The sequence below is a fragment of the Neobacillus sp. K501 genome, from assembly GCF_053749995.1.
In genome coordinates, this window is sequence record NZ_JBSLYA010000012.1 from 1 (window position 1) to 57,671 (window position 57,671).

A 57,671-nucleotide genomic window follows, 5' to 3' on the forward strand; every position below is an offset into this window, starting at 1 on the left:
GGTTCTATGAAACCTCTATAGAACCACTTTTTACCTGCTTCACTCAAATTTTAGGTTCTATGAAACCTCTATAGAACCACTTTTTACCTGCTTCACTCAAATTTTAGGTTCTATGAAACCTCTATAGAACCACTTTTTACCTGCTTCACTCAAATTTTAGGTTCTATGAAACCACTTTTACCTACACTATTTATAGTAAGCAGATTAAGGATTAATCCCATTTCATATATAATATAGAGGTGGAATTATTTTGATAGAAAAGGTGCTAAGAATGGAAAAGGCTAATAATATTGTTGTTGCAGTTAAAGGTGTAATTTTAAATAAAGATAGGGTATTAATTGTAAAACGCGCAGATGATGATGAAGTTGGTGGTGGAACTTGGGAATGCGTAGGGGGCAAAATAGAGTTCGGAGAAGATTTAGAATCGGCATTAGTACGGGAAATTGAAGAAGAGGTTGGTTTAAATGTTACCGTCGAGAAAATTTTATATGCAACCACTTTTAAAACTAATCCCACAAGGCAAGTTGTAATACTTACATACTTATGTAGAACTGATAATAATACCGTTGCTCTTTCAGAGGAACATATTGAATATCAATGGGCAACAAAAGACCAATTGAAATTATTATTGGCACCTGAAATAATGAGAGATTTTGAGAGGAATAATGTTTTGAAGGAATTGAATTATTAATCTACAATAAAGGAGATTTTGAAATTTATTGAGGTCTCCTTTTTTATTAGGTTTGAAGACGAACGTTCCCTTTTTTTCAATTTATGTGCCACTTTTCTATTTTACGTGCCAAAATCATCCATTTACGTACCAGTACCTCCAATCGCCCCAAACCAACGCTATCCGCATCCTAATAATTTCCATTCCCGAAGACCCTGGCCATCCCATCATGTTCCATATAATTACCATTTCAGCCCCTATCGCCCCCTATGTGCCGCTTTCATTCATTTACGTTCCATTTTTTCAATTTATGTGCCACTTAACCATTTTACGTGCCAAAAGAAAATAACCATTTTACGTGCCAACAATACCTCCCCTATCCACACAATGGCTTCACCCACAAAAAAACAGCACCTCTCCCTCAAAATGAGGGGGTACTGTTACTTTGTTCGTGAGACCTATTTTCTAACATTAAATCAATGCTCCATCCGTCTGCCGCTGCAAAAAATGATACAAGGCACCGATTAAATTCGAATCATTACCAAATTGGCATTTTTCCACCGTTACCGTTAATCCATCCTGGTCATATTTCATTTGCTGCAGTGTCTCATTAATCTTTTCGATAAATCCTGGCCGATTACTGATGGCCCCGCCAATCAAAATCTTCTCCGGATCGATAATGAATTGCAAATTATAGATGCCAATGGCTAGCCGATGCATAAACTTTTCAATCTCATCCTGAACGTCTGTGTCCCCATTTTCAGCAAGATCAAAGATAATCTTACCACTTAGATCATCGGGGGCTAAATCCTTTCGCTTTGCAACCTGCTTAATCAAGCCGCCCACAGCTGCGACAGAGCTCCACGTTTCCGCTGGCCGCCGCTCCAAAGAATCCTCCATGATCATATAGCCAAATTCTCCAGCAAAACCATTTTTTCCATGGCGGACCTTTTTATCCAAAACCACGGCACCGCCAATACCAGTGCCAATTACAATACAGAGATAGTCATTTACATCCTTTGCCGCACCAATCCAGCCTTCAGCCAGACCAGCACAATTCGCATCATTTTCAAATTCAACCGGTAACTGCGTCCTTTCCAGAAGCAATTCCTTCATATTGGGTCCATGAATATAGGGGAGTGCCGAAATTCCCTCAATGAAGCCGGTGTCAACATTCACTGCACCCGGCATACTAACAGCCAAACCTTTAATGAGATAGTCCTTTTGAAACTCCTTCACAATGGAGTCGACCTTATCCATAAATTCAGTGAGACTCTTTTTGGGAGTGGGAACGGAAGATTTTTCATGAAAACAACCCGCTTCATCCATAACCGCATATTTAATGGCAGAGCCTCCAACATCAAGTACTGCGTAGTAATTCACCCTTTCACCTCCTTGCATTGGGGACGGGTTCTTCTGGCACACAACTGAACCACCAGAACCGTCCCCCTGGTTCCTCATGATTCTCTGACAATTAATTCGGAGTCAATAAAGACCGGTTTTAATTGTGATCGGTTATTGATTAAATCATCGAGCATATAGGCGGATAATTTCCCAAATTTCTCTTTATCCTGTTTCACCGTTGTCAATTTTGGGTTGCTGTAGCGGCAAGCGGCAATATCATCACAGCCGATGATTCGGATGTCTTCTGGACAATTTAAGCCTGCCTCCTTGATGGCTTTCAATGCCCCAAGTGCCATCAAATCCGAGGTCGCAAAGATTGCCTCAGGCAGTTCTTTACATTGGAGTATTTGCTTCATCGCCGCATATCCGCTTTCTTCGTGGAAATCACCGTACCCTATCCAGTCATCGCGAATCTCAAGACCGAATTGATTCATCGCTTCAAGGTAGCCTTGTTTGCGAAAAGTAGAAACAGCAGAATCAAATTTACCGCCAATATAACCGATTTTTTTGATGGAATGAAGATATAAATACTCCACCACTTTTCTCGACAAATCCACATTATCCGTCATGATATAACTTGCCTTTGGTCCTTTTAACTCAATATCAATTCCGATGCAAGGCATACCTGCTAAAGCTAAATCGTAGGTAGATTCCTCCACTTCCTCCCCAGCAATGATCAAGCAGCCATCCACATTAAAATGTCGGCATCGTGCTAAATAACTGCCATTATCCGAATAAAAACGCTCATTTGAAAACATTAAGATATCGTAGCCCAGTAAACCTATATTTTTTTTAAAAGAAGAAATAACCTCATTGAAATAAGGATGGGTCATATCCACATTAATTTTCCCTGCATAAATTAACCCGATTAAATTGGACTTTTTCGTTGCCAAGGACCTGGCAGAAAAGTTTGGCTCATAACCATTTTGGTTAATAACATCCATAACCTTTTTCTTTGTTTTTTCACTGATTCCTTCATAGTTATTTATGACCTTTGATACAGTCCCTTGTGAAACACCTGCCAATTGTGCAATATCTTTTATGGTTAAATTCATCTTAATCCCTCTAAGTTCCAATATTATAGTTTCTCATTTTTAGATTACTAGGAGTTTTAATAGATAACAATATATTTGGCAGGAATACTTACTTCACAGATCCTTCTGTAATACTTGAAATGAATAATCGGTTAAAGAATAAGAAAACAACTAATAGCGGAACCGTTGCCCAGAATACACCTGACATAATCATCCCGAAGTCCACATTTCGTGTATTACTTAATTGCGCTAATGCCACCTGAATCGTATAATTTTCCGGATCCCGGAGCACGGTAAATTGCCATAGGAATTCGCCCCATACAGCGGTGAAAACAATAATCCCTAGCGTGGCAAAGGCAGGAAGAATGATCGGAAGGACGATACTGCGATAAATGCGAAAGTTCGAACAGCCGTCTAATTTCGCTGCTTCAATGAGCTCATCCGGAACCGCTTCACTGATGTATTGCCTCATGAGAAAGATGCCCAAAGGATTTAAAAAGAACAAAACCATGACACCCGGTAAGGTATCTAGTAAGCCTGCCTTCGAGATCAGGAAATACTGCGGAATTAAGCCTAATTGCGGCGGAATAATCATCGTTAACAGAATCGCTGCAAAGAAAATATTTTTTCCCTTGAAGGAAAACTTTGCAAAGGCAAAACCGGCTAATGAACTGATGAATAAAACGACCAGTGTCACAACGGCGCAAATCACAAATGAATTCCACATCGATTGGAAGAAATCAATTTGATCTAATACCTTTTTAAAGTTATCCACCAGCAAATTCCCTGGCGTAATCGTAGGAGGAATCGAGTTATAGGCCGAGCTAGGCCGAGTGGCCATGACAAACATCCAATAAAACGGAAACAACGATAATAATGCGGCGAGAGATAGAAATACATAAACAAGGATTCTGCCAACAGAAAACTTTCTTGCCTTTTCTAGGTTTTTCATTGACTCTCCCTCCTTTTTCTTCCCTTGCCGGATGTTAAGAATAAATTAATGGCTGCAAACGCTGAAATCAAGACTAATAAAATGATGGCAGTCGCTGATGCAGTACCAAAGGATTGTAATTTAAAGGCATCACGATACAAGTACATCACGATCGTCATCGCTTCATCTCTTGTAAAGGCATTCGTCCCTAGAAATACAGTTGGCTCAGAAAATAACTGCATTGCCCCAACCGTAGAAGTAAAGACTGTTAGCACAATAAATGGCTTCAGCATTGGCATCGTAATATACCTAAGCTGTTGAAATCGGTTTGCGCCATCGATGGTTGCGGCTTCATATAAATCATTTGGGATACTTTGAATTCCGGCGAGGTAAATGATCGTGTTGTAACCGACCCAACGCCAGAAGACCATGATGGAAATTGCAATCTTCGTTCCCCATTCTGAACTTCCCCAATGCACTGGATCTAGTCCGGCTAGACTTAATACATAGTTGACCAAGGAAGATTCATGGTCACTAAACAATACACTGAAAATGAGGGCAACCGCTACCATAGATGTAATATATGGCATAAAAATGGTCACTCTGAAGAAGTTTTTGAATTTAAGAAAGGCAAGATTTAATAAATAGGCAAAGATAATTCCGAACACTAATTGCGGGGCAGTGCCCATTATTCCCATGATAATCGTATTATAGACCGACTTCCAGAAAAGCGGGTCTGTTAGGACCATTTTAAAGTTTTCCAATCCCACAAACGTCATTGGACTTAGTCCATTCCATTTTTGAAACCCTAAATAAATACTAAATAATAATGGATACAGGCCAATAATCGCAAAAATAATAAAGAAAGGGGCTATGTATAAATAGCCTGAAATCATATCTTTTTTTGCTTCAGACCTGTACTTCTTCTTTCCTACCTTTACCTTATTCACAACGGTATTCGCTTTTACCGGATCCACGTCTACACCTCGTTTCCATCGGGAGACGGAAGCGGGCGCACCTTTTGCTGGGTACGCCGACTTCGCCTTCCATTTATCTAGTAATCTAGTGACTATCGTTTTAATAAATCTTCTGCACGCTTAACAGCATCTTTCCATTCTTTTTCAGGATCTGCCCCTTTATTTTGAACGTTCTTCAAGGCATTCAATACTTCAGAATAAACCGGGAAGTATTTTTCTCCCTTAAATACAGCTCCATCGATATCTTGTGCCGCTTTAGCAAATATTGGTGCAGTTGCTTGACCGCCAAAGAACTCATCTTCATTATTTTTAAAGGCATCCATTTCATAGACAGATTGTGCAGATGGGAAAAGTCCCTTCTCCTGGAAGGATTTCAATTGATTATCTGGAGATACTAACCATGATGCAAATTTATAAGCTTCCTTTGCATTTTTCGTTTCACTTGGGATCGAAATGAATGATCCGCCCCAGTTTGCTGCGAAATCTGTTGGTAATGTCGCCACTTTCCATTTACCCGCTGCTTCTGTTGCGTTTCCTTCCATCCATCCTTTTAACCAACCAGCACCTAATTCAGCAGCAAATTCCCCTTTATTCACAGCATTTGCCCACTCCGGTGACCACATTTCGAATTTACCAACAATGCCTAATTCATTTAACTTCACGGCATAATCATAGGCTTCTTTAACAGCGTTTCCATTCTTTTCTATTAACAACTCGCCTTTTGAGTTGAGGAATGTCTCTTGTGCTCCATCTAGGTAGGCTCTGAATGCCATTTCGATACTATCCACAAATGGTTTTCCTGTTTTTTCTTTTACTTGAAGTCCTGCCTCTTCAAATGCAGTTGGTGAATTGATCAATGCTGCCACTTCTTCTGGATCTGTCGGCAAGCCTGCTGCCTCAAATACATCGGTTCGATAGTATAATGCTTTCGGGCCAATATCTGTTGGCAAGCCAATTAGGAAATCCCCTTTTTCGTTCTCGCCTGTTTTCCATTTCCAATCAAGGTACTGATCCTCAATATCCTTCGCACCAAGATCATATAAGTTTTCGAAACGGTCTGATGCCGCTTTAAAACGGTCAAGTTGGTCAATTTCCAACATCGTGATATCTGGCGCCCCGCTGCCAGCTGATAAAGCGGTAAATAAAGCATCGTGATGCTCTGCTGTTTCAGCCGATCTCACTTTTATTTTGACATCCGGGTTTTGTTTTTCATATTCTTTCGCTAAATCTTCATATCCAGTAGCCCCAAATGTCCAGAAAGTCAAAGTAGTCTTATCTCCACTTTTCTCGTCAGAAGAAGCCTTATCATTTCCACTACATGCTGCTAATGAGAATGCAAGAGCCGTTGATAATCCGATTGCAGCCAGTTTTTTCAAACGTTTCAACAGAAATACCCCCTATTATTATGTTTTTTTCAGACGTTCTAAAATATATATCAGTAAAATTCCAATTCTTATCCTTGCCTACCTACCTCCCTCAGTTTTTTCAATATGTTTATAGCATTACTTTTTAGAAACCGGTTTCTAAAAAATGTTTATAAGTTTTATAGATTAAGTACGGAAACCGCTTTCAATAGTGATTATAAATCTAACTTTATAAAAATACAACCACTATTTCTATATTTAACCAATATTTCAGAAACCGCTTTCCTAATAAAGTTATTACAAAAAAATTGATAGAAACTAGATGACAGGCTTCTTTTGTTAGCCAATGGGGGATTTAACGGGGATCTAGTTCTGATAATATTATCCTTATAATAGCAAGTAATGACGTTTTTTACAGACAATAAAATAAAGGTCGGCAGGATTACCTGCCGACCTTTATTTTATTGATAGAGATTCACCAGCTCAATCAATGGCACCTTTCTCATTCCTAAAATGCACCTTATATTTCGCCTTATCCGGTCGGGTGCAGCTCCTGGAATATTCAATAACCGCTTCTGCTTTGTTGAAGCTTATGTTCGTAAATAATAACAAGGGAGTGTTAGAGTCAATATCCAAGAAGCGGGCATCCGATTGATCCAATTGCGTTAGATCAAGGCTCTGCTGAGAATATGAGATCTCAATATTATAAAAATCATAGACCTCATAAATGGAGAACACTTTTAAATCAATATCCTCTAGTTCAGGAACCACATATTGCGGTATATAGATTTCCTCAAGTGAGTATGGCTCATTATCGATATAATTGACACGTTTAATATAGAAGATCTGGTCTTCCGGATCGATGTTGAAAATCTTTCCATATTTATGCCCAGCCGATCGCAAAGACTTTGCCAATATGTGAAAGGAAGGATTCGCATTCTTCTTCTTGACCATTTGTGAGAAACCTTCGAGAGTTTCCAAGTCCTGCTCTCTTTTCTCCCCGAGAACATATACACCTTTCCCTTGTATTCTTTTAAGCAACCCCTCATTTACAAGAGCGGCAATACCATTTCGAACTGTTAATCTATTAATCCCATAGGTTTTTGCCAGTTCGTGCTCCGTGGGGATCGCTGTTCCAGGCGGGAATTCACCATCTTCAATCTTGGTTCTGATAATCTCCCGCAGCTGCAAATACATCGGAGATTGATAATCTATATTAGACAAGGCCGGTTTCACTCACTTTCCGCAATAATTCATAACGATACGCAGATAATATCAATACTTAGGACTACAATCATCACCACGCACCTTGATATTGAATGGTAAGACTGCTATTTTTCGCTCCCATTTCCATACATTCTTCAATCGATTTTTCCTGGAGGATTCCACAAATAAAGGCCGCAATATAACTATCCCCAGCACCCATTGTATCAACAACCTCACACGGAACGATTCCATAATGGTAGAAAGAAGCTCCATCGTACACTATGCTTCCTTTTTCCCCCATCGTCACAACAATCAATCGGGGACCCTTAGCCTGCAGTTTTTTCATATAATCCTTAATAAATTCGTCTTCCCCTTCATCGTAGGAAAAGAAAGCGTAATCAATATGAGGGATAATTTCTTCCACAAGCGGATCATCCAGTTTAGTGGCAAAGTCAAAAGCAATCGGGACGCCTTTACTTTTTATCGTACCGAGGCTTTTTTCTATTTTCCCCCAAATTCCTGATACCACTATATCATGCGAAGCTAAAAAATCAATATCCTCATCTGTCAATACAAATTGTTCTAATACCCCTTCATCATACTCACCGAAGACCCTGTCGTTATCAATGATTTCCACCTCTGTGATTGCGGTCCGCCCCGGCAATTCCCTTACATGTGACACATCGATATTTTTCCCTTTAAGGGCATCTTTTAATAATTTTCCATATTCATCATTTCCAACCACACCGGTATAAGATGCGTTTCCCCCTTGCCTGACACAATACACTGCCACATTGACAGGGTTGCCTCCAGGAAATGCTTCTCCTGACGGTTTATAAACATCCATACAATTATCGCCGACTGCCCCAATTTTCATTACACTTTCCTCCTCTAAGACTAATGTTCATGTTTAAGAACGGAAGAAAAACGAATTTGATCAGCTCTTACGATCGACTTATAATATTCAATCGGCCTCTCCTCTTCGGTCAGCACATTACCCGCAATATAGAACACAGGGGTCCCATTCTCGACCTCCAACAGTTCACCTTCCTGTTCGCTCACATAAGTAACGCTTAATGTTTCCGAGCCGTGGTCAATTTTCACGTTATAGACTTCTTCCAAAATGCGATAAAGAGACTCCTGTGAGAAATCATACTGTTCAATACCTTTGCATAAGGAATAGTCAACATAGGCAAGTTCCATCATCGCCGGAATCCCATCTATTAATCTCAGTCGCTGTAAACAATAAAGTTTGCTTCCGAGTGTTAATTTCATCCGTTTGGATAATTCTTTATTACTTTCGATAATATCAGCGTACAAAACTCTCGTTGATAGTACTTTATCGGCTTCCTTCGCGCTTTTTGACAATGATTCCATATCCTGCAAGTTACGCACTAATTTTGGCGGTGCAACAAATGTACCTGCCCCTCGCTTACTATAGATAACACCTTCAATAATGAGTCTCTTGATGGCACCGCGCAAAGTTGTTCTGCTTGTCCCTAACACTTCACATAGCTGCCGTTCAGAGGGTAGTTTATCGTGAGGACGTAATTGATTCTGCGCGATAAAATATTCTATTTTTTCAACCACTTCCTCGCGTGGTTTTAAATGATTGTTGTCCATAAGGTTAGTACTCCTCCACCGTTTATCATCATTACTTAAAATATATCACAAAGAATGGAGGGGCATATAACGCTGTTTAAGGATAGAAGCCTTATCCCTCTTGAATATAGACTATTATCGTTCTTTCAGAAGGACCATCAAATTCACAGAAATATACATCCTGCGCCCCTCCACGAATAATCTGTCCATCAACAATTGGAAAATGGCAGTGGTTTCCTGTTAGTAATGACTTGATGTGACCTGTAGGATTACCAGCGGTAGAACCATAATCCTTTAACATCCGAGCATGAGCGTAAGGATGGTCTTCTGGGACCAAACGTTTTAAAAAATCATCAATGTCACTTTCGAGGCATTCCAGCGACTCATTCACTGTAATACCTGTTGTTGTGTGCTTCGTTTGGACGGTGACAACCCCGCTCTTGACCCCGCTATCGGCAACGATTCGTTCGATTTCCTCTGTAATCACTAGAAATTGTTGATATTGCTCGGTAAAAATAGTCAGATCGCTTATATACACGGCACTTGTTCCCCCCTTACAATGAGCAGCCTAGAAATTCCAGTGCATTCTTTCCCCGAATTAATTCCAAGGTTGATTCCCGTAAACCCAAATGGTTTAATGCCTCAGCCATTCTGATTTGCTCAAAACGGGGATTATCGCTGCCAAACATGACTTGATGACGTAAGCTCCGGTCGATCCATGTGGCAGGAATATCTTTCGTAAATACTTGAGTATAAAATTCTCTTGCATTATCAAAATATAAAATGGCTGTATCAGCATAAACATTGGGATATTTCAACATCAACATCGCTGTCTCTTGCACCCACGGCCAGCCAAAGTGCGCCAGACAAATTCGCAAATTCGGTCTGCTATCTGCCAGTTCCTCAAATTCAATTGGTCTAGAATATTTCGACAGAGTTCCAGGTTCCCATGACAAACCACTGTGAAAAATGATCGGCTTGTCATACTTCTCACACAGATCATAGATCGGGTCTAATCTCTCATCTGTAGGATAATATTTCTGTTTGCCTGGGTTTAATTTTAAGCCCAACAGCCCCAACTCCGTGAAGGCTTTCTCTAGCTTTTCTGCCGAATCCGGATCGAATGGATCTACACTGGCAAAACCAATAAATCTATCAGGTGCCTCATCGATCAATTTTTTTATTTCTTCATTTGTTACCGTTGCTGCACCTTCCACCGTAGTATAGTCTTGCGGCAATAGACATAGCTTATCAATGCCCGCACATTTCATTTGATTAAAAATATGCTTTAATGGCGGGGTACCGTTCTTGTGTATATTCATCACCCTATGCCTGAAATCCAACCGGTCCGTATCAGCATTGATCGACTGATAGAAATCCGGGTGAACGTGCATATCGATAAACATATATAACCACCCTTTTCTTCCCTTTTTATAGGTTTAGTTCATTAACGCTTTTAGATTGTTAATCGCCCGGCGAGCATAGAAGCGAGGTTCATTTAAGTAGGCTGTGACTAACTCAATCGTCGCAGTCCCTTCGTAGCCAATATGTTTTAATTCCATTATGTATTCTTTCAACGGCAATATCCCTTCACCTGGAATCATATGCGTATCGGATGTTCCATCACTATCAATAATATGGAGGTGTCCCATCTTATCCTGCAATTTATCAAAATACGCCATCATACTTTCGTGTTGAACAAACGAAGGTACGATATCACACATTCCCACCAAATGATCAGATTCGATTTTGTTAAATACCCTGGCCAAATCATTAGCCGTTGTACAGACATTCGATTCCATTGGAGTCAGGGCTTCAAGAATAATTTTATGATTAATTTTCTCAGCAAAATCGGTCAGTTCCTTCATAGACGCTATCAATCTATGCCAAATTTCCGCTTCGGAAGTGAGATAGCCAGCATGGGCCGGTGACATCAAGGTTGCTTCTGCCCCCATTTCCTTCCCCATCTCCATCGCTAGCTTCAAATAGTCAATCGCATCCCTTCTCATCTGTTCCGTACCGATCATAAAATTATAGGGATAGGCATTGTGCTCGGGTGTATAAACTTTAACTGGCATTTCATACTTGTCTATCAATCTCTTGACCATCGTTATGTCACCATTTTTCAAATCAGGCGCAAACGCATGGGGACGGCCACCCCATAATTCTACGTAGTCATACCCAAACCTTTTAGCATCTTCAAAAGCATGCTCCAACGGGTTACGTTGGTAACCAGATGTAAATAAACCAATTTTCATGATTAAACCTCCATTTACTATGAAATGTTCATCGTTTCACCCACGGTTCAAACACAGAGACGACCTCCGCAGCTACCTTTGCACCTTTTTCCAATGCTTCCGGGATGGAATGCCCCATTAAGATTCCGTAAAGAAAACCCGCAATAAAGCTATCTCCCGCACCGACTGTGTTGACTACCTTAGTGGGATAAATCTTTCCTTCGTAAAAGCGCTTTCCATCAAACGCAAGACTGCCCTCTTCTCCGAAAGTCGCAACTGCTAGTTTCATTCCCCGGTCTGTTTTATCTTTTAGGTATAATTCAATAAATCTATCTCGCTTTTTCTTATAAGAGAAAAAGCCATAATCTACAAAGGGAAGTGTTTTTAACACTAGTGGATGCTCCAATCGGTCCGCATAGTCGAAACTGATTACCGCCCCTTTCTCCTTTAACTTTGGAAGGGCATCCTCCGCCTTTCCCCATAGGGCGGTATGGACTAAGTCATGCTGTGCCGCAAAGGAAATATCCTCCTCATCAAAAACCATCTGTTCGAGAACACCTTCGTCATAGTCCCCATGAACACGATCAAGACCATCCATGTCCATATAGGTAATGGCCGTGGCCCCATTCCCTACCTTTAAATGGCTAATATCGATTCCTTCTTCTCTTAAAGACTGAATCATCCATTCTCCATTTTGATCATTACCGGTAGTGGAAATAATAGATGTCGAGATCCCTAGTAATTGCATATTCACACCAGTATCCACAACATTTCCAGTAGGATATCGTTTACCCAGCCGCTCGTAAACATCAATACAATTGTCACCTAAGGCAGCAAATCTCATAAAGTGCCTCCTATACTTTATTAATATTAAGAATCCCTTCCGGCCATTTAAGCGTTTTCAATTCTTTTTCATAAAAACATGTAACCAAAGATTACTAGAGTTATCTTTGATTACATGTTCCTGCTACTTTTATTAATAATCTAGCTGACGGTAATACCTTCTGATCTCCATAGGATGGCAATTTATTTTTTCAAGATGGGCATCAATTCGCTGTGTGACGGCACGTAAGACTAAATGAGAGATTCTCCCTCTGAATTCAGGACTAATTCCTTCCAACTCATAATCCTTGGTGTCAATGATTGTATATCTTGAACAAATTCTAGGTAAGAAATTGGCCACTCTTTCCGATAATGATCGTTGTTCATCCTCACCTACAAAAACAGTAACCGCTGTATCCCGGTCGATGACTTCTAATGTACCATGGAAAAATTCGGAGGAATGAATGGATTTTGAACGAAGCCAGTGCTGTTCTTCCCAGAAACACATTGCATAAGAGTAGACAGCACCCCAATGATTTCCGGCTCCAATGAAATAGTGTATCGAATCATCTTTATGATCCTGCGCGAATTGTTCTCCTAAAGAATCTGCCGATTTCTCCGCTTCGACCAGGGCCTTAGCCAAATGTTGATCCAATTCATTATAAAATTGCTCATATTGCGGGAAATCGCCGTTGTTAAACATCAATCGGTCAGCCGCCATAAAAAATTTGATCTGCTCATTTGCTGGATAAGAGATTAAGTAATCTACACTTTGAGCTAGTGGAGCTTCTTTTACATCTATGAAGCCAATAAGGCGGGCCCCAACTTCTTTCACTTGAGAAACAGCGCGGACCATTTCCTCTGTGCTTCCTGTAACGGAAGAAATAATGACAATGGATTTACTAGTTAACTTACGGTTTCCAGTCGTCAAGTATTCTGATGCATTCTCAACATACACAGGCAATGCAGATTTCCCAGTAATATAGGTCACAGCCTGCATACTTGATGCATATGTACCGCCAATTCCCATGTAAAATATATTGTCAAAACCCTCCGTATAAACCGCATCTACTATCTTCTCAATTTCACCACGTAATTGAAGCGCTCCATTCACGCTATCGATTTGTTTTGTTTCATCAAATTTTAACACCACATTCAACTGCCTTTCCTTATGTACTTTCCACCAATCTAAACTGCATTGGGGTTTATAAAGATGTGCCGCATCCACCCCTCAAATACATATACATGATAACAAGTATTTAATACCAATTTGATATGTTGATAGTTGGATTATAGCACCTGTTGTAAATTTCCGTCAATTCAAATTTTCTATTTTTTCATTAACACCTACTAATACAAGGTCTGGAGGCAGTTTTCTTTTAAATTTTATGTAAGACACACTAACATTATTTTTGGTATTAAAAAATCATGGGGTTATTTACGAAGCAGAAAAACAGAAGAATATAAAGATGGATTTGAAGATTACTTTCATTGGATAGAAAAATAGACATGGAGAATTTCTCACATGTCTATTTTTTCAATTTTATACGGCTGACCGTTTATTTTTTCTTTCCCAGTAATAGTAAGCAGGAAGGCCCGTTCCAACTGCGATCACAGCAGAGATAATTCCTGGAATTGGTGCCCACATAAATGTTGAGGCAATTAAAGTCCCTGTCACAACCATGGCGATCGCGGCCATGAGATACCCCATCGGCATTTTCCACATTGGATTGTAGCCAGACTTTTTACGACGTAAGACAAAGACAGTACCAAAAGTAAGGAAGTTTTTCAATAATGCAACGATGGTGAAATAGCCTAATAAGTCACTAAGCGAAGAAGCGAATACAAGAACAATGGCAATCGCACATTGAATAATGATCGAGATATGCGGAGTCCCCCATTTTGGGTGTACTTTCGCAAAGGATTTAAAGAATAAACCGTCTTTTGCCATCGCATATGGCATACGCGGTTGGAACATAATACAGCTTGATAGAGAGCCAATGATAACAATAACAGCCATGATTGCCGTTAATGTACCTGCAGCAGAGCCGATTCCCGGAATTTGTGCCATCGCATCAGAAACAGGAGCACTGCTTGTTGCTAATACATCCATCGGCAGTAAACCAGTTACCACTACACTTAACAGTACATACAAAACAGTAATGAGGACTCCGCTGATAATAAGGGCTCTCGGCATCGTCTTCTTAGGGTTTTTAATCTCCCCTGTCATATAACATACAGAAGCCATACCATCAAATGACCAAGTAGTGGCTGAAATCCCAGCGACCAAAGCCAAAATTCCAACTGGAACTTCTGGCCCTGCAGGTGTGGAACTCATTATGTCAGGACTGAAGTAGAAGAATCCAACCCCAATTAATACAGCAAACATAATGATTTTAAAGGCTGTAATAAACGTTTGGAATCTACCCCCGCCTTCAACACTGCGAAGGTGCATGAACATGAAAGTAAGAATAAGGGCAACTGCAATAAATTTCATACTTAATGGTGAAAAACCAACAAAATAAGCTAAATAGTTCGTAATGGCAATGGCCATAATTGAAATGGATGGCGGATCAGTGGCCCAGAAACTAATCCATCCGGTTAAAAATGCCATTGGACGGGATCCCGCTTCCCTAAAATAAATATATTGACCTCCATTTTCCGGATAGGCCGTAGCTAATTCTGCATAGCACAGATTAGCCGGTATATTGACTAATCCGCCAATTAAAAAGGCCAAAATAACAAATAAAGCCGTTCCACTTGCTGCAGCAACTTCTCCCAAGGATGAAAAAATACCAGAACCAATCGTCGTACCTACACTAATTGCAATAGCAGCGCTTAAACCTAATTTACGCTGAAGTCCACCAGTACTTTTCACTTCAACATTTTGTGAAACTTTCGCAACCTCAGTCACCATTTGCCCCATTCTCCTTTTTCTAGATCTCTATCAACATGGGAACAAAAAGGTATTAAATACATGTAAGCGGTATCAATAATAAAAACACACAAAAAGTTGGGTGCGGCAGCCCAGCCATCTTGATAAATTTAATCAAGTTTTTATGTATTTAATACCACTTTAATAACAAAATAGCATATGGCGTACGATAATTCAATAGAATTTTCAGTAAAATGTATACACTTAATCCATTTACTCTACCATGTATTCTCTATTACTACTATATGTCGTTAATTTATCCCTTTCTAAAATCATATATCAACAAAACAGATAACCAAGTAAAAAAACAAGTCCAATTCCTCATTACAGAGGAGTCATCAATCTCTTTATCTCCTTTTTCAAAATTTTAATACCGTGCTATCAGGGACCAAGCTCTAAAATAAATCTGGAAAAGCAGACTTACACACAAGTCGGTCTTTTGCTTTCCATCCCTTCCTTAAATAATGAAAGAGTTTGAATACGTGCATTACGATTGGCTGAACCCGGAGTAATAGTAAAACCTACATAAATGTTACAATGTAAGAATAATAGTTAACGGAGGTGTTTTTAGGTGGTCACCGAAAAAGAAGTTAAGCTTTATTTTGTTCGACATGGGGAGACCCAATATAATGTACAAAAACGAGTACAGGGGTTTTGTGATTCTCCGCTGACAGATAACGGGATTGCGCAGGCTAAGTCTGTCGGAATGGGACTGTCTGAAATTGAATTTGAAGCTGTCTACGCCAGTGAAAGTCAGAGAGTAATAGATACAGCTAAACATGCCATTGGTCACCGAAACATTCCGATCATGACCGATCCTCGCCTGAAGGAGATGAACTTTGGAGTACTCGAATCCCTTTATGCAACAGAGATTGCCGTTCAATACGGGAATATTCTAGAGACTCTTTTCAGTCTCAAGGATTTAAATATGTCCGCACCAGAAGGAGAATCTTACTTACAGCTTTTTTCGAGAACCTGCTCTGTTATTGATGAAATTGTTCATAAGCATAAAAACGATGGCGGAAATATTCTCGTATTTTCTCACGGCGTAACCATCGGCAATTACTTAATGCAATTAACCAAAATGAATAAGTATCCCCAACATGAAAATTGCAGTGTTTCTGTGGTTAGATATTTTAATGATGGTTTTCATGCGGAGACTATTGCTGACACATCATTTAGAGATCGCTACTATCAATATTAAAATTCAGAAAAGCCGGCTTACCAAGTCGGCTTTTTCTAAAAAATTTATTATGTTCCTATATAGCAGCTTCAGCGGGATTGCTCGTGTCTCTATTAGTGCCTATCCACCGCAATAAAAATAGTCAGGCTCGAAAGCCTGACCATTTGTTGGGAACTTCAAAGTTCATATTCTTATTTCTTCGCCAATTCCAGAGCCATATCCAGAACGGCTTCACCATTCATGGTACCATAAAGGATGGAATCGATAACAGCAACTGGAATTCCCTTTGGATCTGCTTCGCTTTTTACTTTGTCTAGTGCATAACGAGCCTGAGGTCCAAGTAGCACAACATCCGCGCCATCTAGTTCATCAAAGATTTCTGTTGCTGGCATAGCTGTAATATCGGTATCAAGTCCTCGTTCTGCTGCCACCTTTTCCATTTTGCTGACTAGCATACTTGTCGACATACCTGCAAAGCAAACTAAAATTATTTTCATCATTCGTTCCTCCTATCCTTTTAAAAGCTCAAAAAGTTTTTTCAACAAGTCCTCACTTACGTTTCTAAAAGGAGAACTGTCAGACCTAACTGAAGTTCCAAAATGATAATCCTCAGCGCTTGTCTCTCTTATCATTTGCCTTATATTTTCGAAGTTCAAGCCTCCACATTTCTTGTTGGCTTCTTGTTATTAATCTCAGGTACACTTGCTTCTTCCGAGACCTTTTTCTTATCCATCATGGCGATGAATGGGAACCAGATAACCATGACAACTATGATATCTACTAATTGTAGGACGGCACCTGACCAATGTCCTGTAATCAGAAAACCTTGGACTAAAGGCGGGGTTGTCCATGGAATGATAACTCCAGTCGGTCTAGCAACGATATTCAGCATCATAGCGGAATAGTTAAGAATAGTGATTACGATTGGTCCAAGAATTAACGGAATCATTAAGATGGGGTTTAAGACTACTGGAAGTCCAAACATGATCGGTTCATTGATATTAAATAACCCCGGTGCCAATGACATTTTTCCAAGCTCTTTGTATTGTTTTGACTTTGCTTTAAATAAAAGTACTAATACTACTGCAAGGGTTGCACCTGCGCCGCCAATCCAAACCATATCGAAAAATTGCTCGGTAATGATATTTGGTGCCAGCTTTCCTTCCTCAATAGCTGCAAGGTTTTCATCTTGAAGGGGCACCCAAAACGGCCTCATGATTCCATTTACAATGGTTCCGCCATTTAATCCCAAACACCAGAGAAGACTAATTGCAAATACGGTTCCGATTGCACCAAAAATATTGTTGGCAACCAAACTCTGCATCGGCAAGGAAACTACTTGGTAGATAAAATCATGAATATATTGGTAAGGTGTTTGTAAGAATAAAAGCCTGATCAATAACATGATAACAAGGATAACAAAACCAGGTACCAGTGCGGAGAATGCCCTAGAAACAGCTGGGGGCACACCATCAGGCATTTTGATGATGATTCCTTTTTTTATAAAATAATTGAACATTTCCGTTACAACAATTGCAGTTATAATTGCAACAATAATTCCATTTGTACCGTACCAACCTCCAACTGTGATTACCTTTTCAACCGTATGAATTGTCCCATCGATATCGATTGTCGTGGTAATGGGTGTTAAGAGGATAAATGCACTTATTGAAAGCATCGAACTAGAAAATGCGTCAATTCTGTAAGATTGCGCAAGCTTGTAGGATATTGCCGCAACTATGAAAATCGACATGATATCATAAGTTACCCGCTTTGGAAGAATAATAAATTGATTGAAGAATTCTCCAAATAGTTTAACTTGCAGCTCCTGCCATCCTGGAACAGGGAAATCCTGGATAATAATAAAAATTGAACCGATAATTAAGAATGGGATAAACGAGATAAATCCGTCTCTGATCGCAGCCAGATGTCGTTGCCCCGCTAGCTTTGTTGCTGCAGGTAATAGTTTGTTCTCAAGAAATCTTTGAATTTTTTCCATATCCTTACCCCCTTTTTTATTTTTCGGGACTTAAATCCCGATATTTACTTAGCTTCCAAGATGGGTTATACCACCTCGAACTCGAATCACCAATATGCTTACCTGTGGATTCATGCCTGAAAATCAGTGGTGGATTTCATCCATTACTCAACCGGACTTGTAATCCTTTTGGTATACGCTTCAAGCCATTCCTCCGTTGCCTGTCCGTAAACCGTACCTTCTCCTTCTGGGTAAGCCACATAAACCATCGGACTTCCATTCTCAGTAGCTGCGACAAAGGAGAACTCGACATTGGTGCCAACCCCCCACTCACCTTTGTTATTCATGGCAACAACCGACATGGCTCCCGCCTTTCCGCTTTTCTCTGTCAAAAGGTTAGTAAACTGATAAACCACTTGCTCGGCAGCAGCCTGTGGATGCACGCCTTCCTTCATCAACCGTACCACTTCATAGGATACACAACCTTTCATCAGATCCTCACCGAGCCCAGTTGCAGATGCTCCTCCAATGCTGCTGTCAACATAGAAGCCTGAACCTGACAGCGGGGAATCTCCTACTCTACCTCTTTTTTTCATAAATAGTCCGCTTGTGGAGGTGGCAGATGCCATCTGTCCCTTGGTATCAACAGAAACCATCCCCACGGTATCATGGCCATCATACGGGCTCAGGTTTTTCTCACGAATCTCTTTTACACGTTTTTCCCAAAGCTTTCTTGCACGCTCCGTCAGCATATTGCTTCTTTCAAATCCATTTTTATGTGCAAATTCCTCAGCCCCAGCTCCCACAAGGAAGCTGTTAAAGCGTTCTTCGCTCAGCCTTCTTGCAATAAATACGGGATTTTTAAAGTCTTTAATTCCAGCTACAGCCCCGATAGCAAGAGTATCGCCATCCATAAAGGCGGCATCGAGTTCAACCTCGCAATTCTCATTTGGCAGTCCACCGTAACCGACTGATTTATAAAAGGGGTAATCCTCAACCATCCCTACCGCTGTCTCAACTGCATCACCCGAACTTCCGCCATTCCTAAGAATGCCGGTAGCCGCTTCCACTCCCTCTAAAGCCATCCGCCAGGTCGCAATAATTCCCCACATCCCCTTTATCCCTCCTTACTTTTCATCTAATCTTTTGTATAAATGAAGCATTTCACTAATTAATGTTTGAGCTAGGATCGAATTCATTAAATGATCTTGCGCATGAACCATAATCATCGAGTACTCTGATTTATTCCCTCTTGTTTCCTCAACAATCAATCCAGTTTGAGCATTATGAGCCTTTGACAAAAACGTATTGGCTTTCTCCATAAGATTATCTGCCTCAGCAAACTTCCTTTCTCTTGCACGCTGAAGGGCAGCCATCATCGTTGACAGAGCATCTCCAGACGTTGAAATAATCTCAAACGCAATTTTATCTACTTCTATCACTAGCTTCACCTCCCTAATGCTTAATAGATTATGACTTGCCATAGTTGTATTATAGTTTTCGATACGGCTCCTTCTCCAATAAACTTTTTCCTAATACGTCGGAAAAAATTTATCCCGGCATCCAAGCTAAACGATTAGAAGTAGATCCCGACCTCCACTAACTAAAATACTCCGTATACGGTGGCTCAAAAATAGAGATATCAATGTTTATATAACCGCTTTAAGTCTTTTCAGCCTCCATTTGAAGAGTATTTTTGGATTAAGAAGTGTGTCAAATGCTATTATCTGCCCATTCCGAGCACTAAAAAAATCCCTGCTCGAAAGCAGAGATTTAATTAGCATCGTAGAGTAAGATACGTGAGATAAAGTCATCATAATCCTTAGAGTTAATCAGGTATTGGACTCCATTCGGTTTTTCAACAATTTCAATAATATGCTTATACAGATCGTTTAATTTCCTTCTATCCTCTTCCCTTAAGGAGAACATAAATACCAACTGTACTTTAAATTTTCCCCATATTACAGGCTTTTGTAAGATTGCCACCGCAATTACATTTTCATACGCATTCATTACAATTGGATGCGGAATCGCCAGCAGATTTCCAAACGAAGTGGAAGATATCTTCTCTCGTTCAATCACAAACTGCACATATTCATCTGGGGTGTAACCCTTTTCGCAGAGCTGCTTGGCCATATATTTGATAGCCTCAAATTCATCCTTAAATTTAATATTTTTATAGAAAAGGTCTTTTCTGAAAAAGTTCCGGATATCATTCAAAAATTGAATGCTTTCCATATCCTCCTCATAGAGGAATAAGTTTTGATTAATTTTTTCAATATCGCTCTGGTCAAGAAAAGGTGATACCTTAATCACTGTGACGTCTTCTTCATATTCTACCTTCACCGTTGAAAGGATTAGATCAGGTTCCTGCTTCCTAAGTTCGCCCAGCTCCATAAAAGAAAACGGGCCAAGGATGTCAACCTTTTCCTTATACAAGAAATGCAGTTTTTTCATCAACAGCCGGCTAGTTGTGTAACCCGTTGGGCAGATAAGAGCAATTTTTCTTTTAACAGTGGTCTGGTTTCCATTAAACCCCTCAAATGCCGCCCCCAAGTGAAGAGCAATAAAGCCAATCTCATCCTCGCTGATGACCATCCTCGTCATTTTGTAAAGTTCTTTCGAAACAAACACAGCGATTTCAAAGATAAAGGGGTATTTTACTTTTAGCTCATCAAGCAATGGGTTTCTTAATCGGACATTATTCTCTATCCGTTCATACATTCTTTTTATATGAAGACATAACCCGATAAAGAGGTTGTCATCCTCTTCCAAGTTAATGCCAAATTCCCTGTTAATTGAAATAATCAAAGTCTCGGTCGGCCTTGCAATGTCAGGGTCGATGATCCCCTCAAGTTCTTGTTTGTCTTCATAATTATTTTTAATGAAACTTTTCCCTAAAATAAGGTAGGAAATATAGAGAATATCCCCTTCAGGGAACCTAACTCCAAACTCTTCAGCTAATTGGCCGCAAAGCTCCTTAGCCACCTTAAATTCCCTCGTCCCTAGCACCCGATCCACATCTGCATCCATATCAAGTATATTTTCGTTTTTGATCCTGTCGATCGTAATCGCAATATGGATCACTAAATTAACAACAGCCATTTCATTCAAATGAATCCGATAATTATTAACCGCTTGCATGAGTTTTTTTTGAATAAGTCCCAAATTAATATTTTGAAAGTACCTTTCATATTTAGAAATATTAAAATAGTTTTTGTTGGTTTCTCTAAATAAAAGTTCGCTTAGAAGCGCCCGTTTATTCTTTTCACTTCCTAAGAGCGAGATGGAGGCTGCTTTTCTAGATATGCTGAGTTCCCGCTTATTTTCCAAGTTAATCCGATTAATTTCCTTCAGGTCATTTTCAATCGTTGCTTCACTGACCATCAGAAGTTCGGAAAGTTCAAATATATTTAGTTCACTGCTTCGAAATAGAAGATGCCTCAGAATATAATTGATGCGTTCCTCAGGGAGAACGGGAATACCGTCGCTAGTCATAATCGCCTTGGCTTTTTCATAATCGCTCAGTTGATAGCCTTTTTTATTTTGAGAAAGGATTAAGTCCATTTGTAAAACCGAATTAATATAGGCGATATCATTCCGGACCGTCCGATCCGACACTCCAAGTGCAATAGCCAACTCTCTTCCCTTCATCCAAGCCTTTCTTTCATAAAGTATTTTCAAAATCATTCGTTGACGCGGATGAAAACTATCCATCTAGCTCACCTCCAACCTATCATTAAATCTATTATATCAGAACCATAGGAGCGGTTCTGATACCGGCCAATCCTTAATTGGAATTCTGCTATCTTTTCACTAAAATTAATCATGTTAAATCCCGCAATTTATTTGATTACGGGCATTGAATGAGTCCTTCTGATTTATTACACGTATTAGTTATTTTCTTCATCCGTTTCTTCATCCGGAGGAATCGAACTTTCGTCTTGCTCAGAAGATGATTCGATGATGCTCTTCTTCACGATACTGTCTCTTACTTTGATACCCTGCTGTCCACCCGCTTCATCATTATCATTTCCGGCAATACCACTTCTTCCATTGCCATCTGCGAAATTAGATTGATCATTTTTTGACTCACTATGATCAATCGCATTTTGCCCGCCTTGGTTTGCGTTTGTCCCGACATGCTTATTTATCTGCCCGCCTCCCTCTGCTCTTTGTTCTATATAGATTTCCTTGTTGCCAATATTAATGGTGTAAGAAATGTTAATTGTGATGTTACAGCCATTATCTTCTTGCTTCTTTGGTCCCTCTTCTACAATCTCATTATTTTGTTCTGTAATTTTTTTATCCCTTTTGCTGTTACTTGACATATCAATTTCCCCCCTTTTATCTTCGATACTACCAATATATTCGTTCACACTAGAGTGGGTGTGGACAAGTTAAATCGAACAACACATAAGTGACGGTCCTACTCGTACATACCGATACCACTAGAACCGTCCCTATGGATCACCTGAGGGTTACGGTTATTTCTGTTCCTTTTTCTGGTTCGCTTTGGACTTGGATCTTGCCTCCGTGTAAATCAATTATTTTTTTGACAATGGCGAGGCCAAGCCCGTTGCCTCCAAATTGGCGATTTCTCGATTGATCCGCCTTATAAAATCGCTCAAACATGTGCATCATTTCATCTTTATTCATGCCCATTCCAGTATCTTTGATTTTGACGATTAGCTGGTTGGCAGATGCTTGGAAGGCTTCAACCGTGATGGTGCCTGAATGTGGTGTAAATTTAATACTGTTATGAATTAAATTAATCCATACTTGATCCATCAAATCCTCATCAGCTGTTATCGTTACACACTCAAGAGAGACATCCATATTGATCTCTTTTTCCGCCCATTGTGGTTCATTGGCAAGAATGATTCGCCGAAGCTGACGGTCTAATCGATAGCTTTTAAGCTCGAAAGGAACGTGATCGGACTCTAGAGAAGTCAGTTTTAATAGATTTTCGCTCAATTTCGAAAGCCGATTACTTTCCATTTCAATGATTTGCAGGTAATGATTGCGTTCCTGACGACTTAAGTCATCGTTCTTCAATGCATGGGCAAACCCACTTATAGACGTTAATGGTGATTGGATTTCATGCGAGACATTCGAGATAAACTCTTGGCGCATTTCCTCCATTTCTCCCAGTTTATCTGCCATCTCGCTAATGCTTCCAATAATCTTAGAATATGGATGATCATCTCGGCCCCGTAATTGCTTCCTATAATAAGAAAGATCAATATTAAAGTTTCCTTCCGCCATCATTTTCATGGCTTGAAAAAGCGGATGCCACGCTTTTTCTTGCCGCGCTTTTACCCATGGTATATGTGTAATAAAATACACACAGAATCCAAATAGTAAAAATCCTAAGATGGAGTTGATAAGTTGTCTAATTAATTCGGGCGGGACATAATCAATCGCCTCATACAATATTGGTGTTAACCAATAGGCACAAGACCATCCTACAAGGAGAGAAACTGTGACAGCTAAAAAACCGACAATTCGTTTTAGCATTTCGAGCGCATTCAACGTGCCACCTCCAAACGATAGCCCAGCCCGCGAATCGTCGTGATTTTAAATAAACAATCCTCTTGAGAAAATCGCTGGCGCAGCCGTTTTATGTGGACGTCCACAGTCCGTTCATCCCCTTCATAATCAAAGCCCCAAATATCTTCAATTAGTTGTTCCCTAGAAAAAGTTTTTTGTGGTTGTGTTGCCAGCTTAAACAACAGTTCAAATTCTTTCATTGGTAAAGTAATGCCCTCCTTCCCCACCGATACAGTGTAGGAAGAACGGTCAATCACGACATTTCCGATTTCAATTCGATTCGAGACGGTTATTTGAAACCGTTTAAGCAGTGATTTGACCCGTGCTGCCAGCTCAGCAGCGGCAAATGGTTTAACCAAATAATCATCAGCCCCAAGATCAAAGCCTTTTACTTTTTGAGCCGTCTCCCCTTTAGCCGTCAACATTAAGATAGGTAATGTATCGGAATAATAGGTTCGGACTTCCTGGCAAAAGGCCCAGCCGTCCATATTCGGCATCATAATATCAAGTATAATCAAATCAACTTTTTCTGTTTCGAGTAAGGATAGCGCGGCTTTTCCGTCAGCCGCCTCAGCAATGGATAGTCCTTCTTTTGAAAGGATGATATGGATTAATTCCCGGATGTGCGGATCATCGTCAACGATTAATACTTTGGCCATGTTATTCCGTCCTTTTTTTAGGCTCTATTATAATTGAATGTTTATTTTTCCGAGTTTGAAAAATAAACGGAAAATTTTCGTTTATTTTGGGAAATACCCATATTTCCTTCTTCATAAGGGAAGTTTTTTCGCTTATATGATCAAAATCCTTAGATTTTGACTTATTAAGAGCATTTAAGCGAAATTACTTCGCTTATTTTGGCTTCATAGGCTTCCTATATAGGCATTAACGGAAAATTCTTCCCTTATGAATTCTCATACCAAAACGAAAATCAACCATGAAAAATAACAGAGCCTTTTTTTTTAAAAAAGAACCGCCAAGCAGCAGGCGATTCCTTTCTGTAATTTAATTATAGTTTACACCTTTATTTCCATCTCACAACTATGTCTGGCGCATATATGCACGGATTGTGATCGGGGCAAAGACCGCAACAATTACCACAGCGCCAATGAGCGAAACCGCAAGGTCCCAACCCATGGTGCCAGAGTTGGTCAGATCTCGGACAGCCGTGACGAGATGGGAGATGGGATTAAACTTCACAAACCATTGGAGCCAGTCAGGCAGTGTTTCTGCCGGCACAAAAGCATTGGAAAGAAATGTGAGCGGAAACAGAATGAGCATTGAGATCCCTTGTACGCTTGAAGCCGTGCGGGCAATCACGCCAAAAAAGGCAAAGATCCAGCTGACACACCACGAACACACAATCACTAGAAGCGCGGCGATGGCGACATAGCCTAGACCGCCTTCTGGGCGATAACCCATGATATATCCCATCGTGAACGTGAGCACGGTGGCAATCGTATAACGAATCGTATCAGCCAGCAAGGCTCCCGCAAGCGGGGCAATACGGGCAATCGGCAGTGACTTAAACCGATCGAATACCCCCTTATCCATGTCCTCCCGCAGTTGAACACCGGTGACAATCGAAGTTCCGATTACCGTCTGTACGAGGATACCAGGAATGATAATCGGCAAATAATTTTGTACATCCCCGGCGATCGCTCCACCAAAGATATACGTAAACATCAAAGTAAAAATAATCGGCTGGAATGTGACATCAAACAATTGCTCCGGCGTACGCCGTATTTTTAACAAGCCGCGGTACGCCATTGTGAATGAGTTTCGTACCGTTTGCCTGAAGCTCAATTTATTGCGGAGCTGGATTTCAGCAGCCGGCTTCATCGCATTAGTTTTCATACTCTTACTTCCCTTTCTTGTTTCAATTTATCGGACGCCATTGATTCATCCTCTTTTACACCATGGCCGGTGAGAGTTAAAAAGACCTCATCTAGAGAAGGCTTCTGTACACTCAATTCAGCCAGTTGGATTCTCGCTTCCCGCATAGCAATCAACAAGTCGGCAACCCGGTCAGCATCCGCCATTGGAGCCATAATCTGTCCGCCTTCAGCTGAAACAGCTGAATGGACATTAAGGACTCGTTCAACAAGATGCCTTGCTTCTGGGATGTCCTGCGTATTTTGGATACTCAAATGCAGTGATGAGTTACCAACGGACTCCTTCAGTTCATTCGCTGTGCCCTCTGCGACTACACGGCCGCGATCAATGACAGCGATTCGGTCAGCCAGTTCATCTGCTTCTTGAAGATACTGCGTCGTTAACAAGACCGTTGAACCTGATTTTACCAAGCGGCGGATTGTATCCCACATTTGATTCCGTGTTCGCGGGTCAAGTCCGGTTGTCGGCTCATCTAAAAATATCAGCGGTGGCTGGGCGATGAGGCTCGCAGCCAGATCCAGCCTGCGCCGCATGCCTCCAGAGAAATTTTTCAATGGACGCTTCGCAGCTTCCGTTAAACCAAATTCCTCTAGCAAATCTGATGCCTTACGACGGGCCTCTGCACGCCCTAAACCTAACAGCCGAGAAAAGATGATTAGATTCTCGGTAGCACTAAGGGACTCATCAACAGAAGCATACTGACCCGTGACACCGATTAATTGGCGGACAATCTGTGACTCCTTCACCACGTCGTGTCCAAAGATACGGGCAGAACCAGCGTCCGGCCGCAGTAGAGTAGCCAGCATTCTGATTGTGGTCGTCTTCCCTGCCCCATTCGGCCCAAGTACTCCGTAGATCGTACCAGCGCGTACATTCAAATCTACGCTGTCAACCGCACGGTTATCGCCAAACGTTTTGACTAATCCGCGCGCTTCAATGGCCCAATCCCCTTTGTCTGTCAATGTATTCTTACGGTATAGATTATTCAATGTTGATCCTCCTTCTTGATCATTACTGATGATATGGAGATGATAAACTACGATTATGAACTGAATATGAACTTAAAAAGACTGTCATTCCATATTTACAACGTTCTTAAGTCTTTCGGAATGGGACTGTCTGATTTAGGGATCGCTACCATCGAAATCCACAAAGCTAGCCTTTATCAAACGGTTATAGAAAAAGCGAACAGTGTCGATCACTGTTCGCTACTTAACGAGGTTGCCTCTTTTCCAAAAAACCACAGCGCCGTCCTTATGGTTTCCTGCTCCTCCATACTGCCAAATAATCCATTGCGAAATCACTGATCCGGATCCTCCTGTCGAACGATTTCGCAACTCTTCCCCTCATATCGAATCAAGCTGTTACGCCAAAGGATATTAATCAATTATGACCATTATTTGAATTGATTTGGGAAACATTCCTTAATGGATATCCTTTTAACTTGCCTATTATCACTAAATTTCATTAGAATGGTTGTATGGGTATATATTTTCAATAATCTAAAAAGTTACCACTATATTCAAGTTACTAATTATTATTTTTTCTTTACCTCTATGAATATACTTCTTTTGTTTAGAAAGTACCGTCTATCACTACTCATCAATTACTTTAGCTATGAAACTACATAATTAAGACTCCTAATTCACCATAACAACTCTTGATCCAATCATATATTCATTCTCATAACTTTTATTACTTTCATTTTATTCTGAATTTTATTATAATGTTTATATGATAATTATTATAATCTGGTTCTAAAAACTAGATTCATAATTATATAATACTAAAATTACACAGAAGGAGAGATAAAGGTATGGATGCTAAAGACAATGCTAAAATTGAAGGATGCCCGTTTCACGGGGGTGCTACGAGTATTAAATCAAGTGGCACTTCCAATCGAGACTGGTGGCCAAATGCGTTAAACTTAAATATTCTCCATCAGCATGACAAAAAGTCTAACCCTATGGGAGAAGACTTTGATTATGCTGAAGAATTTAAAAAGCTAGACTATGCTGCTCTTAAGCAGGATCTTCGCGATTTAATGAAAGACAGTCAAGATTGGTGGCCTGCAGATTACGGACATTATGGTCCATTCTTCATCCGTATGTCTTGGCATGCAGCAGGTACATACCGTACAGGCGATGGCCGTGGTGGCGGCGGAACTGGTAATCAACGTTTTGCTCCGCTTAACAGCTGGCCTGATAACGTTAGTCTTGATAAAGCGCGACGACTCCTTTGGCCAGTTAAGCAAAAGTATGGTAATAAAATCTCTTGGGCAGACTTGCTTGTCCTAGCAGGTAATGTGGCGATTGAAGACATGGGAGGTCCAACCATTGGTTTTGGAGCAGGACGTGCTGACATTTGGCATCCAGAAGAAGATATCTACTGGGGTACTGAAACTGAATGGCTTGCTGATAATCGCTACACGGGTGAACGTGACCTTGAGAATCCACTTGCTGCTGTTCAGATGGGGCTTATCTATGTTAACCCAGAAGGTCCAAACGGCAAGCCAGATCCAATTGCTTCGGCTCGCGACATTCGTGAAACCTTTGCACGAATGGGAATGAACGATGAAGAAACATTGGCCCTAATCGCCGGCGGCCATACATTTGGTAAGGCACACGGTGCCGGAGATGCTTCTCATGTTGGTCCAGAGCCAGAGGCTGCTCCTATTGAACTACAAGGATTAGGCTGGCAAAGCTCTTACGGAAGTGGTAAAGGCCGTGATACGATCGGCAGCGGTATTGAAGGAGCTTGGACAGCGAATCCAACACAGTGGGATAATGGTTACTTCGATTTATTATTTGGATATGAATGGTGGCTTACAAAGAGTCCTGCAGGTGCCTGGATCTGGCATATTGTCGATCCAGACGAGAAAGATCTTGCACCTGATGCAGAAGATGCATCCATTAAAGTACCAACGATGATGACCACAGCAGATATGGCTTTACGCTACGATCCTGTGTATGAGAAGATTGCTCGTCGTTTCCATGCCAATCCGGATGAGTTTGCAGATGCCTTTGCTCGTGCATGGTTCAAACTTTTACACCGTGATATGGGTCCAAAAGCAAGGTATCTAGGTCCAGAAGTTCCAGAAGAAGATTTTGTCTGGCAAGATCCTGTTCCAGCAGGTAATTATGATTTATCCGATGCTGATGTTGCTGAGATCAAGGCAAAAATTCTTGACTCTGGACTAACTGTCAGTAAGCTTGTAACAACCGCTTGGGCTTCTGCTAGTACTTATCGCGGTTCCGATCATCGTGGCGGTGCAAATGGCGCCCGCATCCGTCTTGCTCCACAGAAGGATTGGGAAGTGAATCAGCCAGAACAGCTTGCACAAGTGCTTCAAGTATTGGAAGGCATCCAAAAGGATCTAGAGAAAAAAGTAAGCATTGCCGATTTGATTGTACTCGGAGGTAGTGCCGCAATTGAAAAAGCAGCGCGGGATGCAGGCTTTGACATAACTGTACCTTTTGCTCCTGGACGTGGTGATGCCACACAAGAGCAAACAGATGCAGAAAGCTTTGATGTGCTAGAGCCAGTTGCTGATGGTTTCCGCAATTATCAAAAGAAACAATATAGTGTAAGCCCAGAGGAGCTTTTAATCGATAAAGCTCAACTCTTAAACCTAACTGCACCAGAATTGACTGTTCTTATTGGTGGAATGCGTGTATTAGGCACAAATTATGGCGGTTCACAGCACGGTGTATTCACGGATCGCGTAGGCACCCTTACAAATGACTTCTTTGTGAACTTGCTTGACATGGGCGTTCAGTGGAAACCTGTAGGTGCAAACGTCTATGAAGGACGTGATCGCAAGACTGGTGAAGTCGTGCGTACAGCAACTAGAGTGGACCTCGTGTTCGGTTCAAACTCTGTTCTTCGTGCTCTTGCCGAAGTGTATGCTCAAAACGATAACAAAGAGAAATTTGTACGTGACTTTGTTGCTGCCTGGGTCAAGGTCATGAATGCAGACCGCTTCGACCTTAAGGCGGTTGACCTTAAAAAGGTTCAACTAGCAAGTAAGTAAGATTATCACAATTAAGAAAGAACCGCTGTCAATCAAGACGGCGGTTTTTCTTGTATAAGAAATACTGCTCAAAAATTAAGTTCTTGAGCTGGCTCCCCACTCATATTCAATAAACGGACCGTTTCAGGCTTTATTTGAAGAAACACGTAATTTGGATCCTCTGGACCGTCAAACCATTGGTTAAACGATTCATCCCAATATTGGTTTTTCAATTCGTTTGATTCATTAATAGACGCTGTCCCCGTGATTTCTACATAAGCATCACTTTGTCCATTCTTTTCATAACCTAACAATACAGAAGCAGCTGGATTTTTTTCGATTTCCTCGATTTTCTCAGTATCCTTTTTTGTTGGGGTATATAACGTTAAATTGTCATGATAAAACGTCATATATCGGGTATGAGGTTTATTATTTTCAACGGATGATAAGACCCCTGTTCGATGATCGGAAATAATTTTAAGCACTTTTTCTTTTAGATCTTCACTCATTTATGAATACTCCTTTATAAAGTCTTTTGTTTTTCCCTCTTATCATTTCCAAAAATACAAAATCCACAAGGAGGAATGGAAAATATCTGTTTATAAAAAAAGACTCTCTTCCGGTAATTTCGAAAGAGAGTCAAGCTTTTTTCACATTCGTTACGCTACTTTTTTATCCAAATTTAGCTTTCCATCCTTTTTCCTAGAAAAAACTTTTGCTAGTGATTCCGGAAGGGCCATCAAGGCTGGAACAAAGATAGGAAGCATGATAAAGCATAGGACGACAAGTCCAGTAATGACTGCTATCGCCAATTCAGATAAAAGAACGATTCCAGCAGGCATCAGTGTTGCAAAAGTCCCTCCAAGGATAACGACTGCTGCTATAATCACTCCTCCTATTTGTCTAGAAGCTAATACAATGGCCTCTTTAGGTGCAAGCTCTGGATATTCCTTAAAGCGCATCATTAAGAAGATACTATAATCTACTCCCAAAGAGACAATGATAATAAAGGAGAAGAACGGAACAAAGGACGAAAGCCCCTCATACCCTAGTAAATCAATAAAAATAAAGTTTACCAGGAACATCGCTGCATAGTATGAACCTACAAGGGATGCTGTGATGAAAACTGGTGTCCAGAAGGATCTAATTACAACGAACAGGACAAGCAATACTCCTATAATGACAATGATCGTTGTTTTACTCAAATCTCTAGACAATACATCATTCATATCATTGGTTGTGGCACTTGATCCAGCTGTTCCACTCTTAGCATCTGAAAGAATGGTACCGTTTAAACCATCTGAGATAGTAGAATTTATTTTATTAATCGTATTTAAAGCTTCCGTTGAATACGGATCATCCTTCAAAATCACCGTCATCTTGGTAATCTTTCTATCTTCAGACATGAAGGCATCGAATGATGGTTTTAAGGCTTCACCCTTCAAAGCTTCCTCTGGAATAAAGAAACTCTTCGTATTCAGCTGATTTAAGTAACCATTTGTTTGACCAATTCCATCAGAAATTTGCTTCAAGCCGCCATTCACATCGGATAATCTTTCCCCAAAGCTGCTGAATCCATTTAGGCCATCAACAAGTTGCTGCTGACCGGATTTCATCTGTCCAAGCCCATCATTGACACTGTTCATATTCGTTACAATCGTGCCAATTCCAGTTGAAGCTTGTCCAAGTCCCGCTTTAAGCTTAGTCAAACCATCTGTTAATTGCTTTAAACCACTGCTCACGCCTGCGAGATTTTTATTCGCTGTATCGAAACCAGCCGTTACTGCGTTGTAATTGTCATTTAATGCTTTGATACCTTCAGGTGTAATTTGACTTAGAGATGAAGATAGTTCATCAATTGTTGTTTTTAACCCTTGATAATTGGCATCTGTATTGGAGTCTGAATAACTGCTTCCCAGAGCGGTTACCATGGATTGCATTTGAAAAAGTGCCCCTTTTACACCAAGAAGAGCATGTGCTGCTTGTTGATAGTGGGTGCCTAACTCCTTATAACCAGCCTGCATCTCTCCATATTTTTCAGCTAGCAGGGCTACCCCGCTGCTCATCTGTGAAAGATTCGTTTCAATCGCAGCAAGACCGCCAGTAATCGTTTGTGGATTACTTGTACCATCATCGATACCGGCTTGGATTTGCTGTAGCCCGCTCGTTAATGCGCCCATTCCGTCTTGAAGCTGTGCCGTACCATCCACCATTTCGTTGACCTTAGAAAAGTCCGCTGATCCAAGTCCGTTTTGTGCTTCGAGCAATCCATCATAAATTTGGTCCACACCGTCTTGCGTTTGTGATAATCCATCTGTAACACTTTCCATTTGACGATCGACGTAAAAATCATCGATTCTCTCACCTAGAGGTTGTGTGACAGAAGAAACCATTTTTACACCCTTTAAGCTTTTGAGTTTTTCCGTTACACTATCGATGACGGCAAGAGATTCATTATTATCGAGTGCTGTGCTATTTTCAATGACAACCGTTGCCGGCATAGACTGTCCTTTCCCAAAATGCTCTGCAACTAAATTAATCGCTTTTGAGGAAGGATATTTATCTCCAAGTTCCCCAACGGTATCAAAGTTAAGCTTTTCCTCATGGAGATACACCATTGGTCCTATTAATAAAAGGATGATGGCTGTAATGATAATCGGATGCTTGGTTGCAAATGTTGAGGTTGCTCCCCAGAACTTGTTTTCCTTGTGGCCGCCAACATTTTTGGATGGCCAGAAGATTTTTTTACCTAACACCTTCATTACAAAAGGAGTTAACGTTAAAATTTCAAGTAATAGAATACTGACACCGATAACGACCACAACACCAGATTGATAGATTGGTGATTCGGAAAAAACAAGCGCAAGGAAAGCAATAAATACAGTGAGTATACTATAAGCAATTGTTTTTCCAGCTGTTTTATAGGTAATAACAATGGAATCGTCTACAGAGTGACCATGCGATAATTCTTCCTTAAATCGATTAAAAAGAAGTATATTATAATCCGTCCCAATCCCAAAAAGTATTAGGACTAGAAGCATTTGGGTCAAACTTGTAATTGGAAACCCGGCTTTATCGATTAATTGCGCGGCAATCCCCATGGAAACTAAGTAGGAAAAGGCTACCGTAATGAGAGATACTATCGGTGTAACCACTGACCTAAAGGCAAGGATCAGAACAACTAAAATGAAAATAACAGTTAAGGCAGCACTCTTCTCAACTCCGGCTTGGGTCGCTTCTAAATAATCGTTATTGATAAAATCTTCCCCGCTAAGATAATACTCAACAGGTGCTTCCTTCAGTTTTTCTTCAAATTGTTTTTGGATATCATCGATTTCTCGATCTTTCTTATCAAGCTTATAGCTCACCATAAGCGTCGTACCATCTTTTGAAACTAACGAACTTTTCGCATCGGGCATACTGAAAGGGTCAATCATGTCAGTGATCCCAAGTTTTGAACTGCTAGCACTAATTGATTCTACCGTTTCCCCGATTTCTTTCATTTCATCCTGCGAAATTTTATCCTTATCATAAAAAACAATCAGGTTATCTGTCCCTTTTGCCGTTTCCATTTTCTTCAATATATCGTTTGCTATTACGGATGGACTATCACTACTCGTACCCTGCTGTCCTTTTTCTCGCAGGATGGCATTAACATCTGGCTGGAAAACAGTAAGTACTATTGTCGCAATTAACCAGATTGCAAGAATAGCCCATCGCCCTTTAATAATCGTTCTCACTTTGTATCCTCCCAAATCATTGTTGTCTGTTTATTTTTTTCGCTTTCCCTCATCAGAGAAGTACAAAATATCGAAGAATTCCTGATTATCCATTCCTTCTGCTACCATTTTTTCCTTAACAGCCGATACCATTAACTGCATTCCCTTTTCGACAATCTCCTGTTCATTCGGAGTTAAAAGATCTAATACACCCACTAATGACTTATTGGTAAGTTCTGATACGCTATCATTAATATCATTCGCTAGTCTTTCAGATAGGGTAATATTTACGATCCGTTTATCCTTAGCATTGGGGGTTTTCACTAGAATTCCTTTAGAAATCAATCTCTCCACAATATCTGAAACCGTACTTTGTGTCATTTTCAAATTTTGCGAGAGTTGTTTAATGCTCACGGTTTTATGAGCAAACACATCTGCAATGACCCTGACTTGGGGAACGGTTACTCCATGCTCCTCCGCTTGTTTCTGAAGACTTTTCATCATATAACGATGGATAAAATCAACGGATTCCCTAATAAAGACGGCTCTATCCAATCCCTTTCCTCCTCATTCATATAAATCGCACACGATACATCGTATACGATTTATATTATGGTGACAGTCTGTATTTGTCAATTTAATTGAATTATTGCTGAATTAATCAAAAAAAGACGCTGGTATCAAATAACTACCAACGCCCTTTCACCTAGATATTATGTTTTTTTCTTATACATACGCCAATTGTTTTACAATATCTTCCCCAGATCGATTATGATCTCTATCCTTTTTAAAAACAACCTCTCCTGGGGTGATACAATTAAGAACCGGACAGACATTCAGACAAAGATGACAGCCCACACAACGGTCTTCGAGTATGATTGGCTTTCTATTTCCAACATCCCATTCGATGGCCTGGTGGGAACCATCAAAACAGGAAATATAACATCTTCCACAGCCTACGCACTTACTTTCATCGATACTCGGGATGATTTGGAATGATCGATCTAGGTTTTCAGCTGGAATGATATTTTTTACAGCGATCCCGACCAGTTCCTCCAATGAATCCACGCCGCGTTCATCCATAAAGTGACTCAGTCCGCTAATCATATCTTCCACAATTCTGTAACCATACTGCATAACGGAAGTGGTTACCTGAACATTGCGGCAGCCGAGAAGGATAAATTCCAAAGCATCCTGCCATGTTTCGATACCGCCAATCCCACTAAGCTGAACCGTTTGCAACTCTTCGCACTGGGTCAACTCTGTAATAAAACGCAGAGCAATCGGTTTGACTGCATTTCCAGAATAACCTGAAATCGATGATTTACCATTAACGACAGGCTTTCCTGTTAGATTATCCATATCAATATTGGTGATACTCTTTATCGTATTAATCGCAGAGATTCCGTGGGCTCCACCCTCGGCAGCCGCAATAGCTGGAACGGTCATCCTGGTAATATTGGGCGTCATCTTGGCAACGACAGGGAGATGAGTGTTTTCAACAACCGCTTGCGTATACTTCCGAACCAATTCCGGATTTTGACCAACGTCCGAACCCATCGCATGGCTTGTCATTTGCGGGCAGGAAAAATTCAGTTCAAGCATATCCGCTCCTGCCTCCGTAACCGCCTTTGTAATTTGAATCCACTCCTCTTCAGTGGATCCCATAATACTGACACCAATCACTTTATTCGGAAACTTCCTTTTCAGCTTTTTAATTTCTTCCACATTCTGTTCCAAAGACATCTCCGAAATTTGCTCCATATTTTTAAAACCCGTCCATGATTGAGCTCCATTATTGACCGTATCAAATCTCGGTGAACACTCATCCATCCCTGTTATCCCAACCGTTTTATAAAAAATACCTGCCCAGCCTGCTTCAAGTGCTTTGGAAATTTGTTCAGCGTTGTTGACTACAGGAGAAGATGACAAAAAGAACGGATTTTCGCAATTTACGCCTAAAAAATCTATCGATAAATCTTTTTTCATGGTCATTCCCTGCCTCCTTAATAGAAAGACTCGATAATTTTCGCTGCAGCTTCTCTACCTTCCCCGATTGCCCTAACAACAGTGTCGCCACCATTGACCATATCTCCGCCGGAGAAGATGTTCCCGGATTCTTTCAAGGACTCCGCATCCTCACGTATTTTTTGCCCTACCGCTAGGATAACGGTATCCGCTTTCATTTCCATCGTGGATCCGTTGGTCATGTGTTCAAATTTCACTCGTTCAACTTTTCCATTGCCAATAAATTGAACTGGTTTAAACTCAGATATTAGCGGGACCCCCATTTTAAAGACCAGGTCCTTCTCTTTCTGAACGGCAGGTGCGCTCTCCAATGTTTCTAGAAAAACATTATAAATGGAGGAAGCACCGAGATGTTTGCTGGTTGCAGCGCAATCCATTCCAACATCGCCTCCGCCAATAATGACCACATCACCAAGGGGCAGCATTTTACCATGGCCTTCTTTTGCCTGGGATAAGAAATCAAGCGCAGAGATCACTCCATGAAGATCAGATCCTGGAACCGCTAGTTTCTTTGCCTCCCATGTCCCTGTACCGACAAAAACATGGTCGTATTCCGTCTTCAAATTCTCCAGTTCAGCGGCAGTGATTTTATGATTAAGTTCAAATTTAACGCCAAGTTTCTCCAACTGGCTCATATCCTGTTCCAGCACAGCATCCGGGAGGCGAAATGGCGGAATAACATATCGGAGCATACCGCCTAATTTTTTATGCTCATCAAAAATGGTTACCTCAACACCTTCTTTGGCAAGATCGGCTGCGCAGGATAGACTCGCAGCTCCTCCACCAATGCAGGCAACACTTTTTCCAGTATATGTATCCTTTTTTATAAGAAAGGACTTATTCAATTTTCTTTCATGTTCCATCGCAAACTGCTGAAGCTTTCCAATCTGGATTGGGCGATCAATTCCTGAACGGCTGCATTCTTTCTCGCAAAGCTTTTCCTGAGGGCAAATTAGAGCACAACTAGCACCAAGAATATTGTTTTCACGGATGGTTTCCGCCGCTCCATTTACATTTTTAAACCGGATACTGCGTATAAATTTGCCTGGATCTGTTTTGGCCGGACAGCCTTGACTACACGGGGCATCCTCACATAGCAAACACCTTGATGCCTCTTCCATGGCTCTACGGAAATCAAAAGCTTCAATTTGAAGCGGTTCATAGTCCATAACAGAATTTTGATCCATATCATAACCCTCCTCGTAAGTTTGTGAAACAATGAGCATAAATAGTTATACGAATCTCCTCTCTTACATGTCTTCACATTCCATCCTACATTGTTATTTTATAACTATACAGATGAATGTAAAGATATACAGGCGAGGCTTCACAATATTTTCTAAAACAATTCATGATATTTATAATATTAGAAACACTTTTAATAGGGAAAAATGTGTTAGCTAGATTCGAAAGTATTGACTATTAGTACCATTATTTCAACATATCTGTCTGAGTCGAATTTTGTAAATATTTGGTGATGGATATCATTTCTTCTGGTATAGTGATGAAGGGAGGGAGGTGAGCATGATGGAAAAAATTCTACAGTTGATATTGGATAAACTTGATAATCTGGATCAAAAGTTTGATAGCCTGGAGCATAGATTTGATACCTTGGAGCATAGGTTTGATAGCCTGGAGCAAAGATTTGATACCTTGGAGCATAGGTTTGATAGCCTGGAGCAAAAGGTAAATAATCTTGATCATGAGCAAAAAAGGCAGGCTGACATATTACAACAATTAGTTGAAACCGTAGCTGCTACGAATGTTAAGATTTCAGAAACTACCGAAAGAATAGACCGCCTCGAAAATAAAGTAGACATACTTACTACGGATGTCAATGAGATTAAAACTTCTCTTGCTACAAAAAAGGACCTTGAGTACTATGAGCAAATGATTTCCGAACACTCCAGAGAAATATACAAGCTAAAAAATAAGTAAATCACTTCAATCTAAATTCCTCAAGATAAAATAACAATTCCATAATCATATTTTCTCGTTTTTCCTGTAAAGATACGGGGTTTTTCGTTATTATTGACTATTACATTTTGAAAAAAAATGAGCGAACAGTACCTGTTACTGTTCGCTTTTATTACAATTATGAAATTACTTATTTCAATGATATCTTCACCACATCATCCAAATATTTCATTGTGCTGTATCCAAGAATCTCCAGCCTTTTAGGAATCACATTTTCTCCAGGTTTGTTACTGTGCATCCCAATGTTTTCAACTGTAAAAAAGTATCGAGGCTGCTCGATATCTTCCATTGCCCTAGTCATATTATTTATATCGTATTCCTTTCCGTTTTTATCAACATACACTCCTTCAGAATTCATCTCCATTGAACCCATTTCAGTTTCATCGGTCCCCAGAACATTGAAGTTTAGCGACCCATATGCGCGATTCTTGATATCATGATTGCTTATGACAACCCATGACGGCTGTCCCACTTCCACCTTGTCGATGGAGATCGTACTTCCAGCATATTCAAAGGTTTGAGGATATTTCTGTGAAGCATCCAGTTCGATCGTTTTTTGGTCTTCAAAATTTAAATGAATAGATCCGAATTGAGCTCTGACCTCTTTTGGTTTTTCTCCAAAAAGTGGGTCAAAGTGTGCTTGAAAACCAATCATTTCCCCTGATTGAAAGGAGTAAGTACTGCCATACAAATCCGCTTTCAGTTTTTTATCGTTCACTGCTAGATTGTCAAAGTTAAGAGCTTGTATTTGCTTTTGTTGCATCTCATTATGAATAGCAAAATGCAGAATCGTTTCTGTAGGAGCTATGATTAATTTATCAAATCGAACCTTGAACCCCTCGACTTCCGTTTCCCCATTCAAGGCATATTCGACGGAAGCTTTTTTGGTAACTGGGATCTCGAAGTTCCACTCCCCTGTTTCAAATCCCATGATTTCGTAAGCCCCCAAACTAATCCGGTCAGAGGAATCAGGGTTCAACTTCTCAAGTCTTGAAATATTAAGTTTAATGGTCCCGTTATCCTTGAGGAGAGGCTGCAGACTAATTTTCCCTCGATAAACGTTCTTTTCTTCGTTATTTACATCTGAATTAGGGTCAGGAGGATAGTACCTTGGATATGTATCACGAGCCATGATTTCAAGTTGGTTCTCCACAGAAATTCCCTCATTCATATCTATCATATATTGATTCTCTTCTTTTGTATCTTCTATTTCATAAAAAACAAGCGTCTGAATATCATCCGCAATCACACTCTTAATCTTGATTTTCACCCCATCACTTTCCGCTTCTAAGTTCAGACTTTCACCGAGATCCTGTTGCAGAAAGGCACGCAATTCCTGATTATCTTCTGTCCAGGTATAGTAGAGCTTGGAAAACGCTCCTGTAAAAACCTCTAAAACGATTAATAGGGCGACAACACATGCAATAACGCCGCCGATTTTGATACGTTTCTTGTTCTTTTGTTGTCTTTTCTTTTCCTTTTCAGCCAATCTAGCTTTAATGTTCTCCATAAAATTAGATGGCACATGGAAATCCTTCATTCTTTCAGTAAGATTCACCATGGTTAACATGACTTCTTGAAAGGCAGCCAGATCCTCCTGACAGTCTTGACAATGGTAAATATGTATTTCGAAATCAACCTTTTTTGACCGATCCATCGTTCTTTCTAAGTAATCGATGTAATTTTTATGATACTCTTTACAGCCATGAAAGAGGGATCCGTACCCCATTTCTTTTCGAAGTGACTGGATTCCGGAAAACAAATGCTCTTTCAGCTTTTCGACTGAAACATGGAGAAGATGTGCTGCTTCCTCCTGGGAGAGTCCTTTTATATAGGTAAGAACCATCGCATCTTTATCTGACTCTCCCAATTGATCCAGTGCTTTGAATAATTCCAGACGGGGTTCACGTTTCTCTGAAGCTTGTAAACTTCTATCGTTGGAAAGCTCCCGGCAAGTGTGGACGAAAATGTATGTAACCCATGTTTCGAATGATGTTTCACGTTTAAATCGCGGCAATTCCTTGTGGACTTTTACAATGGTCCGATAAAACAACTCTTCCATTTGCTCCTGACTCCTAAGATAGCACCAACCTAGCGGATAGAACGATTGTTTACGCTGTTCAAACCAATCGACGATGGATTCCACACTGTTTATCGTAACGTTGAAGCTCGGACCTATTTTTTCTGGGATCATGATTGTGCTTCCCCCCTATTAACTCTCTTTATATCTAATGGGATGTCCCCGGAATTCTCTACCCCATACCACAAAAATTTCAATATTTTACTACTATTATAATATAAGTGAATTTTAAAAAGGGAATTTTTAGAAAATAACTGCATCTTAGAGAAATGCAAACTTTTTATCAGATACGTAACTGAATAAAATTTGGCTGTGTTAAGGGGCATTATTGATAGTTTCAAGTTGATAGAAACGGGAGTGGATAAAAGGGACAATGCAGCTAAAAAAATGAAAATGGTATCTGGTGTTACCCAAATTTTAAAAAGAAGGCTAGTTCGGTCACAGCAAGGACTCTGCTGTTACCCGAATTTTAAAAAGAAAACTAGTTCGGTCACAGCAATACTTTGGTGTGCCTCAAATATGTTCATATCAATAACGTTCTTCCCCTTCCTAGTTTCCTAAAATACTGATAAACTTTCTCCAGCTTTTTCACTTGGTTTCCCTTTGGACTTTCCATATTTCCAAACTCAAAAAACTTTACTTTTTTGATTCCCACAAAATTAAATAACGCCCTTTTCATTAGAATTTTATGTGCGTTATGAAGCCAGAGGAATGGATAGTGCGTAGGGCCTTTCATGGTGGACACGCATACAACAGACTTTCCTTTCAAAAGCCCTTCTGGGAAAAGTCCCTGTTTATCACTATAGGCAAAGTTAGAGGCAAATAACTGATCAATATACCCCATTAACATTGCTGGCGGTCTCCCCCACCAGATTGGATAAATAAACACAATTTTGTCCGCCCACAATATCTGTCTCCTGTATTTCTCTACACCTGGGTCCATATGCATATCTCTTCTTCGTTTTTGCTCATTAAAGACTAGCAATGGATTAAAACCTTCTTCATATAAATCTAAGACCTGTATCTCCTTAATATTTGGGTTTTCATTACTTCCTTGCAGCACTTTTTGCAAAAATGCATAATTCAAACCGTTATGATTTGGATAGGTAAATACGATTAACATCTTCATCAGACTTCCTCCTTAATTATCAATTGATAACTAAATATTAGCACCTTTTTCATTTGTTATCAATTGATAATTGTAATTTGATAACAAATTTGTTACCTTGGGCTATAAGAGGTGAAAATAATGGACAAAAATGCTCTTTTTTATAAGCTCGTATCTTTTACAAATTCGGTTCATCGCGTAACCCATGAATTAACCAAAAATGCGAAATCGGATTCAATCTCACAAGTTCAATATAATATTCTTGAATATATCGCCGTTAATCAGCCTGTAACTCCAAGCGAAATTAATGATTGTCAGAATATGGCGATGCCAAACACAAGTCGTGAGCTTAAACAGTTAAGTGAAAAAAATCTAATTAAAAAGATACATAATCCTGATGATCGACGAAAACAATCTATTCGTCTCTCAGAAGCTGGGGAATCAATGATGAGCGAAGCCTTCTCGACGATCGAATCACGCTTTCTTCAGCGAATCCAAAAGGCCTCAAAGGAAGATTTAGAGGACATTGAGAAAGCCCTCGATATTCTTCAGGAAAAACTATTTTATTAATGACATACAAGAAGCAGCTTAGAAAAATCACTCCAAGCTGCTTTCATGTCCATTTTATTATTCACCTGTTTATTTGCAAATGTCCAAGCTCAAAATTATCTTGGTTTTAATCAGTACTGCTTATGGGCAAAATATGAATAACCTCTCTTGTAAACCTTCTAAGACTTCTTCTGGCACTTCCATGGCCTTGATATCCCCACCTAGGAAAAGCAGCCAATTTATGATTTCGGTCAATTCTTCGGGATTTTGTACATTGATAAAAGTCTTTAGAATGGCCGTGGTTTGGAAAGGATTCGTATAGGAAAGTGAAACTTTTAATGGATGGTATTTTTTGAACTGAGCGATAGCATTTGGACCAAGTTCAAGGACAAGGTTAATGACGTCTTCCTGCTCGCTTAGTTTTTCTCTTATCTTTTTCTCACTTAATCTTTTTTTCATCGGGTAGGGCTTGATATCGGTGAGATTATTGACGGGGACAATCCTCCTCTTTTCATCCTGTAAATCAAAGCCATCAATCAGCCACACGCCTTTTTCATGATAAAGGTGCAAGAGATGAATGGGAAATGACTCTTCTTGGATGGTCATCCATAAATAGCGATCGGAAAGGAGGATTTGAATGAGTTTTTCTAACATCGGATGGGGCAGGTCTGACAGTTCAAGTAGGTCGGGATTATGGGGGTTCGTCCCGTCAAAAAGCAAAATTTGATTTAAAAGAACAAGATCATCTTGCTGATGTTCTGAAATGAGGCCTAGTAATTTTTCAGCTAAAGACTGACGGCTCTTTAGATATGGAAGCTGCTGATTTCTTGTCGCCATGAAGGCAATAAAAAGAGCCTTTATCTCATTATCGGTAAAGCGGACAGTGGGCAGAACAGAATTATTCATGACAAAATAGCCCCCATCCCTTCCAACTTCAGCGACAAGCGGCATCCCCATTGCTTCAATTTCTCTGATATCTCGAATAGCAGTCGAACGAGAGATGTTAAATTCTTGCATAATTTCAGAAATGGTAAAGCGGGAACGGTTGTTGATATACCGCATAATGATATTTATCCGTTCAACTTTTTTCATTCAGCCGCGCACCTCCTAAACAGTATCACTTTTTGACACCATTAAAGATTATTATAAACTCATCAAGTGAAAAGATAAATCATTTGATTAATTTTAAAAAAAGGGATGGATTAATTATGACAAATTATACTTTAGAAGAAAAAGAAAGCTTTACCGTTTTAGGAATTGGAACGGAACTTAAGAGCAACTACACTGACTATGCTGGCATAGCAAAGGAAAAGTCAGACTTTTGGTCGGCCGTCAATCAAGAGGGTACACTTGACAAGTTAAAAGCTGTTGCAAAAAATGACTACATTTTTGTCGTGAATGAAGCAGTGAACAACAAGATGATGCATTATGCTGGCGTCATGACAGAGGAATCCTTACCAGAAGCCTCCCGAGTAATTCAATTTCCTAAAGGAGATTACCTAGTAGTAAAAGGCGAAGCAGAGACGGATGAAGCGCTGAGTAATATGGTGACGGGCATTGCCTTTGGTCAAGTATTGCCGGAAGCAAAGGATTTTGCCTATGTTGGCGGCCCAAATACATCGGTTATTATGGGGCAGCGAAACGGCTTAGTATATGGCGAAATGTGGATTCCGGTTGTTAGGAAATAAAGGGAGGAGCGATAATTTTGTCCTATATCGTTGATTTTAAAAATGTGTCTACGGTGGGGTTAGAGTCCTCACCCGTAGCAGAAACACTTGCTGGTTTACGTGCAAATGAAGCCCGTTACTTTATGAACAAATACAAGCATGAATTTACGGTGGTGCCAGCGAGCGAAAGCGCGGAGACCCTAGAATATGTGAATCGAATTTTGAAAGAAGAACGTGGTCTTGAATTTGCGGCTAAACCATTAGAAACTACCCGTTTTCAGGTAGAAAATATTAACTGGACGTACGTCTTTTATGAGGATGGTCTTTCGATCAACATCTTGTATACACTTGATGGACCTAAGCCGAAGCGGGCAGTTGGTTTTAAGCTTTCTGAGGGGATGGAGGTACCGAATGAGTTAGAAGGGAAATTTAAGTTTGCCAGGCAGAAGTCTAAGCTGGCTGGAACTATCCGGGGATCGTTTTTTGTTATTAAAGGTGAGTACTAAAAACAACATCAGTCTTTCCTCTATTTTAGAAAGAAAAGGAAAGACTGATGTAGCAAAAAATAATTCACTCATCGCAGTTCTTGAAAATTCTTACCTGAAACAAAAGCGTGACCAATTAGAAAGAGAATAAAATATATCGGTAATGAATATAGGTGATTCCAGTTTAGGATTTGATAAAATCCTAACCATTCAAAAATAGGCTCTCCTATAAACACACTAAAAGTTGAATAGAAAAGGGCTTTTATAATGGGTGAAATAGTTGGTTTTATTTGGACAATGAAAAGGAAGCTTACTGGAAGAAGACTTAAATCCCAAGGTAGGAATGATGGTAAGAATGGCAGTGGTTCAAATCTATAATCCCAATATCCTAATTCTGAACCAAAGGAATCCAGGGACATCGCCATAATAATCATAAAAAATGCCCCTAATAATAAACGTTGAGTGCTATCTTTCTTTCTAAATTTCCACCAAATAACCCACGGGGTAACCGTAAGGATGACAACAAACCACCATTGCCAGGATAGAAACACATATTCAAACCAAAATTCATGATCTTTTTTATCTGCAAAAACAAGTATCTTATAAACCTCATCGATTTTCTTTGCAGCTTCTTCTGGAATAAACATTCAAATATCCAACCTTCCCATGATAAACCTAGATCATCCATCAAATATTTATTTTTCACTATAAACTAGTTCCTTATTCGATACGTGTATCCAATTAAAAACCACATAAAAAGCGAACAGTGCTGTCACTGTTCGCTTTTTATGTTAGTGCTGAGATTATTTTTTTATCGGAATCCTTACTATTGCTGTAGTGCAAATACCCGTTGATTCTAAAGATATTTCTCCAGCATATTTATGAACAGTTTCCTGTACAATAAATAAACCTTGCCCTCTAACCTTGCCGGGTTCTCCCCTTTTGGTGGTATATCCACTCTTAAAAATAGATTGCATATCCGTAATTTTAGGACCTGTATTCGTAATTCTAAATAGATGATGAGTGGAATCAGCCTCACATTCGATTTGAATTTTCCGTTCCCCTTCAGGAAGCTCTATTGCCGCCTCAATCGCATTATCGATTAAATTCGAAAGGATTTTGATTAAATCGATGGTTTTTATCGTATTAAAAGAGGCATTGGATACCGTAAATTCTATATCAATTTTATGATTCTCAGCTGCAAGCTTCTTTGTTTGAAATAATACAGAAAGCCCCGGGTTATCTATATTTTTTACCGGTACAATCGAATGAACCTCTTTAAATAAGGAATCTAAATATTCTAATGCCCTCTCTGTATTCCCTAATCTGAGTAACCCATGTATCACTTGAATATGATTATTCATATCATGCCGTAAAGATTGAACAGAAGATAATAGGGTTCTTATCTCTGCCTGATAAGTCCCTTCTGTTTCTTCAATCTCTATCGTCTTCTCTTTTTGGTACCATCTCTGCAGGGCAAAAAACGACCCAAGCACAATTAAGACAAATACAGCGTTAAAAGCAAGATTAGCCATGCTATTATTTAGAATTTTACTTTCAATTCTATATAGTTTTTTAGCACTAATATCGATTCCTAAATATCCAATTACTTTCCCATCATCATCCTTAATCGGTGCCCCAACAGATAAATAATCTCCATATACCGGATCTTGAAGGATTCCCGTTATATATGTCTTCCCCTCGAAGGCCCGTTTCACTTGCTCTTCTGGTACCGTACAAGGTGTGCCTATTGGGTAACTATCGGGAGCTTCCTCAGGCATTCCCATAATCATCGCCGTCGAAACTTCAGGATTATCAATTACCAGTGTGTATACATATAAAGCGCCAATTTTTTCTCTGGCATCATTTAGGTATTCTCTTGTTTCCCAGTAATCTTCATTTTCTACCGGATGAAGAAGGAATTGCTTATAGGTTTCAATATCCATTGAAGCAGCGATTGACGTTGCTGCCTCAAGACTTTGGTTAGCGATGGACTCCTCTATTGTCTTATTCATATGTAAATAAGAAGTTAGGATATTTACACTTGGAAAAAACAATAATAAAAAGATCGATAATCCCCAAATGAATTTTATTTTATTTTTATTTACTTTCATCCTTTAATAAACTTCCTCATTTTTATTGTATAGCTTGCTCTATTTTAACATAAATAGTGATTGTACTATTGATCCTTAACATCTTTCGACTTCAACTCAAAAGTTACCTTTTACTACCAGTTGGTTGTGAGAAATTCCGCGCTAATTAAAAATACCATCCATACTTGGACGTTCGGAAAAACTTTAAAAATCCCCATATATTGGCAGATTTTATTTATATTTTTTAGTATAATTGTAGTAAAAGTTTAATAATAAGGTATTATTATTGTAATGTTTGTAAAAAGTAATTTGGAGGAATATTTGTGGGGGACGCAATAAAAAAATCAGTTGACGAAATGAACCGGTCACGGAAAAAACCAGTCAAATGGTTTAAGAATTGGAAGTATATCACAACAAGCATCATCATTATCGCTCTTATATTGGGGGCCTTGGTCTTTTTTCAGGCAACCCACTTTAATGCAAATAGTAAGATTAATGGCGTAGAGGTTAGCGGCATGACGGCTGATAAAGCCTTAAAAAAGCTGCAATCTTTCGTATTAAGAAATGAAGTCTATGTTGGAGACGAGCAAATTATAAATGGAAAAGATACACAGATGGGATTCACGGAGCAGGACCTGCCAGAAGTTAAAAAACTATTAAAAAGGCAATGGACATTTTTCCCATCCTTCAAGGCGAAAAATTATTCCTTGATCCCTAGCAAGCAGGATCCATATCGTAATGAAGCGTTGAAACAGGAGCTCGAACAAAAGATTATTTCCATGAATCAGAAATTAACGCCACCTATAAATGCAAAGGTTAGTCTAGAACAAGGAAAAATGGTTATCTCCAAGGGTACTGATGGAAAGCAATATGATGTTGAAGGCCTTATGAAGGAGTATGAAAAACAAAAGTATTCCAGCGAAATTAGGCTGGAGCCTATCATCTTGGGCGCCATCACAGAAGACAGTGAGATAGTAAAAAACGAAGAGAAAAAACTACAAGAGTTACTTGCATCCACTGTTGAATATAAAGTACAAGATAAAGTTTATCCACTAAAGGCAAGTGAACTTATTCAAAACGCCACGATCTCTGAAAAGATGGAAATTTCGATTGACCCAGCAAATATTAAAGATAAAATTGCTGAAATTAATGCGACACATTCCACCTTAGGCAAAAACTTTAACTTTACGACCCATTCTGGATCGGTTATCCAAGTGAAAGGCCAAGGTTATGGCTGGGCACTTGATATTGAGAAAGAAACAACTCTTGTCCAAGAAGCATTTGAAAAAGGCGAAACTTCGGTTTCCGCTTCCAATATTAAAGGGAATGGCTGGAGTGGTGAGGGATACGGCTATGAAACAACAGCCAACAACGGAATTGGCGGTACGTACGCTGAAGTTTCCATTGCCGAACAAAAGATTTGGCTTTATAGAGATGGAAACTTAGTCCTAACAACCAATGTCGTAACTGGAAAACATAGCACGGGTGAAGATACATCACCAGGAGTTTGGTATATCCTCTTTAAACGTACTCCATACACACTGAAGGGCAGTGCCGTTGGCAAAGCTGATTATTCCGTTGAAGTCGATTATTGGGCACCATTTACAAACAGTGGTCAAGGCTTCCACGATGCAGGCTGGCGTACCAACTGGGCCAGCAATGCCTATCTAACGCAGGGGTCAGGCGGCTGTGTCAACGTATCGCCTAGTATGATGAAATCCGTGTATGATAATCTCGATGTCTACGAGCCAGTCGTCGTCTATTAATAAAAATCAGGAAATCCTTGTGGATTTCCTGATTTTTTAATATTAGTAGAGAACAGTTCTCTAGCTGATACCTGCTAATCTCACTTTTCAGAGTTCACGGGAATCAGATCGCCTATCTGTTGACCGCTAACCGCATTTTTCTCACTCCACGGGAATTAGATTCCTTTTCTGATGACCGCCTACTTCATTTTTTTCACTCCACGGGAATTAGATTCCTTTTCTGATGACCGTCCGCTTTATTTTTCTCACTCCACGGGAATCAGATTCCTTTTCTGATGACCGCCCGCTTTATTTTTCTCACTCCACGGGAATCAGATTCCTTTTCTGATGACCGCCCGCTTTATTCTTCTCACTCCACGGGAATCAGATTCCCTATCTGTTGACCGCTAACCGCATTTTTCTCACTCCACGGGAATCAGATTCCTTTTCTGATGACCGCCTACTTCATTTTTTTCACTCCACGGGAATCAGATTCCTTTTCTGATGACCGCCCGCTTTATTTTTCTCACTCCACGGGAATCAGATTCCTTTTCTGATGACCGCCCGCTTCATTTTTCTCACTCCACGGGTAGCAGATTCCTTTTCTGATAACCGCCTACTCTATTTTTCTCACTCCCCGGGAATCAGACATCCCCCAAGAACTACATTGTTGGATCCTGAACCCTTCTCCCAATGACTTCAATTTTTAAAGAAGTTAGCAAGAAAATCAGTATCATAATCCCCTGAGGAATAATGGTTTCCCAGGTAGGATAGATGCCCATCCAATTAATAATTGGCACCCCGTTAATTTGCGATGTACTTAAATGATTTGTTAGTTGCAGAGCGTGTATGCTCACACCTAGGATTTTAAACGCTAAGAAGTAGATTAAAAAGGTTGCCACTTTAAAAAAGGGGGCAATTGCAATTTTTGAACTGTACCGAATCAATAAAAAGGCAAACACGATAAGCATGAGAACTGCAATGACTATACCAGAAAGCAGCTTCCCCGTACTAATGGATGGCGCCATCCCCATGTAAAAAATAATGGTCTCTGCCCCTTCTCTAAAAATAGATAAGAAGCTGACGAGTGACATGGAAATGATACTGCCTGTTGAAAGAGCTGTTCCCATTTTGCTTTGGATAAAATGGTTCCATAGCTTCATATTTGATTTTTGATGCAGCCACATCCCGACACCAATCATCATGATCACCGCGATAATCCCGGTCACACCTTCAATCACTTCACGGTTAGCACCCGCTGTGGCCGCAGAAAAAGCGATATTTATAAACACAGCAGCCGCGATACTCATTAATACCCCCAAAAAAGCACCTAGCCAAATCCATTTTTGGAATTTACGAGCATTGGCTTTTCGTAAAAAGGCAATCAGAGCTGTCACAATTAGCAAGGCTTCTAATCCTTCACGAAGCATGATTAACGCTGCATCCCATACTGTGTAACTCGTTTTTTCCTGCAATAAAGCGATCGCTTGCTTAAATTCCACTATTTTCTCAAGTTGTTTTTCAAAATTTACATTCGAGGAAGAGAGCTTTCCAGCGATAACAGGAATTTCACTTTCTAATTGGGTATACAAGCTGCCATTCCTGGTCCGAACCTCACCTTCAACCGATGGCCAAACCGTTAAAAATTCCTGCAAAGACTTAACCGCTTCCTCTGGCTGTTTCTTTTCAATTGCTTGACCAGATTCCTCCAATAAGTCCACTAACGTCTGTAATGAATGACTTTGGTCCTTTACTTCTAGCTGCTTTCCCGCAACAAACTCACTTACCGCACTAAATAATGATTTATAAATCGTTTCGATTTCACCAAAATCCTTCTTTTCCTGCGTTAACGCAATCCGTAAAAATCCCATTTGTGTTTCAATTTTCCCGTAATAAGCAATGCTTTGTTCTCTAACAATCTTCTCTTTTCGATTCCACATGGCTAAGAAATTTTGATACTCGGCATATGTTTCTTTCGCATTTTCTTCGTCAATTGCTGATTTTAATTCTGCTAAAATAGGTGTTAATGCTGCTTTAACCTCATCAAGCTGCTCTTCTTTATCAACAGGGTTTTGTTCTTTTTCAAAAGCAATGAGAGCATGCGATACATCGGATAATGATTTCATTACGGCTTCTTTTTGGTGTTCTTTCATTGCTTTGTTTAGTTTTACTAGAGACTCTTGTACATTTTTAGCTTCTTTACTTTCTGATTGATTGACTTGCTCCCAGTCATTATTTAATTGAGCAACAAGTCCTTCGACTGATTCCCAATCGTCGGCTTTTATTTTAACGATGGCATCGCCAACAGAAATAAATAAATTTCCATAGTCCTCTTCGGCGTGTACGAAACAGGAAGGAGTTAGGATAAATATCGTAAAGCAAAAAAGAAAAATCCATTTTTTCATTCGGCCATCTCCTTATTTAAACAGCTCCGCTCCGAGGAAACTTCCTTTTTTTACTCCAGGGAAACATGCGAATAATGCACTGCCGCGATGAGTAATATATTCATTTAATTTATCGACACGTCCGAAACTGTTTTGGATGTTAATAAATTGTTTCGGATGCTTTTGGAATGATAGAAAAAGTAATCCCGTATCGAATGTACCAGTATCCGGGTTAATCCCATCTGAAAAGGAAAACGACCGGCGCAAGATTCTATCTTTCACTTGTCTTGCCAAGTGCACATGCGAAGTATCCGGCACAACGAATTGGCCATTTTCTTTACGCTCGATCTCCATATCAGCAAACTCATCTGTTTTTCCAATCGGGGCACCACTATCACGATGCCGCCCAAATGTGGCCTCTTGTTCACTTACAGCAGTGCGGTCCCATGTTTCTATGTGCATTTGAATCCGCCTAACGGCTAGATAAGTACCGCCTGTCATCCAGCTTTTTGATTCTCCGGGCTGCACCCAGACAACCTCATCCATTTCTTTTGGATCGTCAACACTTGGATTTCCAGTTCCATCTTTAAAGGCAAATAAATTGCGAGGCGTCAGCTTTTTGTTTTCTTTCATTTCATAAGAATTGAAACCCGTCTGGGACCATCTCATCGTCACACTTCCACGTGCCACACGAACGAGGTTTCGAACTGCATGAAAAGCAACCTGCGGATCATCGGCACAAGCTTGAATGCAAATATCTCCGCCTATGAAGCGCGCGTCCAGCTGATCCTTTGGAAAATGCGGCAGGTCTTCGAGTTCATTGGGCTTCATATGCTGCAGTCCAAGATCTTGTTTTTCAAAAAGGCTCGGACCAACTCCAAATGTTAATGTTAAATGAGATGCATCAAGCCCCACTGCTTCTCCAGTATCCGGTGCCGGTAATAACTTGTTTGCCGAATTAGACTCTACCGATTGACCATCCATTAATTTCGCACTGTAATCTGTCCAGCGTTGAAACATCTCTTTTAACTCTGCCTTTGACTTCGCCGTGCAATTTAGTGATACAAAATATACATGCTCTGGATTTTTTGTTAAAATACCAGGTTGATAGTTTCCATAGAAGGTTATTTTGTTCTTAGCTGGTTGATCCGCAACAAGCGGATTCATTCCGAATGCAGTTAAAGCACCAGTCAGGCCAGAAGCGCCAAGTAAAACACCCGCGCCTCCAACCCCAGCTATCTTCAACATATCACGTCGAGATACTTCCTTTTGAATAATAGACTTTTCTTGGCTGCTCATGATTCTCACTCCACTACAATGGCCATTTGGCTCAATGGTTCTCCTAAGTTATCTACAGCTGTAGACAAGGCTTTTGTATCTTCTTGTGTCAACATTTCATACGAAACATATCCACCTTTACCGTCTTCATGCTTTTTTAATAATCCGTTCAAGGTCTCAAAGCTTTCTTCTATTGTTTTAACAAGCTTGGAGTCTTTTTCTTGTAATTTCGGCTTGAAGATTTCAAAAATTTTCTCGGCACCTTCGACATTTGCTTTAAAGTCATATAAGTCGGTGTGAGAATAAATTTCTTCTTCACCTGTAATTTTAGAAGTCGATACCTCGTTTAATAGATCGACAGCTCCCGTAATCATTAAGTCTGGAGTTACTTCCACCGTTTCTACCTTGGCCCGCAGTTCTTTGACATCTTTCAATAACTGGTCTGCCACAGCTTCATATCCCGCTGTACTGCCTTCTACCCATAGCCCATACTCAATTTTATGATAGCCAGACCATTCTTCTTCCCCTTGGCCTTCTTCTTTAATATCGGCTAACCGGGCATCAATTCTCGGATCAAGGTCACCAAAGCTTTCAGCAATTGGTTCTGAACGTTCAAAATACATCCGGGCTGGTGCATACAATTGTTTTGCCTTTTCAATATCTCCTGCTTTCACTGCTTCAACAAATGCTTCTGTTTCCACTACAAAACTATCTAACTGCTCAATCGAAAACTCTTTGTAAGAATGAACTTCTTTCTCTAATAAACTAGTTTCTTCCGTCGTTTTACTACTTTCCTCACTTTCTTTGTCTTTTGATACCGTATCACCGCATCCTGCTAATAAGCTGCTCGTCAGCAATAAAAAACCAGTAACTTTTGCCATTCTCCTCATAATCAAAACCCCTGCCTTACGATTAATTTTCATACTATTCTCAATTAGTAATGATAATCATTTTCAATTATAGTGTCAATATGTAAATAAAATACCTTCCTTTATACCTTTACATACATATAGCTTCAGCAAATCTTATACAAAAATAGTTAAAAGGCAACGCCCAAAAGGGTGTTGCCTTTTAACCTGTTTTGTTAAATACATTTTTCAAATTTCATACTATTGACAGTATGTTTGACTGTATAGGGTATACTTGTTTATTTTCTCTAAATTTGGTTCATATCCAATTCCGGGTGAATTTGGAACCTTGATTGTTCCGTTTTCAACTGTAACATCCGGTTCAATGATATCTTCTGCCCAATAAAGAGAAGAAGCGGCGGTATCGCCCGGCAGCACAAAGTTTGGCAGGGTAGTGATCGCAATATTATGCGCTCTTCCAATGCCTGATTCCAGCATGCCCCCACACCATAGCGGAATTCCTTGTTCCTGGCATAAATCATGGATTTTCCTTGATTGCGTTAAACCTCCGACCCGGCCAATCTTGATATTAATGATTTGGCAGCTTCCTAATTTAAGAGCTTTCCTTGCATCTTCAAGAGAGTGGATACTCTCATCCAGACAAATAGGAGTTTTTAATCTTGATTGTAAGTCTGCATGGTCAATAATATCGTTATAGGCTAAAGGCTGTTCAATCATCATTAAGTTATAATCGTCTAGAGCCGCTAATCTGTCAATGTCTTGTAAAGTGTAAGCTGAATTTGCATCTGCCATGAGCGGGATATCAGGATATACTTTACGGACCTTATCTATTAATTCAACATCCCAGCCTGGCTTAATTTTTAATTTAAAACGTTTATAGCCTTCCACGAGACGATCTTCAATCACTTTTAGCGTCGAATCAATAGAATCCTTGATTCCAATGCTAACGCCCACATCGATTGTGTCTTTTGTTCCACCAAGCACACTTGCTAGAGAAGCATTTTTTTCCTTTGCATATAGATCCCAAACAGCACCCTCTAAAGCAGCTTTCGCCATATAATTGCCGCGGATATGGGCGAAATATTTTTCAGAGATTTCATCAGGATGCTCGATTTCATTTTTTAAAAGAATAGGAATCAAGTAATCTTCAAGAATATGCCAGTTGGTTTTAAGGGTTTCTTCATTATAAAGTGGGTCGAGCATCGCGACTGACTCAGCCCAGCCAGAAATGCCATCCTCACTTATTGCTTCTACAAGAATAAATTCCCTATCATATTCCGTTCCAAAACTGGTTGTAAAGGGATGAAGCAAGTCGAGTTTCAGATGCCGTAAAATCACTTGTTTTATTTTCAATGATAATACTCTCCTTTTTAGAATTTTTACACTCAATTATTTTTTTGAAAGCACATAAAATTGAACAGGAATTTCTGTCCTTGAATTCTTTGAAAACCCAGTAACCTGCCATCCTTGCTGAAAAAGCTGAGTAAAAATATCTCTAGTTTTCATTCTCCATGCAATCGCCGTTTCAATGTTTGTTTCTCTGATCGTTCGGAAATCCTTTGGAATGGCAACGAAAGCTTTACCAAATTGTTTAGGCAGAGGTAGGATTGAAGATGGAAATGGCAATCCTTCTTTATCGATTTCCCATTGAATGAGTGAGTTCTTTACTAGAACATCCAGTTCAACTTCTTGTCCCCTAGATTGGAAGGATTCCTCCTGTTGAATTTGCCATTCGACAAGAAAGCGATCGGAAGGAATTCCGTTGTTGAGCAAGTCCTCCATTTCACCATAACAGTTTTCAATATAGACGGAACATACGCCGCCGAGCTTAGCGATATTTAAATACCCATTGATACTTTCTAACGGATCGTATGTCCAAGTAATCAGGGAATAACCGAGCTTGAGCGCTTCCTCACGCTGTGCGAGTTTTAATTTTTCACCAATCCCTTTGTTTCGAAAGCTTTTGTCAGTACCGAGAATATGTGAACAAAGATAGGCGGATTTCCCATTAAACCCAGAAAAACTGTATTGAAATCCGACCAACTGCTCCCCGTAATAGGCACCTAAAACTAAACCTCCATTTTTCACTGCTGTTAGGGTTTGATGCGTAGGGACAGAGTCGTTTTCTCCCCAAATTTTGGATTCCAGCTTTCTTACTTCCTCTAGTTCCTCGACTTGATGCAGCGAACGTATTTCAATCTCTTGTGAATTCGTCACGGTCTTCCTCCTCTCAAAAGATTACTCCCGGCTAAAATCAGCCTCTTGCAATGAGACCATTTTGGTCCTCTTCGCGATTTTGTATCCTATATACGCAAATAAAAATAATGGAAGGCCAATGTATGAAACCAAAACTCCATACCAGTCAATTTCTGTGCCGAAAAACGCTCCATAATTCTGTCCAAGAATAGCTACTAAACATAAAACGGTCGCAAAAATAGGTCCGAATGGATACCATTTTGAAACATAAGGCAAATCTTTTAAATCCCTTCCTTGCGCGATATAAGCTTTCCGGAACCGGTAGTGAGTGATCGAAATGCTTAACCACGATATAAAACCAGCTAAACCGGAGGCATTTAATAACCAAGAATACACGGTTCCATCACCGAAAATCGATGTGAGAAAAGCGGCCATCCCAATGAATGAAGAGAAGTACAATGCATTTGTTGGAATTCCTCTTTTATTCACCTTTTTTAAGAATGCCGGGGCTTTTCCTTCTTTCGCCAGTACCCAAAGGACACGGGTAGCAGCATACATGGCTGAATTGCCCGCCGATAAAACAGCTGTTAGGATAACTGTATTCATTAAGGCAGCTGCAAAAGCGAGACCAGCATGTTCAAATACAAGTGTAAAAGGACTCACGGCAATATTGTCTAGATCCGCACCTAATAATTGTGGATCTTTATAACTAATCAAACAACCAATGACAAAAATAGCTAATACGTAGAATAAAAGGAGTCTCCAAAAAATTTGTCTAATTGCCTTTGGCATGTTTTTCTCTGGGTTTTCGCTTTCACCGGCAGCAATCCCTACAAGCTCTGTACCTTGGAAGGCAAATCCAACAATCATAAAAACACTGATGATGGATAAAAAGCCTCCGTTAAACGGTGCATCTCCTTTAGTGAAATTTTCAAAACCGCCAGCATCCCCCTGCATAATTCCAAAAATCATTAATAAGCCGACGATGATAAAAATAATGATTGTCGCAACTTTAATAATGGAAAACCAAAACTCTGACTCCCCATAACCTTTAACCGATAAAAAATTTAAACAGAAAATGAGAGCAAGAAATAAAGCACTCCAAATGATTCCTGGAACATCCGGCAGCCAATATTTCATAAGAAGAGCGGAGGCTGATAATTCAAGAGCGACGATAATCGCATTGTTATACCAATAATTCCAGCCAATCGCAAAACCAAAAGCCGGATCTACAAACCTTGAAGCATAGGTGCTAAAGGAACCTGTAATCGGGATATAGGCGGCCATCTCACCTAAGCTCGTCATGATAAAATAGACCATTATTCCCGCTATTATGTAAGCTGCGAGAGCTCCTCCAGGACCAGCTGAAGCGATGGTAGACCCGCTGGCTAAAAAGAGCCCTGTTCCAATTGTGCCACCTATGGCAATCATAGAAAGGTGCCTTGTTTTCAGCTTGCGTTCAAGGTGTTTTTCACTAGGAACTGCTTGTACACTTGTTTCGGATTTAAGTAAGCTATTTTGCATATATACACCTCTTTTTTATTAGATTTAGATAAAAGCATTTATTTTTCTGAAGCAATCAATACTGTCTGAGTCAAAATTTTCGTTCCATAAATAAGTGCGTTCACATTAAACTTCATTTCCGGATGGTGGAGGCCAGGCATCAGGTCGCAGCCTAATCCAATCATGGTTGCTTTTATTTCAGGATTTGCGGCTGTATAAAAATGAAAATCTTCGCCCCCTTGCGAAACACAGACTGGGTCCACATTTTCCTTCCCAATCATATCTTCAATTGCAGCCGTTGCCAGTTTTACGGCACTATCATTAAGGGAGGCTGCAGGTACAAACTCTTCCATAGACCAAGAAATCGCTGTGCCTGTATGGTTCATTGTCTGTTCAATGATTTCCTCCGTTCGCTGCTTTAGTTCATTCATTGCCTCATTTGTCTGAGCCCTTGCATCAATAGCAAAGAAAGCTGTTTCTGGGATAACGTTTGATGCCTTGTTTTTCGTTTGAAGCTGTGTCATTTTAATCGAATAAGGTGTTTCGGTTGGTAACTGAATCTGCTGTAATTTTTGGACAAGTATAGCGGCTGCTTCGATTGCATTGATTCCATCTTGAGGACGAGAGGCATGTGCCTGCATCCCTTTGATTGTTCCTCTAATCGTCCCTGCAGACCCATGGATGATTGCCGGGGCGGCTTTCATATAAGGAACTTCCCTCTGAGGACGGACATGTACGCCAAATAAATAGGTAACATTTTCTAATGCACCATCTTTCATCATCTGCAGCGCACCTTCCCCTGTTTCTTCTGCTGGTTGAAATATAAATCTAAGGGTGTAGTTAGGCTGAATTCCACTGTCTGCAATGGACAATGCAGCATACAAAACCATGGTGCTATGTGCATCGTGTCCACAAGAATGATTGGGTTTTACCATGCCATCTACTTCCTGAACCAGCGCATCCATATCTGCTCTTAATGCCACAACCTTATTTATCCGTCCAGGAATTTCAGCTATGAAGCCATAATGGCCATGAAACGTTGTTACGGCTAATCCCGCATCCTTAAGGCGTTTCAGTATATAGCTGGACGTTTTCTCTTCCTGCCAGCTCGGTTCAGCTAAGGAGTGAAGCTCGTGATAGGTTTTTAATAATAATTCTTGATGCTGATCGATATATTCAATTGGATTCACCATGATTACACCTCTAATATGACTTTTTATCGTTTACGGCTTCTATTCCACAAACACCTCATAGCTCGAATATAATTTTTCTAATTTTTGCTGATGGGCTTGAATCCGTTTTTGGTCTTTTTCATGTATCCCAGCAACAATCAAATCTAATAAAGTAATAACGGAAGCAATGGAATTAGTTCCAGCATCTGCATTTTCTTCTGTTGTAAGAGCAATATCAGAAATACGCCCGACAGGTGAAAGAAGACGATCTGTAATTGATATTAAACAAATACCGTTTTCTTTTGTGCACTCTGCCATTTTGATTGTTTCATTGGCATATCTCGGAAAGGAGAAAACAACGACTACAGACTTGTTTGTAAGATTACAAAACTTTTCAAAAAAATCACCTGCAGGTGAACATAAACTAACATTTTCCCTTAATGAACTGAGTGTATAAGAAAACCAATAAGCAGCGGCATGGGAAATCCGATTCCCCGCAATTAAGATTTGATCAGCATGCATGAGAGCATCCACTGTTTTCCATATATCTGGGATCTTCGTATGGTCTAATAGGTGCCTCAAAATATGAACTTCGCTTTCTATCACTTTTGTAAATGGGTCGTTTTTGTTATCCACCCCGGGGATGTTTTCATTATTTGATAGATCCGGTTTATTTTGCCGAAGCAGTTGTTTTTGAATTCTGGTCTGCATTTCACTAAACCCTTCAAATCCTAATGCATAGGAAAGCCGAATGACTGTTGTTTCACTAACCCCAACTTTCCGTCCCATTTGATAGGCTGTTGTAAAAGCAGCTTCATCCAGATTTGCAACCAAGTAATTCGCCACTTTTTTTTGTCCTGCTGATAAATGAGGAAAGTTTTCTTTTACTAATGTTTTGAAAAGAAGTTGTTCCATTTCTTAATCCTTTCACAAATGAATTTCATCCTTCATTTTATTGTTTTAATGCATCAAATACTTCATTAATAACTAAATTACCATAATTAAGTTAGAAAA

The 57,671-nt window shown here is 40.0% G+C and carries 50 protein-coding genes; 8 read left to right on the forward strand and 42 right to left on the reverse strand.

The annotated features are described in order from the left end of the window. Nucleotides 1-271 precede the first annotated feature (271 nt). Nucleotides 272-691 carry an NUDIX hydrolase gene (locus ACWM35_RS21635; RefSeq protein ID WP_454821060.1) on the forward strand — a complete coding sequence of 140 codons (420 nt, stop codon included), beginning with the start codon at nucleotides 272-274 and terminating at the stop codon, nucleotides 689-691. A 450-nt stretch (nucleotides 692-1,141) separates the two neighbouring features. On the opposite strand, the gene ACWM35_RS21640 is transcribed toward ACWM35_RS21635, so the two are convergent. The 14 genes from ACWM35_RS21640 to ACWM35_RS21705 form a co-directional block, all read right to left on the reverse strand. Beyond that, on the reverse strand, nucleotides 1,142-2,053 hold the full coding sequence (locus ACWM35_RS21640) for an ROK family protein (RefSeq protein ID WP_454820977.1): 912 nt from the start codon (nucleotides 2,051-2,053) through the stop codon (nucleotides 1,142-1,144). A gap of 74 nt (nucleotides 2,054-2,127) precedes the next feature. Then, the gene (locus tag ACWM35_RS21645; RefSeq protein WP_454820978.1) at nucleotides 2,128-3,150 is read right to left on the reverse strand and encodes a LacI family DNA-binding transcriptional regulator; all 1,023 of its coding nucleotides are present in this window, start codon (nucleotides 3,148-3,150) and stop codon (nucleotides 2,128-2,130) included. A gap of 67 nt (nucleotides 3,151-3,217) precedes the next feature. Continuing rightward, nucleotides 3,218-4,060: a carbohydrate ABC transporter permease gene (locus tag ACWM35_RS21650; protein ID WP_454820979.1), complete on the reverse strand. Its 843-nt coding sequence runs from the start codon at nucleotides 4,058-4,060 to the stop codon at nucleotides 3,218-3,220. Further along, the gene (locus ACWM35_RS21655; RefSeq protein WP_454821061.1) at nucleotides 4,057-4,935 is read right to left on the reverse strand and encodes a carbohydrate ABC transporter permease; all 879 of its coding nucleotides are present in this window, start codon (nucleotides 4,933-4,935) and stop codon (nucleotides 4,057-4,059) included. The genes ACWM35_RS21650 and ACWM35_RS21655 overlap by 4 nt, the downstream gene beginning before the upstream one ends. A gap of 173 nt (nucleotides 4,936-5,108) precedes the next feature. Beyond that, a complete protein-coding gene (locus ACWM35_RS21660) occupies nucleotides 5,109-6,401 on the reverse strand; it encodes an ABC transporter substrate-binding protein (RefSeq protein ID WP_454820980.1) in 1,293 nt (430 codons plus the stop codon). 462 nt (nucleotides 6,402-6,863) lie between these two features. Continuing rightward, nucleotides 6,864-7,604, reverse strand: a complete 741-nt coding sequence (locus ACWM35_RS21665) for a GntR family transcriptional regulator (protein ID WP_454820981.1) — start codon at nucleotides 7,602-7,604, stop codon at nucleotides 6,864-6,866. Between the two features lie 73 nt (nucleotides 7,605-7,677). Further along, nucleotides 7,678-8,463, reverse strand: coding sequence for a fructoselysine 6-kinase (gene frlD, locus ACWM35_RS21670; RefSeq protein WP_454820982.1), 786 nt, complete (start codon nucleotides 8,461-8,463; stop codon nucleotides 7,678-7,680). Nucleotides 8,464-8,483: 20 nt separating this feature from the next. Further along, nucleotides 8,484-9,209, reverse strand: a complete 726-nt coding sequence (locus ACWM35_RS21675) for a GntR family transcriptional regulator (RefSeq protein WP_454820983.1) — start codon at nucleotides 9,207-9,209, stop codon at nucleotides 8,484-8,486. Between the two features lie 91 nt (nucleotides 9,210-9,300). After that, on the reverse strand, nucleotides 9,301-9,726 hold the full coding sequence (locus ACWM35_RS21680; protein WP_454820984.1) for a secondary thiamine-phosphate synthase enzyme YjbQ: 426 nt from the start codon (nucleotides 9,724-9,726) through the stop codon (nucleotides 9,301-9,303). A gap of 16 nt (nucleotides 9,727-9,742) precedes the next feature. Further along, nucleotides 9,743-10,594: an amidohydrolase family protein gene (locus tag ACWM35_RS21685; protein ID WP_454820985.1), complete on the reverse strand. Its 852-nt coding sequence runs from the start codon at nucleotides 10,592-10,594 to the stop codon at nucleotides 9,743-9,745. Between the two features lie 33 nt (nucleotides 10,595-10,627). After that, the gene (gene frlC / locus ACWM35_RS21690; RefSeq protein ID WP_454820986.1) at nucleotides 10,628-11,446 is read right to left on the reverse strand and encodes a fructoselysine 3-epimerase; all 819 of its coding nucleotides are present in this window, start codon (nucleotides 11,444-11,446) and stop codon (nucleotides 10,628-10,630) included. A gap of 28 nt (nucleotides 11,447-11,474) precedes the next feature. Then, entirely contained in the window at nucleotides 11,475-12,269 is a 795-nt protein-coding gene (gene frlD, locus ACWM35_RS21695; RefSeq protein WP_454820987.1) for a fructoselysine 6-kinase, read from the reverse strand. Nucleotides 12,270-12,401: 132 nt separating this feature from the next. Next, complete coding sequence (locus ACWM35_RS21700) at nucleotides 12,402-13,397, reverse strand: SIS domain-containing protein (RefSeq protein ID WP_454821063.1); 996 nt, start codon at nucleotides 13,395-13,397, stop codon at nucleotides 12,402-12,404. 393 nt (nucleotides 13,398-13,790) lie between these two features. Then, entirely contained in the window at nucleotides 13,791-15,164 is a 1,374-nt protein-coding gene (locus tag ACWM35_RS21705) for an amino acid permease (protein WP_454820988.1), read from the reverse strand. A 589-nt stretch (nucleotides 15,165-15,753) separates the two neighbouring features. On the opposite strand from ACWM35_RS21705, the gene ACWM35_RS21710 reads away from it, so the two are divergent. Then, nucleotides 15,754-16,386: a histidine phosphatase family protein gene (locus ACWM35_RS21710; protein ID WP_454820989.1), complete on the forward strand. Its 633-nt coding sequence runs from the start codon at nucleotides 15,754-15,756 to the stop codon at nucleotides 16,384-16,386. Between the two features lie 170 nt (nucleotides 16,387-16,556). Here ACWM35_RS21710 and ACWM35_RS21715 read toward each other — a convergent pair whose 3' ends face one another. The 10 genes from ACWM35_RS21715 to ACWM35_RS21760 all read right to left on the reverse strand — a co-directional run bounded on the left by ACWM35_RS21715 (nucleotide 16,557) and on the right by ACWM35_RS21760 (nucleotide 26,781). Further along, nucleotides 16,557-16,865 carry a PTS sugar transporter subunit IIB gene (locus ACWM35_RS21715; protein ID WP_454820990.1) on the reverse strand — a complete coding sequence of 103 codons (309 nt, stop codon included), beginning with the start codon at nucleotides 16,863-16,865 and terminating at the stop codon, nucleotides 16,557-16,559. A 152-nt stretch (nucleotides 16,866-17,017) separates the two neighbouring features. Next, a complete protein-coding gene (locus ACWM35_RS21720) occupies nucleotides 17,018-18,364 on the reverse strand; it encodes a PTS sugar transporter subunit IIC (protein WP_454820991.1) in 1,347 nt (448 codons plus the stop codon). Between the two features lie 143 nt (nucleotides 18,365-18,507). Continuing rightward, entirely contained in the window at nucleotides 18,508-19,455 is a 948-nt protein-coding gene (locus tag ACWM35_RS21725; RefSeq protein ID WP_454820992.1) for a N(4)-(beta-N-acetylglucosaminyl)-L-asparaginase, read from the reverse strand. A 15-nt stretch (nucleotides 19,456-19,470) separates the two neighbouring features. Next, on the reverse strand, nucleotides 19,471-19,785 hold the full coding sequence (locus ACWM35_RS21730; RefSeq protein ID WP_454820993.1) for a PTS lactose/cellobiose transporter subunit IIA: 315 nt from the start codon (nucleotides 19,783-19,785) through the stop codon (nucleotides 19,471-19,473). A gap of 331 nt (nucleotides 19,786-20,116) precedes the next feature. Beyond that, the gene (locus ACWM35_RS21735) at nucleotides 20,117-22,060 is read right to left on the reverse strand and encodes a BglG family transcription antiterminator (RefSeq protein ID WP_454820994.1); all 1,944 of its coding nucleotides are present in this window, start codon (nucleotides 22,058-22,060) and stop codon (nucleotides 20,117-20,119) included. Nucleotides 22,061-22,236: 176 nt separating this feature from the next. After that, nucleotides 22,237-22,674 carry a hypothetical protein gene (locus tag ACWM35_RS21740; protein WP_454820995.1) on the reverse strand — a complete coding sequence of 146 codons (438 nt, stop codon included), beginning with the start codon at nucleotides 22,672-22,674 and terminating at the stop codon, nucleotides 22,237-22,239. Nucleotides 22,675-22,813: 139 nt separating this feature from the next. Then, nucleotides 22,814-23,878: a sensor histidine kinase gene (locus tag ACWM35_RS21745; RefSeq protein WP_454820996.1), complete on the reverse strand. Its 1,065-nt coding sequence runs from the start codon at nucleotides 23,876-23,878 to the stop codon at nucleotides 22,814-22,816. Beyond that, nucleotides 23,875-24,555: a response regulator transcription factor gene (locus ACWM35_RS21750; protein WP_454820997.1), complete on the reverse strand. Its 681-nt coding sequence runs from the start codon at nucleotides 24,553-24,555 to the stop codon at nucleotides 23,875-23,877. Before ACWM35_RS21750 ends, ACWM35_RS21745 begins: the two co-directional genes overlap by 4 nt. Before the next feature lie 382 nt (nucleotides 24,556-24,937). Continuing rightward, nucleotides 24,938-25,753 carry an ABC transporter permease gene (locus ACWM35_RS21755; protein ID WP_454820998.1) on the reverse strand — a complete coding sequence of 272 codons (816 nt, stop codon included), beginning with the start codon at nucleotides 25,751-25,753 and terminating at the stop codon, nucleotides 24,938-24,940. Further along, entirely contained in the window at nucleotides 25,750-26,781 is a 1,032-nt protein-coding gene (locus ACWM35_RS21760; protein WP_454820999.1) for an ATP-binding cassette domain-containing protein, read from the reverse strand. The genes ACWM35_RS21755 and ACWM35_RS21760 overlap by 4 nt, the downstream gene beginning before the upstream one ends. A gap of 827 nt (nucleotides 26,782-27,608) precedes the next feature. Here ACWM35_RS21760 and katG point away from each other — a divergent pair. Beyond that, a complete protein-coding gene (gene katG, locus ACWM35_RS21765) occupies nucleotides 27,609-29,825 on the forward strand; it encodes a catalase/peroxidase HPI (protein ID WP_454821000.1) in 2,217 nt (738 codons plus the stop codon). 68 nt (nucleotides 29,826-29,893) lie between these two features. Here katG and ACWM35_RS21770 read toward each other — a convergent pair whose 3' ends face one another. The 5 genes from ACWM35_RS21770 to ACWM35_RS21790 all read right to left on the reverse strand — a co-directional run bounded on the left by ACWM35_RS21770 (nucleotide 29,894) and on the right by ACWM35_RS21790 (nucleotide 36,738). Next, entirely contained in the window at nucleotides 29,894-30,313 is a 420-nt protein-coding gene (locus ACWM35_RS21770) for a pyridoxamine 5'-phosphate oxidase family protein (protein ID WP_454821001.1), read from the reverse strand. A 150-nt stretch (nucleotides 30,314-30,463) separates the two neighbouring features. Further along, a complete protein-coding gene (locus ACWM35_RS21775; protein WP_454821002.1) occupies nucleotides 30,464-33,544 on the reverse strand; it encodes an MMPL family transporter in 3,081 nt (1,026 codons plus the stop codon). A 30-nt stretch (nucleotides 33,545-33,574) separates the two neighbouring features. Then, nucleotides 33,575-34,078 carry a MarR family winged helix-turn-helix transcriptional regulator gene (locus ACWM35_RS21780; protein ID WP_454821003.1) on the reverse strand — a complete coding sequence of 168 codons (504 nt, stop codon included), beginning with the start codon at nucleotides 34,076-34,078 and terminating at the stop codon, nucleotides 33,575-33,577. Nucleotides 34,079-34,249: 171 nt separating this feature from the next. Next, on the reverse strand, nucleotides 34,250-35,518 hold the full coding sequence (gene preA / locus ACWM35_RS21785; protein WP_454821005.1) for an NAD-dependent dihydropyrimidine dehydrogenase subunit PreA: 1,269 nt from the start codon (nucleotides 35,516-35,518) through the stop codon (nucleotides 34,250-34,252). A gap of 11 nt (nucleotides 35,519-35,529) precedes the next feature. After that, a complete protein-coding gene (locus ACWM35_RS21790) occupies nucleotides 35,530-36,738 on the reverse strand; it encodes an FAD-dependent oxidoreductase (RefSeq protein WP_454821006.1) in 1,209 nt (402 codons plus the stop codon). A gap of 340 nt (nucleotides 36,739-37,078) precedes the next feature. Between ACWM35_RS21790 and ACWM35_RS21795 the strand changes: the two genes are divergently transcribed. After that, nucleotides 37,079-37,489, forward strand: a complete 411-nt coding sequence (locus ACWM35_RS21795) for a hypothetical protein (RefSeq protein WP_454821007.1) — start codon at nucleotides 37,079-37,081, stop codon at nucleotides 37,487-37,489. Nucleotides 37,490-37,658: 169 nt separating this feature from the next. On the opposite strand, the gene ACWM35_RS21800 is transcribed toward ACWM35_RS21795, so the two are convergent. Continuing rightward, nucleotides 37,659-39,722 (reverse strand): sigma-70 family RNA polymerase sigma factor, encoded by a 2,064-nt coding sequence (locus tag ACWM35_RS21800; RefSeq protein ID WP_454821008.1) that lies wholly within the window; start codon nucleotides 39,720-39,722, stop codon nucleotides 37,659-37,661. 409 nt (nucleotides 39,723-40,131) lie between these two features. Continuing rightward, nucleotides 40,132-40,737 carry an NAD(P)H-dependent oxidoreductase gene (locus tag ACWM35_RS21805; protein ID WP_454821009.1) on the reverse strand — a complete coding sequence of 202 codons (606 nt, stop codon included), beginning with the start codon at nucleotides 40,735-40,737 and terminating at the stop codon, nucleotides 40,132-40,134. A gap of 120 nt (nucleotides 40,738-40,857) precedes the next feature. On the opposite strand from ACWM35_RS21805, the gene ACWM35_RS21810 reads away from it, so the two are divergent. Further along, nucleotides 40,858-41,286 carry a MarR family winged helix-turn-helix transcriptional regulator gene (locus ACWM35_RS21810; protein ID WP_454821010.1) on the forward strand — a complete coding sequence of 143 codons (429 nt, stop codon included), beginning with the start codon at nucleotides 40,858-40,860 and terminating at the stop codon, nucleotides 41,284-41,286. Nucleotides 41,287-41,406: 120 nt separating this feature from the next. Here the strand turns inward: ACWM35_RS21810 and ACWM35_RS21815 are convergent, their stop codons facing one another. After that, nucleotides 41,407-42,357 (reverse strand): helix-turn-helix transcriptional regulator, encoded by a 951-nt coding sequence (locus ACWM35_RS21815; protein ID WP_454821011.1) that lies wholly within the window; start codon nucleotides 42,355-42,357, stop codon nucleotides 41,407-41,409. 116 nt (nucleotides 42,358-42,473) lie between these two features. Between ACWM35_RS21815 and ACWM35_RS21820 the strand changes: the two genes are divergently transcribed. Beyond that, complete coding sequence (locus ACWM35_RS21820; protein ID WP_454821012.1) at nucleotides 42,474-42,953, forward strand: GyrI-like domain-containing protein; 480 nt, start codon at nucleotides 42,474-42,476, stop codon at nucleotides 42,951-42,953. 17 nt (nucleotides 42,954-42,970) lie between these two features. Then, nucleotides 42,971-43,438, forward strand: a complete 468-nt coding sequence (locus ACWM35_RS21825) for a phage tail protein (RefSeq protein WP_454821013.1) — start codon at nucleotides 42,971-42,973, stop codon at nucleotides 43,436-43,438. A gap of 68 nt (nucleotides 43,439-43,506) precedes the next feature. Here ACWM35_RS21825 and ACWM35_RS21830 read toward each other — a convergent pair whose 3' ends face one another. Beyond that, nucleotides 43,507-44,064 (reverse strand): CBO0543 family protein, encoded by a 558-nt coding sequence (locus ACWM35_RS21830; protein ID WP_454821014.1) that lies wholly within the window; start codon nucleotides 44,062-44,064, stop codon nucleotides 43,507-43,509. 156 nt (nucleotides 44,065-44,220) lie between these two features. Beyond that, the gene (locus ACWM35_RS21835; RefSeq protein WP_454821015.1) at nucleotides 44,221-45,531 is read right to left on the reverse strand and encodes a GHKL domain-containing protein; all 1,311 of its coding nucleotides are present in this window, start codon (nucleotides 45,529-45,531) and stop codon (nucleotides 44,221-44,223) included. A gap of 335 nt (nucleotides 45,532-45,866) precedes the next feature. On the opposite strand from ACWM35_RS21835, the gene ACWM35_RS21840 reads away from it, so the two are divergent. Then, nucleotides 45,867-47,276: a L,D-transpeptidase family protein gene (locus ACWM35_RS21840; protein WP_454821064.1), complete on the forward strand. Its 1,410-nt coding sequence runs from the start codon at nucleotides 45,867-45,869 to the stop codon at nucleotides 47,274-47,276. Between the two features lie 641 nt (nucleotides 47,277-47,917). On the opposite strand, the gene ACWM35_RS21845 is transcribed toward ACWM35_RS21840, so the two are convergent. The 8 genes from ACWM35_RS21845 to ACWM35_RS21880 form a co-directional block, all read right to left on the reverse strand. Continuing rightward, nucleotides 47,918-49,660 carry an FTR1 family iron permease gene (locus tag ACWM35_RS21845; protein ID WP_454821016.1) on the reverse strand — a complete coding sequence of 581 codons (1,743 nt, stop codon included), beginning with the start codon at nucleotides 49,658-49,660 and terminating at the stop codon, nucleotides 47,918-47,920. A 12-nt stretch (nucleotides 49,661-49,672) separates the two neighbouring features. Beyond that, the gene (gene efeB / locus ACWM35_RS21850; RefSeq protein WP_454821065.1) at nucleotides 49,673-50,941 is read right to left on the reverse strand and encodes an iron uptake transporter deferrochelatase/peroxidase subunit; all 1,269 of its coding nucleotides are present in this window, start codon (nucleotides 50,939-50,941) and stop codon (nucleotides 49,673-49,675) included. A 2-nt stretch (nucleotides 50,942-50,943) separates the two neighbouring features. Further along, nucleotides 50,944-51,798: an iron uptake system protein EfeO gene (gene efeO / locus ACWM35_RS21855; protein ID WP_454821066.1), complete on the reverse strand. Its 855-nt coding sequence runs from the start codon at nucleotides 51,796-51,798 to the stop codon at nucleotides 50,944-50,946. A 228-nt stretch (nucleotides 51,799-52,026) separates the two neighbouring features. Continuing rightward, nucleotides 52,027-53,139 carry an o-succinylbenzoate synthase gene (menC, locus tag ACWM35_RS21860; protein WP_454821017.1) on the reverse strand — a complete coding sequence of 371 codons (1,113 nt, stop codon included), beginning with the start codon at nucleotides 53,137-53,139 and terminating at the stop codon, nucleotides 52,027-52,029. Nucleotides 53,140-53,175: 36 nt separating this feature from the next. Further along, entirely contained in the window at nucleotides 53,176-54,003 is an 828-nt protein-coding gene (locus tag ACWM35_RS21865; RefSeq protein ID WP_454821018.1) for a GNAT family N-acetyltransferase, read from the reverse strand. 21 nt (nucleotides 54,004-54,024) lie between these two features. Beyond that, a complete protein-coding gene (locus ACWM35_RS21870; RefSeq protein ID WP_454821019.1) occupies nucleotides 54,025-55,506 on the reverse strand; it encodes an amino acid permease in 1,482 nt (493 codons plus the stop codon). A 38-nt stretch (nucleotides 55,507-55,544) separates the two neighbouring features. Next, nucleotides 55,545-56,678 (reverse strand): amidohydrolase, encoded by a 1,134-nt coding sequence (locus ACWM35_RS21875; protein ID WP_454821020.1) that lies wholly within the window; start codon nucleotides 56,676-56,678, stop codon nucleotides 55,545-55,547. Nucleotides 56,679-56,717: 39 nt separating this feature from the next. Beyond that, nucleotides 56,718-57,572, reverse strand: coding sequence for a MurR/RpiR family transcriptional regulator (locus tag ACWM35_RS21880; protein WP_454821021.1), 855 nt, complete (start codon nucleotides 57,570-57,572; stop codon nucleotides 56,718-56,720). Nucleotides 57,573-57,671 lie beyond the last annotated feature (99 nt).

What these genes read in the sequence shown, in the direction of transcription:
- ACWM35_RS21635 (WP_454821060.1), top strand. Translation starts at nt 272, where the DNA reads ATGGAAAAGGCTAATAATATTGTTGTTGCAGTTAAAGGTGTAATTTTA.
- ACWM35_RS21650 (WP_454820979.1), bottom strand. Translation starts at nt 4,060, where the DNA reads ATGAAAAACCTAGAAAAGGCAAGAAAGTTTTCTGTTGGCAGAATCCTT.
- ACWM35_RS21655 (WP_454821061.1), bottom strand. Translation starts at nt 4,935, where the DNA reads ATGATTTCAGGCTATTTATACATAGCCCCTTTCTTTATTATTTTTGCG.
- frlD (WP_454820982.1), bottom strand. Translation starts at nt 8,463, where the DNA reads ATGAAAATTGGGGCAGTCGGCGATAATTGTATGGATGTTTATAAACCG.
- ACWM35_RS21675 (WP_454820983.1), bottom strand. Translation starts at nt 9,209, where the DNA reads ATGGACAACAATCATTTAAAACCACGCGAGGAAGTGGTTGAAAAAATA.
- ACWM35_RS21685 (WP_454820985.1), bottom strand. Translation starts at nt 10,594, where the DNA reads ATGTTTATCGATATGCACGTTCACCCGGATTTCTATCAGTCGATCAAT.
- frlC (WP_454820986.1), bottom strand. Translation starts at nt 11,446, where the DNA reads ATGAAAATTGGTTTATTTACATCTGGTTACCAACGTAACCCGTTGGAG.
- frlD (WP_454820987.1), bottom strand. Translation starts at nt 12,269, where the DNA reads ATGAGATTTGCTGCCTTAGGTGACAATTGTATTGATGTTTACGAGCGG.
- ACWM35_RS21705 (WP_454820988.1), bottom strand. Translation starts at nt 15,164, where the DNA reads ATGGTGACTGAGGTTGCGAAAGTTTCACAAAATGTTGAAGTGAAAAGT.
- ACWM35_RS21715 (WP_454820990.1), bottom strand. Translation starts at nt 16,865, where the DNA reads ATGATGAAAATAATTTTAGTTTGCTTTGCAGGTATGTCGACAAGTATG.
- ACWM35_RS21720 (WP_454820991.1), bottom strand. Translation starts at nt 18,364, where the DNA reads ATGGAAAAAATTCAAAGATTTCTTGAGAACAAACTATTACCTGCAGCA.
- ACWM35_RS21725 (WP_454820992.1), bottom strand. Translation starts at nt 19,455, where the DNA reads ATGTGGGGAATTATTGCGACCTGGCGGATGGCTTTAGAGGGAGTGGAA.
- ACWM35_RS21735 (WP_454820994.1), bottom strand. Translation starts at nt 22,060, where the DNA reads ATGGATAGTTTTCATCCGCGTCAACGAATGATTTTGAAAATACTTTAT.
- ACWM35_RS21740 (WP_454820995.1), bottom strand. Translation starts at nt 22,674, where the DNA reads ATGTCAAGTAACAGCAAAAGGGATAAAAAAATTACAGAACAAAATAAT.
- ACWM35_RS21750 (WP_454820997.1), bottom strand. Translation starts at nt 24,555, where the DNA reads ATGGCCAAAGTATTAATCGTTGACGATGATCCGCACATCCGGGAATTA.
- ACWM35_RS21755 (WP_454820998.1), bottom strand. Translation starts at nt 25,753, where the DNA reads ATGAAAACTAATGCGATGAAGCCGGCTGCTGAAATCCAGCTCCGCAAT.
- katG (WP_454821000.1), top strand. Translation starts at nt 27,609, where the DNA reads ATGGATGCTAAAGACAATGCTAAAATTGAAGGATGCCCGTTTCACGGG.
- ACWM35_RS21770 (WP_454821001.1), bottom strand. Translation starts at nt 30,313, where the DNA reads ATGAGTGAAGATCTAAAAGAAAAAGTGCTTAAAATTATTTCCGATCAT.
- preA (WP_454821005.1), bottom strand. Translation starts at nt 35,518, where the DNA reads ATGACCATGAAAAAAGATTTATCGATAGATTTTTTAGGCGTAAATTGC.
- ACWM35_RS21790 (WP_454821006.1), bottom strand. Translation starts at nt 36,738, where the DNA reads ATGGATCAAAATTCTGTTATGGACTATGAACCGCTTCAAATTGAAGCT.
- ACWM35_RS21795 (WP_454821007.1), top strand. Translation starts at nt 37,079, where the DNA reads ATGGAAAAAATTCTACAGTTGATATTGGATAAACTTGATAATCTGGAT.
- ACWM35_RS21800 (WP_454821008.1), bottom strand. Translation starts at nt 39,722, where the DNA reads ATGATCCCAGAAAAAATAGGTCCGAGCTTCAACGTTACGATAAACAGT.
- ACWM35_RS21805 (WP_454821009.1), bottom strand. Translation starts at nt 40,737, where the DNA reads ATGAAGATGTTAATCGTATTTACCTATCCAAATCATAACGGTTTGAAT.
- ACWM35_RS21810 (WP_454821010.1), top strand. Translation starts at nt 40,858, where the DNA reads ATGGACAAAAATGCTCTTTTTTATAAGCTCGTATCTTTTACAAATTCG.
- ACWM35_RS21815 (WP_454821011.1), bottom strand. Translation starts at nt 42,357, where the DNA reads ATGAAAAAAGTTGAACGGATAAATATCATTATGCGGTATATCAACAAC.
- ACWM35_RS21820 (WP_454821012.1), top strand. Translation starts at nt 42,474, where the DNA reads ATGACAAATTATACTTTAGAAGAAAAAGAAAGCTTTACCGTTTTAGGA.
- ACWM35_RS21830 (WP_454821014.1), bottom strand. Translation starts at nt 44,064, where the DNA reads ATGTTTATTCCAGAAGAAGCTGCAAAGAAAATCGATGAGGTTTATAAG.
- ACWM35_RS21835 (WP_454821015.1), bottom strand. Translation starts at nt 45,531, where the DNA reads ATGAAAGTAAATAAAAATAAAATAAAATTCATTTGGGGATTATCGATC.
- ACWM35_RS21840 (WP_454821064.1), top strand. Translation starts at nt 45,867, where the DNA reads ATGAACCGGTCACGGAAAAAACCAGTCAAATGGTTTAAGAATTGGAAG.
- ACWM35_RS21845 (WP_454821016.1), bottom strand. Translation starts at nt 49,660, where the DNA reads ATGAAAAAATGGATTTTTCTTTTTTGCTTTACGATATTTATCCTAACT.
- efeO (WP_454821066.1), bottom strand. Translation starts at nt 51,798, where the DNA reads ATGGCAAAAGTTACTGGTTTTTTATTGCTGACGAGCAGCTTATTAGCA.
- ACWM35_RS21870 (WP_454821019.1), bottom strand. Translation starts at nt 55,506, where the DNA reads ATGCAAAATAGCTTACTTAAATCCGAAACAAGTGTACAAGCAGTTCCT.
- ACWM35_RS21875 (WP_454821020.1), bottom strand. Translation starts at nt 56,678, where the DNA reads ATGGTGAATCCAATTGAATATATCGATCAGCATCAAGAATTATTATTA.
- ACWM35_RS21880 (WP_454821021.1), bottom strand. Translation starts at nt 57,572, where the DNA reads ATGGAACAACTTCTTTTCAAAACATTAGTAAAAGAAAACTTTCCTCAT.